The organism is Actinacidiphila sp. DG2A-62, assembly GCF_035825295.1.
In the GTDB taxonomy this organism is placed as follows: Bacteria; Actinomycetota; Actinomycetes; order Streptomycetales; family Streptomycetaceae; genus Actinacidiphila.
On the sequence record NZ_JAYMGI010000002.1, the window covers coordinates 4,879,452 to 4,936,796 of the forward strand.

45 protein-coding genes and 8 pseudogenes (1 of these 53 cut by a window edge) are annotated in these 57,345 nt (G+C 72.0%); 25 read left to right on the forward strand and 28 right to left on the reverse strand.

Annotated elements, in window-relative coordinates:
- Positions 1-437: 437 nt before the first annotated feature.
- On the forward strand, positions 438-1,697 hold the full coding sequence (locus tag VSR01_RS21830) for a GNAT family N-acetyltransferase (protein WP_326450862.1): 1,260 nt from the start codon (positions 438-440) through the stop codon (positions 1,695-1,697).
- 67 nt (positions 1,698-1,764) lie between these two features.
- Here the strand turns inward: VSR01_RS21830 and VSR01_RS21835 are convergent, their stop codons facing one another.
- Entirely contained in the window at positions 1,765-1,932 is a 168-nt protein-coding gene (locus VSR01_RS21835) for a hypothetical protein (protein ID WP_326450863.1), read from the reverse strand.
- A gap of 284 nt (positions 1,933-2,216) precedes the next feature.
- On the opposite strand from VSR01_RS21835, the gene VSR01_RS21840 reads away from it, so the two are divergent.
- The gene (locus tag VSR01_RS21840; RefSeq protein WP_326450864.1) at positions 2,217-3,143 is read left to right on the forward strand and encodes a winged helix-turn-helix domain-containing protein; all 927 of its coding nucleotides are present in this window, start codon (positions 2,217-2,219) and stop codon (positions 3,141-3,143) included.
- A 50-nt stretch (positions 3,144-3,193) separates the two neighbouring features.
- Positions 3,194-3,964, forward strand: coding sequence for an HAD family hydrolase (locus VSR01_RS21845; RefSeq protein ID WP_326450865.1), 771 nt, complete (start codon positions 3,194-3,196; stop codon positions 3,962-3,964).
- A 53-nt stretch (positions 3,965-4,017) separates the two neighbouring features.
- Here the strand turns inward: VSR01_RS21845 and VSR01_RS21850 are convergent, their stop codons facing one another.
- Positions 4,018-4,428 (reverse strand): GNAT family N-acetyltransferase, encoded by a 411-nt coding sequence (locus VSR01_RS21850; RefSeq protein WP_326450866.1) that lies wholly within the window; start codon positions 4,426-4,428, stop codon positions 4,018-4,020.
- Positions 4,429-4,729: 301 nt separating this feature from the next.
- Here VSR01_RS21850 and VSR01_RS21855 point away from each other — a divergent pair.
- Positions 4,730-5,769, forward strand: a pseudogene (locus tag VSR01_RS21855) (aspartate-semialdehyde dehydrogenase).
- A 149-nt stretch (positions 5,770-5,918) separates the two neighbouring features.
- Here VSR01_RS21855 and VSR01_RS21860 read toward each other — a convergent pair.
- Positions 5,919-7,211: a M14 family zinc carboxypeptidase gene (locus VSR01_RS21860; RefSeq protein WP_326450867.1), complete on the reverse strand. Its 1,293-nt coding sequence runs from the start codon at positions 7,209-7,211 to the stop codon at positions 5,919-5,921.
- A 363-nt stretch (positions 7,212-7,574) separates the two neighbouring features.
- On the opposite strand from VSR01_RS21860, the gene VSR01_RS21865 reads away from it, so the two are divergent.
- Together VSR01_RS21865 and VSR01_RS21870 are read left to right on the forward strand one after the other, a co-directional pair.
- Complete coding sequence (locus VSR01_RS21865) at positions 7,575-8,678, forward strand: ThiF family adenylyltransferase (RefSeq protein ID WP_326453753.1); 1,104 nt, start codon at positions 7,575-7,577, stop codon at positions 8,676-8,678.
- 270 nt (positions 8,679-8,948) lie between these two features.
- A complete protein-coding gene (locus VSR01_RS21870; protein WP_326450868.1) occupies positions 8,949-10,262 on the forward strand; it encodes a M14 family zinc carboxypeptidase in 1,314 nt (437 codons plus the stop codon).
- 122 nt (positions 10,263-10,384) lie between these two features.
- Here VSR01_RS21870 and VSR01_RS21875 read toward each other — a convergent pair whose 3' ends face one another.
- The 5 genes and pseudogenes from VSR01_RS21875 to VSR01_RS21895 form a co-directional block, all read right to left on the reverse strand.
- Entirely contained in the window at positions 10,385-11,503 is a 1,119-nt protein-coding gene (locus tag VSR01_RS21875) for a protein phosphatase 2C domain-containing protein (protein WP_326450869.1), read from the reverse strand.
- 199 nt (positions 11,504-11,702) lie between these two features.
- A pseudogene (locus VSR01_RS21880) lies at positions 11,703-12,742 on the reverse strand (S66 family peptidase); the annotation flags it as partial.
- A 172-nt stretch (positions 12,743-12,914) separates the two neighbouring features.
- Entirely contained in the window at positions 12,915-13,859 is a 945-nt protein-coding gene (locus VSR01_RS21885; protein WP_326450870.1) for a sigma-70 family RNA polymerase sigma factor, read from the reverse strand.
- Between the two features lie 235 nt (positions 13,860-14,094).
- Positions 14,095-16,470 carry an excinuclease ABC subunit UvrA gene (locus tag VSR01_RS21890; protein ID WP_326450871.1) on the reverse strand — a complete coding sequence of 792 codons (2,376 nt, stop codon included), beginning with the start codon at positions 16,468-16,470 and terminating at the stop codon, positions 14,095-14,097.
- A 62-nt stretch (positions 16,471-16,532) separates the two neighbouring features.
- Positions 16,533-16,898 (reverse strand): VOC family protein, encoded by a 366-nt coding sequence (locus VSR01_RS21895; protein ID WP_326450872.1) that lies wholly within the window; start codon positions 16,896-16,898, stop codon positions 16,533-16,535.
- Between the two features lie 267 nt (positions 16,899-17,165).
- Between VSR01_RS21895 and VSR01_RS21900 the strand changes: the two genes are divergently transcribed.
- From VSR01_RS21900 to VSR01_RS21910, 3 genes are all read left to right on the forward strand, one after another.
- Positions 17,166-17,573, forward strand: coding sequence for a helix-turn-helix domain-containing protein (locus VSR01_RS21900; RefSeq protein WP_326450873.1), 408 nt, complete (start codon positions 17,166-17,168; stop codon positions 17,571-17,573).
- A complete protein-coding gene (locus VSR01_RS21905) occupies positions 17,570-18,262 on the forward strand; it encodes a hypothetical protein (RefSeq protein WP_326450874.1) in 693 nt (230 codons plus the stop codon). The genes VSR01_RS21900 and VSR01_RS21905 overlap by 4 nt, the downstream gene beginning before the upstream one ends.
- 129 nt (positions 18,263-18,391) lie before the next feature.
- Entirely contained in the window at positions 18,392-18,754 is a 363-nt protein-coding gene (locus VSR01_RS21910; RefSeq protein ID WP_326450875.1) for a DUF2516 family protein, read from the forward strand.
- An 85-nt stretch (positions 18,755-18,839) separates the two neighbouring features.
- Here VSR01_RS21910 and VSR01_RS21915 read toward each other — a convergent pair whose 3' ends face one another.
- Both VSR01_RS21915 and VSR01_RS21920 read right to left on the reverse strand, forming a co-directional pair.
- Entirely contained in the window at positions 18,840-19,841 is a 1,002-nt protein-coding gene (locus tag VSR01_RS21915; protein ID WP_442785514.1) for a PP2C family protein-serine/threonine phosphatase, read from the reverse strand.
- 787 nt (positions 19,842-20,628) lie between these two features.
- On the reverse strand, positions 20,629-21,351 hold the full coding sequence (locus VSR01_RS21920; RefSeq protein ID WP_326450876.1) for a class I SAM-dependent methyltransferase: 723 nt from the start codon (positions 21,349-21,351) through the stop codon (positions 20,629-20,631).
- Positions 21,352-21,619: 268 nt separating this feature from the next.
- Between VSR01_RS21920 and mshA the strand changes: the two genes are divergently transcribed.
- Together mshA and VSR01_RS21930 are read left to right on the forward strand one after the other, a co-directional pair.
- Positions 21,620-22,984, forward strand: a complete 1,365-nt coding sequence (mshA, locus tag VSR01_RS21925; RefSeq protein ID WP_326450877.1) for a D-inositol-3-phosphate glycosyltransferase — start codon at positions 21,620-21,622, stop codon at positions 22,982-22,984.
- Positions 22,977-23,504 carry a YbjN domain-containing protein gene (locus VSR01_RS21930; RefSeq protein ID WP_326453754.1) on the forward strand — a complete coding sequence of 176 codons (528 nt, stop codon included), beginning with the start codon at positions 22,977-22,979 and terminating at the stop codon, positions 23,502-23,504. Before mshA ends, VSR01_RS21930 begins: the two co-directional genes overlap by 8 nt.
- On the opposite strand, the gene VSR01_RS21935 is transcribed toward VSR01_RS21930, so the two are convergent.
- Positions 23,501-24,949, reverse strand: a complete 1,449-nt coding sequence (locus VSR01_RS21935) for an MDR family MFS transporter (RefSeq protein ID WP_326450878.1) — start codon at positions 24,947-24,949, stop codon at positions 23,501-23,503. The genes VSR01_RS21930 and VSR01_RS21935 overlap by 4 nt on opposite strands.
- A 129-nt stretch (positions 24,950-25,078) precedes the next feature.
- Here VSR01_RS21935 and VSR01_RS21940 point away from each other — a divergent pair, with 129 nt between their 5' ends.
- Positions 25,079-25,840 (forward strand): phosphoglyceromutase, encoded by a 762-nt coding sequence (locus VSR01_RS21940; protein ID WP_326450879.1) that lies wholly within the window; start codon positions 25,079-25,081, stop codon positions 25,838-25,840.
- A 749-nt stretch (positions 25,841-26,589) separates the two neighbouring features.
- On the opposite strand, the pseudogene VSR01_RS21945 reads toward VSR01_RS21940, so the two are convergent.
- The 9 genes and pseudogenes from VSR01_RS21945 to VSR01_RS21985 all read right to left on the reverse strand — a co-directional run.
- Positions 26,590-27,818: pseudogene (locus VSR01_RS21945) on the reverse strand (tyrosine-type recombinase/integrase).
- Positions 27,818-28,057 carry a helix-turn-helix transcriptional regulator gene (locus tag VSR01_RS21950; RefSeq protein ID WP_326450880.1) on the reverse strand — a complete coding sequence of 80 codons (240 nt, stop codon included), beginning with the start codon at positions 28,055-28,057 and terminating at the stop codon, positions 27,818-27,820. Before VSR01_RS21950 ends, VSR01_RS21945 begins: the two are co-directional and overlap by 1 nt.
- Complete coding sequence (locus tag VSR01_RS21955; RefSeq protein WP_326450881.1) at positions 28,050-29,324, reverse strand: replication initiator; 1,275 nt, start codon at positions 29,322-29,324, stop codon at positions 28,050-28,052. The genes VSR01_RS21950 and VSR01_RS21955 overlap by 8 nt, the downstream gene beginning before the upstream one ends.
- Positions 29,325-29,484: 160 nt before the next feature.
- On the reverse strand, positions 29,485-29,748 hold the full coding sequence (locus VSR01_RS21960; RefSeq protein WP_326450882.1) for a hypothetical protein: 264 nt from the start codon (positions 29,746-29,748) through the stop codon (positions 29,485-29,487).
- A 24-nt stretch (positions 29,749-29,772) separates the two neighbouring features.
- Complete coding sequence (locus tag VSR01_RS21965; protein WP_326450883.1) at positions 29,773-29,967, reverse strand: hypothetical protein; 195 nt, start codon at positions 29,965-29,967, stop codon at positions 29,773-29,775.
- A gap of 17 nt (positions 29,968-29,984) precedes the next feature.
- On the reverse strand, positions 29,985-30,176 hold the full coding sequence (locus VSR01_RS21970; protein ID WP_326450884.1) for a mobile element transfer protein: 192 nt from the start codon (positions 30,174-30,176) through the stop codon (positions 29,985-29,987).
- A gap of 15 nt (positions 30,177-30,191) precedes the next feature.
- The gene (locus VSR01_RS21975) at positions 30,192-30,779 is read right to left on the reverse strand and encodes a DUF2637 domain-containing protein (RefSeq protein WP_326450885.1); all 588 of its coding nucleotides are present in this window, start codon (positions 30,777-30,779) and stop codon (positions 30,192-30,194) included.
- Between the two features lie 88 nt (positions 30,780-30,867).
- A pseudogene (locus tag VSR01_RS21980) lies at positions 30,868-31,851 on the reverse strand (FtsK/SpoIIIE domain-containing protein); the annotation flags it as partial.
- Between the two features lie 151 nt (positions 31,852-32,002).
- Positions 32,003-32,200 (reverse strand): annotated as a pseudogene (locus VSR01_RS21985) (FtsK/SpoIIIE domain-containing protein); the annotation flags it as partial.
- Positions 32,201-32,626: 426 nt separating this feature from the next.
- On the opposite strand from VSR01_RS21985, the gene VSR01_RS21990 reads away from it, so the two are divergent.
- From VSR01_RS21990 to VSR01_RS22000, 3 genes are all read left to right on the forward strand, one after another.
- The gene (locus VSR01_RS21990; protein ID WP_326450886.1) at positions 32,627-32,806 is read left to right on the forward strand and encodes a hypothetical protein; all 180 of its coding nucleotides are present in this window, start codon (positions 32,627-32,629) and stop codon (positions 32,804-32,806) included.
- Between the two features lie 74 nt (positions 32,807-32,880).
- A complete protein-coding gene (locus VSR01_RS21995; protein WP_326450887.1) occupies positions 32,881-34,767 on the forward strand; it encodes a DUF7380 domain-containing protein in 1,887 nt (628 codons plus the stop codon).
- A 1,150-nt stretch (positions 34,768-35,917) separates the two neighbouring features.
- Entirely contained in the window at positions 35,918-37,519 is a 1,602-nt protein-coding gene (locus tag VSR01_RS22000; protein ID WP_326450888.1) for a restriction endonuclease, read from the forward strand.
- A gap of 244 nt (positions 37,520-37,763) precedes the next feature.
- On the opposite strand, the pseudogene VSR01_RS22005 reads toward VSR01_RS22000, so the two are convergent.
- Positions 37,764-38,300, reverse strand: a pseudogene (locus VSR01_RS22005) (GntR family transcriptional regulator); the annotation flags it as partial.
- Between the two features lie 373 nt (positions 38,301-38,673).
- Positions 38,674-40,380 (reverse strand): AIPR family protein, encoded by a 1,707-nt coding sequence (locus tag VSR01_RS22010; protein WP_326450889.1) that lies wholly within the window; start codon positions 40,378-40,380, stop codon positions 38,674-38,676.
- Between the two features lie 107 nt (positions 40,381-40,487).
- Between VSR01_RS22010 and VSR01_RS22015 the strand changes: the two are divergent.
- Together VSR01_RS22015 and VSR01_RS22020 are read left to right on the forward strand one after the other, a co-directional pair.
- Positions 40,488-41,353 (forward strand): annotated as a pseudogene (locus VSR01_RS22015) (IS5 family transposase).
- Between the two features lie 262 nt (positions 41,354-41,615).
- Positions 41,616-41,774, forward strand: a pseudogene (locus VSR01_RS22020) (PIN domain-containing protein); the annotation flags it as partial.
- A gap of 54 nt (positions 41,775-41,828) precedes the next feature.
- Here the strand turns inward: VSR01_RS22020 and VSR01_RS22025 are convergent.
- On the reverse strand, positions 41,829-42,875 hold the full coding sequence (locus VSR01_RS22025; RefSeq protein WP_326450890.1) for an NAD(P)-dependent alcohol dehydrogenase: 1,047 nt from the start codon (positions 42,873-42,875) through the stop codon (positions 41,829-41,831).
- A gap of 220 nt (positions 42,876-43,095) precedes the next feature.
- On the opposite strand from VSR01_RS22025, the gene VSR01_RS22030 reads away from it, so the two are divergent.
- The gene (locus tag VSR01_RS22030; protein ID WP_326450891.1) at positions 43,096-43,917 is read left to right on the forward strand and encodes a helix-turn-helix transcriptional regulator; all 822 of its coding nucleotides are present in this window, start codon (positions 43,096-43,098) and stop codon (positions 43,915-43,917) included.
- A 44-nt stretch (positions 43,918-43,961) separates the two neighbouring features.
- Here the strand turns inward: VSR01_RS22030 and VSR01_RS22035 are convergent, their stop codons facing one another.
- The 3 genes from VSR01_RS22035 to phoU all read right to left on the reverse strand — a co-directional run bounded on the left by VSR01_RS22035 (position 43,962) and on the right by phoU (position 47,666).
- On the reverse strand, positions 43,962-46,271 hold the full coding sequence (locus VSR01_RS22035) for a restriction endonuclease (RefSeq protein WP_326450892.1): 2,310 nt from the start codon (positions 46,269-46,271) through the stop codon (positions 43,962-43,964).
- A gap of 262 nt (positions 46,272-46,533) precedes the next feature.
- A complete protein-coding gene (locus VSR01_RS22040) occupies positions 46,534-46,701 on the reverse strand; it encodes a hypothetical protein (RefSeq protein WP_326450893.1) in 168 nt (55 codons plus the stop codon).
- 284 nt (positions 46,702-46,985) lie between these two features.
- On the reverse strand, positions 46,986-47,666 hold the full coding sequence (gene phoU, locus VSR01_RS22045) for a phosphate signaling complex protein PhoU (protein WP_326450894.1): 681 nt from the start codon (positions 47,664-47,666) through the stop codon (positions 46,986-46,988).
- A gap of 202 nt (positions 47,667-47,868) precedes the next feature.
- On the opposite strand from phoU, the gene VSR01_RS22050 reads away from it, so the two are divergent.
- Positions 47,869-49,194 (forward strand): sensor histidine kinase, encoded by a 1,326-nt coding sequence (locus VSR01_RS22050; RefSeq protein WP_326450895.1) that lies wholly within the window; start codon positions 47,869-47,871, stop codon positions 49,192-49,194.
- The gene (locus VSR01_RS22055) at positions 49,191-49,871 is read left to right on the forward strand and encodes a response regulator transcription factor (protein ID WP_127358923.1); all 681 of its coding nucleotides are present in this window, start codon (positions 49,191-49,193) and stop codon (positions 49,869-49,871) included. Before VSR01_RS22050 ends, VSR01_RS22055 begins: the two co-directional genes overlap by 4 nt.
- A 76-nt stretch (positions 49,872-49,947) precedes the next feature.
- Here the strand turns inward: VSR01_RS22055 and VSR01_RS22060 are convergent, their stop codons facing one another.
- Positions 49,948-50,526, reverse strand: coding sequence for a DUF461 domain-containing protein (locus VSR01_RS22060; RefSeq protein WP_326450896.1), 579 nt, complete (start codon positions 50,524-50,526; stop codon positions 49,948-49,950).
- Between the two features lie 473 nt (positions 50,527-50,999).
- On the opposite strand from VSR01_RS22060, the gene VSR01_RS22065 reads away from it, so the two are divergent.
- From VSR01_RS22065 to ispF, 3 genes are all read left to right on the forward strand, one after another.
- A complete protein-coding gene (locus tag VSR01_RS22065) occupies positions 51,000-51,482 on the forward strand; it encodes a CarD family transcriptional regulator (protein WP_033174074.1) in 483 nt (160 codons plus the stop codon).
- A 244-nt stretch (positions 51,483-51,726) separates the two neighbouring features.
- Positions 51,727-52,467, forward strand: coding sequence for a 2-C-methyl-D-erythritol 4-phosphate cytidylyltransferase (ispD, locus tag VSR01_RS22070; RefSeq protein ID WP_326450897.1), 741 nt, complete (start codon positions 51,727-51,729; stop codon positions 52,465-52,467).
- Entirely contained in the window at positions 52,457-53,023 is a 567-nt protein-coding gene (ispF, locus tag VSR01_RS22075) for a 2-C-methyl-D-erythritol 2,4-cyclodiphosphate synthase (protein WP_326450898.1), read from the forward strand. Before ispD ends, ispF begins: the two co-directional genes overlap by 11 nt.
- Before the next feature lie 227 nt (positions 53,024-53,250).
- On the opposite strand, the gene katG is transcribed toward ispF, so the two are convergent.
- Positions 53,251-55,476 (reverse strand): catalase/peroxidase HPI, encoded by a 2,226-nt coding sequence (katG, locus tag VSR01_RS22080; protein ID WP_326450899.1) that lies wholly within the window; start codon positions 55,474-55,476, stop codon positions 53,251-53,253.
- Positions 55,477-55,646: 170 nt separating this feature from the next.
- Here katG and VSR01_RS22085 point away from each other — a divergent pair, with 170 nt between their 5' ends.
- Both VSR01_RS22085 and cysS read left to right on the forward strand, forming a co-directional pair.
- Positions 55,647-56,057 (forward strand): Fur family transcriptional regulator, encoded by a 411-nt coding sequence (locus VSR01_RS22085; RefSeq protein WP_326450900.1) that lies wholly within the window; start codon positions 55,647-55,649, stop codon positions 56,055-56,057.
- Positions 56,058-56,193: 136 nt separating this feature from the next.
- Positions 56,194-57,345: the 5' portion of a cysteine--tRNA ligase gene (cysS, locus tag VSR01_RS22090; protein ID WP_326450901.1), read on the forward strand. Its footprint extends 240 nt past the window's final position; the window shows 1,152 of its 1,392 coding nt (coding positions 1-1,152); the start codon lies at positions 56,194-56,196; its stop codon lies off the right edge, out of view.

Here is a 57,345-nt window from a genome sequence, read left to right on the forward strand (position 1 = left end):
GCCGGTGGCGCCTGCCGCGCCGCGGGGGCTGGTCGCGCCGTTCCCCGCGCCCCTGAAGCGTGACGTCGACCGTCGGCTTGAAGCCGTGGCAGCCGGGCGTGCGTCCCGCCGGCGCTGGGCGTGATGTTCAGGGGCGCGGGGAACGGCTCCCCCAGACTCCGTCCGGGAGGTACCCCCACAGCCCACCACCGGGCAGGGGGTCCGTGGGCGACAGCGACAACCCCTTCGGGGCGGGAGCGGCGGCCGCGGGCGTCCGGCGCTGAGGGGGCGTAAATGGGGTGCGGGGCAGGCGGAGCCGTTCTAGCGTCCGGGGGATGGGAGAAGAGGGCGTTGACGCCGCGCGCGGTCGTGGCCGGGACGGCGGGGCCGGGAGCGGCGCGGCCGGGGGCCCGGGGGCGCGGGCCCACGAGGCGACGGGGCGGACGCTCGGCGCCAGCGTGGGCGCGGACCTGGACGTGCGGACGCTCAGCGCGAGCGACGACGTGGGGGACTGGCTCCGCGCCCTGCACACCGGCTTCCACCTGGGCCCGACGCTGACCGCCGAGGAGATCGAGGTCCGCGCCCAGGTCGTGGACCGGACCCGTACGCAGGGCGCGTTCGACCGCGGCCGCTGTGTCGCCACCTTCCGCAGCATGCCGCGCCGCCTCACCGTCCCCGGCGGCGCCGCCCTGAACGCCTCGGCGATCACCAACGTCTCGGTGAGCGCCACGCACCGCCGCCGCGGCCTGGCCGGCACGATGATGGCCGCCGAACTGTCCGCCGCCAGGGACCGCGGTGAGCCCGTCGCGATCCTGGTCGCCGCCGAGTACCCGATCTACGGCCGCTTCGGCTTCGGCCCGGCCACCTGGGTGGCGAACTGGGAGGTCGACGTGCCGCGCGCCGCGGTCGACCGCCGGTACGCCGGCCCCTCCGACGGCGGCCGGGTCGACTTCGCGCCGCTGGCCGAGGTGCGCGAGACCGGCCCCGGGCTGCACGAGCGGGTGCGCGCCCGCACCCCGGGCGCGATCGACCGCGACCGGGTCTGGTGGCAGATCCAGACCGGCGAGCGCGTCGTCGCCTCCCGGCCGTGGACCGAGCCCTTCCACGTGGTGTACCGCGACGCCTCGGGCCGCGTCGACGGCCTGGTCGCGTACACCACGCAGGAGGAGCACTGGCCGAACAAGCTGCCCAAGGTCGAGGTGTCCGTGCGGCAGCTGATCGCCGCGACCCCCGCCGCCGAGCGCGCGCTGTGGCGGTTCCTGCTGTCGCTGGACTGGGTGACGCTGATCAGGACCGGGTACCGGGCCCCGGACGACGTGCTGCCGCTGTTGCTCGGCGACCCGCGCGCGGCCCGCACCGAGGCGCTCGCGGACTTCATGTGGCTGCGGCTGCTGGACGTGCCGGCCGCGCTGTCGGCCCGCACGTACGCCGGCGGCCCGGCCGCGCTGAGGCTGGAGGTGCTGGACCCCCAGGGCCACGCCGCCGGCCGCTTCCTGCTGGAGACCGACGCCTCGGGCGTCGCGTCCTGCGCGCCGACCACCGCCCCCGCCGACCTGACGGTGACCGCCGCGGACCTGGCCTGCCTGTATCTGGGCGACGAGTCCGCGGTCCGGCTCGCCGCGCTCGACCGCCTGACCGAGCACCGCCCCGGCGCGGCCGACACGGCCACCGCCCTCTTCCGTACCCCCCGTCGCCCCTGGTGCCCTGACATCTTCTGACGGCGGCCCGGCCGCCGGGCCGGCCCCGAGCCCCCCCGGGCCGGCGCGGCCACCGCGCCCGACCGGATCACTGCGCCAGCAGCAGCGCCAGCGCGGTGAGTCCGATCGCGGTGCAGGTCGCGTTGCGCGCCTTGTGCCCCACCGTGACGAGCCCGATCGCGATCACCCCGACCGCCCCGAACCGCCACTGCACGATCTCCTCGAACGCGTATGCACACAAGCTGAGTACGAGCATGACCGGCCCTCCTTCACGGCCTCGTACCGGCCGTGCCCCGGTGCGGCGGGGCACGGCCCTGCGGAAGGCGGTGGCTGCGTGCGTCCCCGTACGCCCTCGAACGGGAAGTCGGCACCCCCGACGCCGAGTTGGATCAGTCAACTCCGTCCGACCGGCTCAACTTTGCCCGAGGTTGAAGGAGTTGAATGACTCTTCTCATTCAAGGGTGTGCCCGGTTGCATGAGATCGGTAAACAAGCCTCTTCCAAGCAGTGCGGTTGTGGGGGAAGTTGGTAGAGTCGGCGTGTGGACGAGGACGACTCTCCTGATACGGGCACCGATCTCCCGCCGTACCTGCACATCGCCGACGTGCTGCGGCAGGAGATTCACGAGGGACTCTTCCGGGTGGGCGAGCGCATCCCGGCGCAGGCGGTGCTGGAGGAGCGCTTCCACGTCTCCCGGCCCACAGTGCAGCGCGCGCTGAAGGAGCTGTACCGGGACGGCTACATCGACAACCAGCGCGGCCGTCCGTCCGAGGTGCTCGACTGGCGGCACGCCCCCTCGCGCGGCGGCGCGCCGCGCACCGGCGGCGGCCGGCCCTCGGACGGGCCGGAACCGGCGTTCGCCGCGCTCGGCCCGCACGTCGCGGAGGCGTTCCAGGAGCGTCGCGTCACCATCGACTCGTTCTCGCTCACCGCCGAGACCCTCAACGCGGTGCTCGCCGAGCCGATCACCCGGGTGATGAGCGGGGAGCTGAACCCCGAGTCGATCCGGGTCCGCATCCTGCTGCCCAGCCTGGACGCCTCGCTCGCCATCCCCAAGGTGCGGGACGACCCGGACGCGGACTGGCCGCTGGTCCGGCTGCGGCAGCTGGTCGGCGCCCACGTGGTGGTGATGAACGGCTTCTTCGCCCAGATCGCCGGCGTGCGCGGCGGTGACGTCTCGCTGACGCTTGAGTTCAGGACCGTCCCGCTCACCCCGATGCACAAGCTCTACCTGCTCAACGGCAGGACCGCGCTCTTCGGCTACTACCGGGTGGTGCCGCGGCCGGTCGTCTACGGCGAGCACCAGGGCGACATCTGGGACGTGCTCGGGCTCGGCGCGACGCTCTTCGCGCACCGGGCGAGCCCGCAGCACCCGGACAGCACCGCGTCGCGTTACGTCGGCGAAGCACAGGCGTGGTTCGATTCGCTGTGGGCGACGATCAGCACGCCGCTGGACCTCGCCGAATGAGCACGGCGCAGCCGCGCCCCCACCGACCTCGGACCCCTGGACGCTATTCCATGACTTCCGGCCGGCCCCACGACGGCAGGACCGCTTCCCCGGCCGCTCTCACCACGCTGCTGGCAGGCGCGGAGCACGTGCTGTTCGACTTCGACGGCCCGCTGGCGCACCTGTTCGCCGGGCACCCGGCGCCGCAGGTGGCGGCGGTGCTGCGCGAGCGCGTGGCGTCCTGGGAGACGCCCGGCCGTCCGCCCGGCGACCCGGCCGGCGACCCGGCCGGCATCCGCCTCACCTCGCCCACCGACCCGTTCCAGGTGCTGGCCGACGTGGCGCGGGCCTACCGGGGCCGGCCCGCGTACGACTACCGCGTCGCCGAGCTGGACAAGCTGCTCGGCGAGCACGAGGCGATCGCGGCCGGGAGCGCACAGCCCACGGCCCACGCGCGCGACCTGGTCAGGGCGCTGGTGAACCAGGGCCGGGTGCTCTCGGTGACCACCAACAACACCGCGGCGGCCGTCTCCGGCTACCTGGAGGCCCAGGGCCTGGCCGACTGCTTCGGCGCCAGGGTGCACGGCCGGCGGCACGCCCGGCCCGAGCTGATGAAGCCGCACCCCTCCTGCCTGCGCGAGGCCATGCGGCGCACCGGCGCCACGGCGGACTCGTGCCTGATGGTCGGCGACTCCGTGAGCGACTTCGAGGCCGCGCGCGCGGTGGGCGTGCCCTTCCTCGGCTTCGCGCGCACCGCCCGCAAGCGCGGGCTGCTGGCCGACGCGGGCGCCGCGCACGTCGTGGCCGGCCTGGCGCCGGTGCTGGACGCGGTGAAGGCGTAGCGCCCGCAGGCGAGGGCGTAGCGCCCGCAGGCGAGGGCGTAGCGCCCGCCGGGTCACTGCAGGCCGAGCGCCATCCACTTCTGCGGCTCGGCGAGCGGCTCGAAGCCGAGGCGGGCGTAGACGCCGTGTGCGTCGTTCGTGGCCAGCAGCACCCGCCGCAGGCCGTACGGCGCCAGGTGGTCGCGGGCGGCGGCGACCAGCGCGGTGCCCAGGCCCCGGCCGCGCGCGGCGGGGTCCACGTAGACGTCGCACAGCCAGGCGAACGTCGCCCGGTCGGTGACCACGCGGGCGTAGGCGTGCTGCTCGCCGGTCTCCTCGTGGTAGGCGCCGAAGTTCAGGGAGCCGGCTATCGCGGCCTCCTGCTTGGCGAGCGGGCGGCCGAGCGCCCAGTACGCGTCGGTGGACAGCCAGCGGTGGATCCGGGGGACGTCGAGGCGGGCCGGATCGGCGGAGATCTCGTACATGCGCCGTAGCGTAGGACTGCTAAAAGGTGGACCGCACGACAATTAACTGGACCTTCGCCGTCTTCGGGGCGAGACTCGCGGGGACGGGCCAGCCCGCGCAGCCTGCGTCGTCCGGGAGCCGCCCGCGCCGCCCGCGCGTCCGGAGCCGCCCGCGGCGGGCCGCCGGCCGCGCGGCGGGGCGCCCGTGCCCGCGCGTCTCGGCAGCCGGAACGGGAGCGGCCGCATCCAGGGCGCCGGGGGATACTCGAAGCGGGCGGCGCGGCCCGCACCCGGCAGAACCAGCAGAACGGAGAGCCACCCCATGAGGATCGGAATCGTCGGAGCGACCGGGCAGGTCGGCGGGGTCATGCGCAAGGTGCTGGCCGAGCGGAAGTTCCCGGTGGACGAGCTGCGGCTGTTCGCCTCGGCCCGGTCGGCCGGGCGCACGCTGCCGTGGGGGACGGCGAGATCACCGTCGAGGACGCCGCCACCGCCGACTACACCGGCCTGGACATCGCGCTGTTCTCGGCCGGCGGCGCGACCTCCCGCGAGCTGGCCCCCAAGGTCGCCGCCCAGGGCGTCGTGGTGATCGACAACTCCTCCGCGTGGCGCCGGGACCCCGAGGTGCCGCTGGTGGTCTCCGAGGTCAACCCGCACGCGCTGGCCGACCGTCCCAAGGGCATCATCGCCAATCCGAACTGCACCACGATGGCCGCGATGCCGGTGCTGCGCGCGCTGCACGCCGAGGCCGGGCTGACCTCGCTGGTCGCCACCACCTACCAGGCCGTCTCCGGCTCCGGGCTCAGCGGCGTCGCCGAGCTGCACGGCCAGGCCGCGCGGGTCACCGAGCACGCCGACCGCCTCACCTTCGACGGCGCGGCCGTGGACTTCCCCGAGCCGTCCGTCTACAAGCGCCCCATCGCCTTCAACGTGCTGCCGCTGGCCGGCAACCTCGTGGACGACGGCAGCTTCGAGACCGACGAGGAGCAGAAGCTGCGGCACGAGTCCCGCAAGATCCTGGAGATCCCGGAGCTGAAGGTGTCCGGCACCTGCGTACGGGTGCCGGTCTTCACCGGCCACTCGCTCCAGCTCAACGCGCGCTTCGCGCGGCCGCTCGGCGTCGAGCGCGCCTACGAGCTGCTGGCGCAGGCGCCGGGCGTGGAGATCTCGGAGATCCCGACGCCGCTGCAGGCCGCCGGCAAGGACGTCTCCTACGTGGGCCGCATCCGCGTCGACGAGACGGTCGAGAACGGCCTCGCGCTCTTCGTCTCCGGCGACAACCTCCGCAAGGGCGCCGCGCTCAACGCGGTGCAGCTCGCCGAGCTGGTCGCCGAGGAGCTGTCCGCCGCCGTCGCGTCGTGACCGCCGCCGTCGCGTCGTGACCGCCGCCGTCGCGTCGTGACCGCGCGCCGGACGCCGCGGCACGGCACGGATCGACCCGAACGGCAGCGGCACGGCTCCCGCACGGCGGAGGCGGGGCCGCGGGTCCGGTCGGCGAGCAGACCGCCGCTCTAGTCGGTGAGCAGGCGGAAGGCGGCCAGCACGCTCTCCGCCTGCAGATCCACCTGCTCCGGCACCGGAATCCAGGCCAGATCGTGGCCGGCGGTCAACTCGGCCGCCCAGGCGGCCAGTTGCGCCTCGCAGGCGATGCGGGCCGCCGGGGCGCCGGGCAGCGCGGGCGGCAGCCCGTCCAGGAGCCGCAGCAGCGTGCCCGCGGCCCGCAGCGAGATGCGGCGGGCCGCGATGTCCAGCGCGGCCAGGTGCGCGCGGGTCAGCGGCACCGGCGAGGGGTGCAGCGCCTCCCAATCCGCCGCCACCTGCGGGCAGATCGCGGCCAGGCCCTCCGCCAGGCGCAGCAGCGGCGGGAGTTCGGAGTCCGAGGGCCTGCCCGGCAGCGTGTCGCGCACCTGCGCGAGCAACAGCCGCGCCCGGTCGGACTGGTGGCGCAGCAGCGCGCCCAACTGCGCGAGCGCGCGCGCCGGATCGGGGTGCGGCTCGGTGTCCGCGACCTTGCGGCTGGCCCACATCGGGACCTCGAACAGCGCGGTCATCCCGCCGTAGCGGTGCGGGCGCACCCAGGTGGAGCGGTTGACGTCCTCCGGCAGGCTGGCGAACTGCGTGGGCTCGCCCGGCTCCGGCATCACATAGACCCCGGGCCCGGAGACCGTCCAGTACATCGCGTCGTAGGTGCCGGTCTGCACCGGCACGTCGCGCTCGGCGGACAGCTTGCCCAGCGGCTCGGCGAGCCCCGGCACGTCCCGGGTCAGCTGGATCCACGAACCGCCCAGGTCGTTGCCGTGCAACGAGCACTGCAGGAACGGCTCCAGCTCGTCGATGACGTCCACCAGCGCCTGGGACTCCGGCAGTTGGTCGTCGGCCGCCCTGATCGACGGCGCCCACTCGGGCTGTTCCTCGGCCGGCGGCCGGTAGGAGTGCCGGAAGTGCTCGGCCGGGGTGCGCCGCACCGCGGGGCCCTGCTCGCTGCGCGCGGTGCCGTCGGGGTCCAGGCAGAGCAGGAAGTGCCAGCGGGCGTCGGCGCGCGCGTGCAGCCACGGGTCGGCGGCCACCCGCTCGGCCAGCCGCAGCGCGGTCGCCGCGCCGATCCGCTCGTCGGAGTGCGGGCCGGCCACCACCAGGACGCTGCGCCGGCCGCGGCCGACCGTCAGCAGGTGCAGCGGGCGGCCCTCCCGGGACCGGCCGATCTGCCGCAGCGCGCACAGCCCCGGGCGGAACCGGGCGAACGCGGAGGCCGCCGCGGCGACCTCCGCGACGCTCGGATAGGCGTCGGCCATCGCCGACGTCACGTGCCGTTGGAGTTGCTGGCGCCGGTGGTCTCCTTCTTGTCCAGTGGGCGGATGACGATCGTGGTTGCCACGAGATCTCCTCTCTGTCCAAGTCGGTTTCCGCGCAGGGTAGTCGGCGTGTCACGACCCGTCGTCCCGCGCCTTGTCAGGCTGCGGCGGCCCGGCGACAGTGTCAAGGGGTGCACGGCTGCCACCGGGAGGCTCCGGGGCGGCCGCCCGGCGGGCGCGTTCCGCGGGAGGCGTGCGGGACTCGCGAGGCTGCGGAGCTGGCGGGAGGTCCGGGTGGGGGATGCCGGTACGGAAGGGGTCGGCGGCGCGGTGAGCCGGGAGCCCCACGACGTGGGGGAGCTGGCGCGGCCGCGGATCAAGCCCGAGCACCGCGCGTACCGCACGGTCGACGGCAATGTGCGGATCGGCAGCGTCGTGCACGGCATCGGCGCGGAGATCGAGGACCCGGACGGCTGGGTCTGGACGCTCACCCAGGCGATGGACGGCACCAGGGCCGCCGCGCAGATCACCGCGGCCGTGGTCGGCCGGCACCCGTGCCTCGCCCCGGAGACCGTGCGGGCGGCGATGGCGGACCTGCGCTCCGCCGGCTACGTGGACGACGCCGCCGCGCCGCTGCCGCCCGGCCTCGGCGAACGCGACCGGGTCCGGCACGCCCGCGGGGTGGCGCTGCTGCGCTGGATGGACCTCAGCCCGCGGGCCAGCCCGTGGAGCGCGCAGTTACGGCTGCGGCGGGCCCGCGCGCTGGTGCTCGGCGTCGGCGGCACGGGCGGCGCGGCGGCCCAGATCCTGGTCGCCTCCGGGGTCGGCCACGTCCACGCGGTCGACCCCGACGTGGTCGAACTGTCCAACCTCAACCGGCAGTTGCTCTACCGCGAGGCCGACGTCGGGCGGCCCAAGGCGGAGGCGGCGCAGGCGGCGTTACAGGCGCTGAACTCCGACGTCACGGTCACCGCGCAGCGCGGCGAGGTCCGCGGCCCCGGCGCCCTCGCGGACCTGCTGGCCGCGCCGCCGGGGCCGTACGACGTGCTGGTGCTCGGCGCGGACCGGCCGCCGGAGATCCGCCGGTGGGCGAACCGCGTCTGCCTGTCGCTCGGCACGCCGTGGGTCGAGGGCGGCTACCGCGGACCGCTGGTCAGCGCGGGCGTGCACGTGCCGGGGGCCGGGCCGTGCTGGGAGTGCCAGCGGGCCGGCGAGGTCGAGCGCCGCGACCTGCGGCTCGCGCCCGGCCAGAGCGAGGACGCGGCGTCCCCGCGGATGCCGTGGAATCCGGCCAGCGCGGTGACCGCGGCGCTGTCCGGGGCGCTCGTCGCGCACGCCGCGCTGGCGCTGCTCAGCGGCGTCCCGCCGATGGAGCCGGGGTTCCGCTACGGCCTGAACCTGATGTCCTTGGACGACCCCGTCCTCGAACGCCACCCCCGCCGCCCCACCTGTCCGGCCTGCGGCACCGCCGGGCGCTGAGCCGATGTCGGCCGACGGCGCACGGGCACACTTGACACCCGGGGGCCGCCCGCAGAGTCTGGGCCCCAGCACGAAACGCCACCCCGCGTGCACTGAGCGCCACGGCGCGGGCGCGCGCCGCCGCACCACCCGTACCGCCGGGGTCCGCGCACCACCGCGGTCCCGTGTGCCACCGCACCCCACGCACCGTTGCGATCGCCGCACCGCCGTACCACCGCGCGCCCGCGGGGCGTCGCGCCGCAGCCGCCGAGGAGCCGAGGAGGAGCCGTGATGCGCGGCCCAGACGCGTACCCGACCGTGTCAGGCGTCGCGGCGGCGGCCCGGGTGCTCACCCAACGCCACCCGGACCTGTGCCGGATGCGGCTCGCCGGGGAGTCGCGGTCCGGGCGCCCGCTGTGGCTGCTGTCGGTCGGGCACGGCCGGCGGCACATCCTGGTGGTGGCCGGCCCGCACCCCGACGAGCAGGCGGGCGGCGCGACCGCGCTGTGGCTGGCCGAGCAGGCGGTGCACGACCGGCAGCGGCTCAAGGACGAGGACCTGACCTGGGACCTGCTGCTGTGCCTGGACCCGGACGGCACGGTGCTCAACGAGACCGGTCCGGCCGGCGAGCGCCCGCCCGCGGTGCACTACCGGCACACCTTCCGGCCGGCCGCCGACGAACAGCCCGAGTGGGCGGGCTCGTTCCGCGCCCCCGGTGACGAACTCCCGGAGACCTACGCCCTGCTGGCCGTCGTGGACGAGCTGCGGCCGGTGCTGCAGTGCTCGCTGCACGGGACGGACGTCGGCGGCAGTTGGGTGCAGCTGACCGCCGATCTGCCGGGGCTGGCCGAGCCGTTCGGGAAGGCCGCGGCCGAACTCGACATCCCGGTGCAGACCGGCACCTACGACGCGCTGTTCTGGAACGGCTCAGGGCCTGGGGTGTTCGTGCTGCCCACCGGCGGCGCGCAGGAGCGGTTCGCCAGCGAGCCGGAGAACGCGGACGGCTCGACCTGGTCGCGCCCGCACCGCTACGGCGGGCTGACCGCGGTGATCGAGGTGCCGATGTGGGCGAGCCGGCGGGTGGCCGACCCGGCGCCGCACCCCGATCCCGAGCACGCGCTCACCGTGCTCGCGGCGCGGCTGCGCAAGGACGGCGCGGCGACGGCCGGCGCGGTGGAGCGGGCGCTGCCGTTCCTGGAGCGGGCCGGGACGCCCGCGGGGCACCCGCTGCTGCGCGGGGTCGAGCAGGCGGTCAGCGCGTTCCCGGCGCTCGCGGAGGACTATGAGGCGCTCGGCGCGCAGGCGGCGGCCGGGCGCGCGCCCTGCGAGCTGACCATGGCGCACCTGGCCGCGCTGGACATCGCGGCGCGGCGGATCCCGCTGCGCGCGGGCGGGATGCTGCTGCGGCTGCTGGACGAGAGCCGCTGCGAGGACGCGGAGGGGGTGGACGGGGAGGGGGCGCGGCTGCGCTCCCGGCTGGAGCGGCGGCTCGACGCGGGCGCGCGCGATCTGATCGGCGCCGCCGACGCGAGGTGGGTCCCCGTCCCCGACCAGGTCGAACTCCAGGCCCGCATCTGCCTGGCCGCCGCATACGCTCGCCGCTGACCGCGCCCGCCGCCCCCGGCCCACTCGACGCCGGACGTCACGCCGACGCCCCGGGGGGCGGCTGGACGCTCGGCGCTGAGTTCGGCGCTGGGACGCAGGTGGAGGGGCGGGGCCCGGGGCCGTCAGAGGTCAGCGCCCAGCGTCAGATCGGCGACGACCGCGGCGATGTTGTCGGGGCCGCCGGAGGCGTTCGCGAGGGCCACGAGGTCGCGGACGGCGTCCTCGGGGGTCTGCGCGGCGGTGAGGGCGCGGCGCAGGGACTCCGCGTCGACCACCGACGACAGCCCGTCCGAGCAGAGCAGGAAGCGGTCGCCGGCGAGCGCGTCGTGCAGCCGCAGCTCCGGCGCGGACGCGTCCGGCGCCGCGCCGAGCGCGCGGACCAGCAGGGACCGCTGCGGGTGCGACGCCGCCTCCTCGGGCGTCAGCCTCCCCTCGTCCACCATCGACTGCACCATCGTGTGGTCGTGCGTGATCTGGAACAGCTCGCCGCCGCGCAGCAGATACGCCCGCGAGTCCCCGATGTGCACCAGCGCCAACTGCGACCCCGTCCACAGCATCGCGGTGAGCGTCGTCCCGTGGTCCCCGCCCCCGCCGGAGGCGCCGGCGTCACCGCCCGGTCCCCGCAGCGCCCGCCCCGCCTCGGCCACCGCGTCCTCCAGCAGGTTGAGCACTCCGCCCGCCGCGGCCCCCGCCGCGTCCACCCGGGTCAGCGCCGCCACCGCCTCCCGCGCGGCGCGCTCGCCGCGCGGCCCGAAGCCGTCGGCGACGGCGAGCAGCCTGCCGTCCGCGTGGACGGCGTCCTGATTGCGCTCGCGGACGCGTCCCGCGTCGGTGAGCGCGGCGTAGCGGATGGCGAGCGGCGCGGCGCCCGCCCGGTTCGTCGTGTCGGCCACGGCGGTGTCCTTTCGGCCTTGTCCTGCCAGGTGGTCGACGAGGAAAGCGGCCAGATCGCGCCGCGCGTCGGTCTCCGCCTCGACCCGCGCCCAGTACGCCCCGACCTCGCGCGCGGCCCGCGGCCCGTCCAGGGCGCAGACCTCGCGGATGCGGGCGAGCGGCATGCCGAGCCGCCGCAACCAGGCGACCAGCAGCGCGCGTTCGAGCTGAGCGGGTTCGTAGAACCGGTAACCGGTGTGCGGGTCGACGTACGCCGGGGTCAGCAGCCCCAGCTCGTCGTACAGCCGCAGCGCCTTGGGCGAGAGCCGGGACGCCCTGGCGAACGCGCCGATGCTCATGCGGTCCACTCGCGGTCCCTCCTGCCTGCCGCCGCGCCGCCGTACCAGCCGTAAAGTCGTACTGCCGTAAAGCCGTGCGCGGGCACGCCGTCCTCGTCGTGTTCGTGCCGCCGATGCTGCGGCTTGCCCCAAGGACAAGGTCAAGCACGGCCTCCGCGCGGGGCCGGGCACGAGCCACGCGGAAACGGGCGGTCGCCCCGCCGGCGCAGTACGCCACGGTGATCCGCCGCTGCGGCCCGTCCACCCGGACCCGGCCGCCGAGCGGCACGACGAGCTGCGGGTCGGTGTGGCCGAAGTCCACGTCGAAGACGGCCGTCGCCGCCGGGGCGTACTCGCCCAGCGCGCGCAGCACCGCCTCGCGCTGCTCGCGGCGGTAGCGCTCCCGGCCGCGCGGGTCCAGCGGCTGCTCGAACGACCACGCCTTGGCCCGTGCCACCACCACCGCCGGGAACTGCGCGAGCAGCCCGCGCTCGCCCATGGTGCGCAGGATGCGGTAGACCTCCTCGGCCCGCGGCATCTCCTCCGAGGTCTCCACGAACAGCACGCAGCCCGCGTACTCCTCCGGCGGCAGGATGTCCCGGTCGGCGGCCAGCAGCCAGGACAGGATCTCCAGGTTGCCGCCCCAGGCGACGCCCTCGACCACCCGGTCGCCCTGGTGCCAGTGCCAGGCCCCGGCCGCGGCCATCTCCGGCTCGGACTCGAAGGTCGCCGGGTCCTCCCAGCGCCGGTTGACGTCGCCGGACTCGGCCGGCACGGTCAGCTCGTACTCACCGGAGCCGAACAGCGCGGCGCGCAGCGACTGCGCGGTCAGCGGGTGCATCGCCCCCGGGCGGCCCAGCTCGACCATCGCGGAGCCGCCGTGGTACCCGACCAGGCCCAGGTTCCAGAGCCTGACCAGCAGGTTCGTGTTGTCGCTGTAGCCGAAGAACGGCTTGGGGTTGGCCCGCAGCAGCTCGTCGTCCAGGTGCGGGGTCACGGTGATCTGGTCGTCGCCGCCGATGCTGGCGATCACCGCCTTGATGTCCGGGTCGGCGAAGGCCGCGTTGACGTCGGCGGCGCGGTCGCGGCGCCGGCCCTCATCCGGCGGGTCGTCGGGTACTCCACGACCTCCAGCCCGAAGTCCTCGCGCAGCCGGCGCAGCCCCAGCTCGTACGGCAGCGGCAGCAGTCCGGGCAGCCCCGAGGAGGGCGAGACGACCGCCACGCGGTCTCCGGGACGGGGCTTGGGCGGGTACGCGTGTGCGATCACCCGACGAGCCTATCCACACGTCCCGCGCCCGGAGCAAGGCCCGCGCACCCGCGACGGGCCCGCATCCCGCTGCCGCGCCGACCGCATCCCGCGCCCGCGCCGCCCGACCCGCATCCCGCTGCCGCGCCGCCCCCCCGACCCCGCCCGTTCCCGCCCGCGCCCCCGGCCGCCCTCAGTACGCCAGGCCCAGCCCGTCCAGCCGCTGCTGGTCGGAGAGGGAGTCGATCGCGACGACCCTGCCGTCGACCACGGTGAACGCCATGACGGTGACCACCCGCCCGTGCGGGGCGACCACCGCGCCCGCGACGCCGTTGATGAGCACCGGGTGCACGTACTGCGACAGCCGGGCCCACCGCACGGCCTGCCCGGCCACCTCGTGCGCGCCGCGCAGCACCACGGACAGCTGCGGCCGCTTGGCCCCGCCGTCCGAGCGCAGCACGATGTCCGGCGCGAGCAGCGCCACCAGCGCGTCCAGATCGCCCTCGTGGGCCGCGGCGAAGAACGCGTCGACCGCCGCGCGCTGCCGTGCCGGATCGGCGTCGGGCTCCGGTGCGCCGTCCCGCACCCGCCGCCGCGCCCGGCTCGCCAGCTGCCGGGTGGCCGCCGGCGTCTTCTCCACCAGCGGCGCGATCTCCTCGAACGGCACCGCGAACATGTCGTGCAGCACGAACGCCAGCCGCTCGGCCGGGGCCATCGCGTCCATCACCACCATCAGCGCGAGGCCGACCGCGTCCGCGATCAGCACCTGCTGCTCGGGGTCATGGGCGCCGGGGTCGCCGATCAGCGGGTCGGGCATGCGGTGGGCCGTCCACGGCACGGCCGCGGCGCCGTCGGCGTACGCGTCGCCCGGCGCGCCCGCGTACGCGTACGCGTCGAGCGGCTCCTCGCGGCGGCGCTCGCGGGTCCGCAGCATGGTCAGGCAGACCCGGCCGACCACGGTGGTCAGCCAGGCGGCGGGGTCGCGTACCGCCTCGGCGTCCGCGCGGCTGACCCGCACCCAGGCGTCCTGGACCGCGTCGTCGGTCTCGGCGAGCGAACCGAGCATGCGGTAGGCGACCGCGCGCAGCCGCGGCCGGTGCTCCTCGAAACGCTCCAACAGCCACGCCTGCCGGTCCACCGCCGCCGCCTCTCCGCCCGGTCGGCCCCGCGCCCCCCGGCACGGGCGTCACCGCCTGGCGGAAACATAACGAACCAGGCGGCGCGCCCGTGACATCCCCCCGCGGCGCCGGCCGCCGCACCTGCGGTCGGTCGGGAGCAGGCCCCGCCCCCCGCGGCGCCGGCCGCCGCACTCGCGGACGGCCGGGAGCCGGCCCGGACCGGCCGGGGCGTTGCCGTCGGACCGGTCGGCGGCCTCACCCGCGCACGTACGCCGCCAGGTGCTCGCCCGTGAGCGTCGTGGGGGAGGCGACCAGCTCGGCGGGGGTGCCCTCGAAGACGACGCGACCGCCCTCGTGGCCGGCGCCCGGGCCGAGGTCGATGATCCAGTCGGCGTGCGCCATCACCGCCTGGTGGTGCTCGATCACGACGACGGACCTGCCCGCGTCCACCAGCCGGTCCAGCAGGCCGAGCAGCTGCTCGACGTCGGCGAGGTGCAGGCCGGCGGTCGGCTCGTCCAGGACGTACAGGCCCGCCTTGTCGCCCATGCGGGTGGCCAGCTTCAGCCGCTGCCGCTCGCCGCCGGACAGCGTGGTGAGCGGCTGGCCGAGGGTGAGGTAGCCGAGGCCGACGTCGGCGAGCCGGTCCAGGACGGCGACCGCGGCCGGCGTGCGCGCCTCGCCCTCGGCGAAGAACGCGCGGGCCTCGTCCACCGGCATCGCCAGCACCTCGCTGATGTCCCGGCCGCCCAGGCGGTACTCCAGCACCGACGCCTGGAACCGCCGGCCCTCGCACTCCTCGCACGGCGTGGCGACGCCGGCCATCATCGCCAGGTCCGTGTAGACGACGCCGGCGCCGTTGCAGGTCGGGCAGGCGCCCTCCGAATTGGCGCTGAACAGCGCCGGCTTGACGCCGCCCGCCTTCGCGAACGCCTTGCGGACCGGTTCCAGCAGCCCGGTGTACGTCGCGGGGTTGCTGCGCCGCGAGCCGCGGATCGGGCTCTGGTCGACGGCCACCACGCCGCCCGGGACGCCGTCCAGGCCCTCGGGCGACCCGTGCACCAGCGACCCGTGCACCAGCGAGCTCTTCCCGGAGCCCGCCACGCCGGTGACCACGCAGAGCACGCCGAGCGGCACGTCCACGTCCACGTCGCGCAGGTTGTGCGTGCGGGCGCCGCGGATCGCCAGGCGCCCGGTGGGCGTGCGCACCGACTTCTTCAGCGCGGCGCGGTCGCCGAGGTGGCGGCCGGTGACGGTGCCGCTCGCCCGCAGGCCCTCGACCGTGCCCTCGAAGCAGACCGTGCCGCCGGCCGCGCCCGCGCCCGGGCCGAGGTCCACCACGTGGTCGGCGATGGCGAGGGTCTCCGGCTTGTGCTCCACGACCAGCACACTGTTGCCCTTGTCGCGCAGCCGCAGCAGCAGCTCGTTCATCCGCTGGATGTCGTGCGGGTGCAGGCCGACCGTGGGCTCGTCGAAGACGTACGTCACGTCGGTCAGCGAGGAGCCGAGGTGGCGGACCATCTTCACCCGCTGCGCCTCGCCGCCGGACAGGCTGCCGGCCGGGCGGTCCAGCGAGAGGTAGCCGAGGCCGATCTCGGTGAACGAGTCCAGGCTGTCGCGCAGCGCGGCCAGCAGCGGCGCCACCGAGGGCTCGTCCAGTCCGCGGACCCAGTCCGCCAGGTCGCTGATCTGCATCGCGCACGCGTCGGCGATGCTGACGCCGGCGATGCGCGAGGACCTGGCGCCCTCGCTGAGCCGGGTGCCGCCGCAGTCCGGGCAGTCCGCGAAGGTCACCGCGCGCTCCACGAACTCCCGCACGTGCGGCTGCATCGCCTCCTTGTCCTTGCTCAGCATCGACTTCTGGATGCGCGGGACCAGGCCCTCGTAGGTCATGTTGATGCCCGCGATCTTCATCCTGGTCGGCTCGCGGTGCAGGAAGTCGTGCAGCTCCTTCTCCGTGAACCGCGCGATCGGCTTGTCCGGGTCGTAGAAGCCGGACTCGGCGTAGAGACGGGAGTTCCAGCCGCCGCCCTTGTAGCCGGGGACGGTGATCGCGCCCTCGCTGAGCGACTTGGAGGCGTCGTAGAGCTGGCTGAGGTCGATGTCGGAGACCGTGCCGCGGCCCTCGCAGCGCGGGCACATCCCGCCGGTGCGGGTGAAGGTCGCCTTCTGCGTCCTGCGCCCGCCGCGTTCCACGGTGATCGCGCCGCTGGCCCGCACCGAGGGGACGTTGAAGGCGTACGCGGCGGGCGGGCCGATGTGCGGGTCGCCGAGCCGGCTGAAGAGGATGCGCAGCAGGGCGTTGGCGTCGGTGGCGGTGCCGACGGTGGAGCGCGGGTCGGCGCCCATCCGCTGCTGGTCCACGGTGATCGCGGTGGTCAGCCCGTCCAGGACGTCCACGTCGGGGCGGCCGAGCGTCGGCATGAAGCCCTGCACGAAGGCGCTGTACGTCTCGTTGATCAGCCGCTGCGACTCGGCGGCGATCGTGCCGAACACCAGGGAGCTCTTGCCGGAGCCGGAGACACCGGTGAACACGGTCAGGCGCCGCTTCGGGATCTCGACGCTGACGTCCTTGAGGTTGTTCTCGCGGGCGCCGTGCACCCGGATCATGTCGTGGCCGTCGGCGGCGCTCATCGGTGTCCTCGTCTCTCGGTCTCTCGTTCCGTGGTACGTCGGTTTCCGCGGGTGTCGCCGGCTCAGCGGTCCTGGAGCAGGCCCAGTACGTTGCCGTCGGCGTCGGCGAAGGTGGCCACGAGGCGGCCGCCGCCGACATCGTGGGCCTGCTCCCGCACGGTCGCGCCCGCGGCGACGACCTCGGCGAGCTTGGCCTCGATGTCGGCGACGCGCCAGTAGGCGACCGGCGAGGCCATATCCTGCGGCCCGCCGCGCGGCACCAGCCCGATCTGCTGCCCGGCGGCCTCGAACCCCACGTAGTACGGCGTGTCGGTGCTCGGCCGCACCCCGAGCAGCGCCGCGTACACCTCCTTGGCCTTCTCCAGGTCCGCGACCGGGTGCAGCACGGTCGTGATCCCTTGCGTGGCAGAGCGCTCGGTGTCGGTCATGTCCACTCCCGATGTCGTCCGGTGTGCCGTGAATGTCAGGCTCAAGCACATGTCCGAAACGCTATGCGCCCCCGATCCGGCCCGCTTCTCGATTCCTGATCGATGCGTCCTGATCGATGCGGCGGCGCCCCTGCCCGCTCGATGCGGCGGCGCCCCTGCCCGCCGTGTCCCGCCGCGGCCGGCTCCGCTGGACGTCCCGGTGTGAGGTTGCTCGCAGGTGCAAGCAGTGTGCTTGCAAAAGTTAGCGCGGTGGGGCACGGTGGGGTCATGGGTGCGCTGAACGTGGGGGGCCTCGGGGAGTATCTGCGGGAGCAGCGGCGCGGCGCGCGGCTCAGCCTGCGGCAGCTCGCGGACGCGGCCGGCGTGTCGAATCCGTATCTGAGCCAGATCGAGCGCGGGCTGCGCAAGCCGTCCGCGGAGATCCTGCAGCAGCTCGCCAAGGCGCTGCGGATATCCGCCGAGACGCTCTACGTGCAGGCGGGGATCCTCGACGCGCGCGAGCGCGACGAGCTGGAGGTGCCCGCGGCGATCCTGACCGACCCGTGGATCGACGAGCGCCAGAAGCGCGTGCTCATCCAGATCTACGAGTCCTTCCGCAAGGAGAACGCCGCGGCGGGGGACGACGACGAGAAGACGCCGGGGCCCGGCCCCGTACGGGAGGAATCCGAGCAATGACGATCACCGATGACATCGTGAAGGGCCTGCGCAACCCGACCCCGCTGTACGCGGTCGCCGGCACCGCGGACCTGGCCGCGGAGAAGCTGCGCGAGGTGCCCGCACTGCTGGACCGGCTGCGCTCCACCGACCCCAAGGACGTGCAGGGCCGGTTCGCCACGCAGGCCAAGGACGCGCAGACCAGGCTGGCCACGCAGGCCAAGGACGCCCAGGCGCGGCTGACCACGCAGGCCAGGGACGCGCAGAGCCGGCTGTCGGAGACCCTGTCGGACTTCGACCTGACCGTGAAGGTCCGCGAGCTGAAGGACCGCCCGCGCCCCGACCTGCGCAAGCTCGGCGAGTCCGTGCAGAGCTCGGTGCAGAACTTCGCGCTCCAGGGCGTCGGCCGCGCCGCCGAGTACGCGGTCAGGGCCCGCGAGACCTACGACGAGCTGGCCGAGCGCGGCAAGGGCGCGGTCGCCCAGTGGCGCGGCGAGGCCGCCGACGAGGTGGTGGAGATCGCCGCCAAGGTCGAGCCGGAGAAGCCGGCCGCGACGCCGGCGACGTCCGCCGCCGAGCCCGCGGGTACGGACAAGGCCGCCGGTACGGACAAGGCCGCCAAGCCGGCCGCGAAGCCCGCCGCCGCCAAGCCCGCCGCGAAGAAGTCCGCGCCGCGCCGCGGCTCCGCGCCGAAGAAGCCGGCCGAGTAGTCCCTCGGAAGGGCACGACCCCGCGCGACGGACCGGGCACGCATCGCGAGCCCGGTCCGTTGACCGGGCGGGACCGGTACCGTTGGCAGCGAACGGACGGCAAAGACGGTAAGGAAGGCGGTGGACGGCGTGCTGATCACGGGATTCTTCACGGTGTTCGGGCTGATTTCGCTGGCCCTGTTCCTCTTCGCGCTCTTCGCGTTCGTCGACGCGGCGTTCCACCGCGAGGACGCGTACCGCGCGGCGGACAAGAACACCAAGGCGTTCTGGCTGATCATCCTCGGCATCGCCGCGGTGGTGATGAAGCTGTTCTCCGTGCTGTCGTTCCTGCCGATCATCGGCCTGGTCGCCGTGATCGTGTACATGGTCGACGTCCGGCCCGCGGTCCGCGGGGTCAGCGGCAAGGGCCGCGGCAACCGCCGCGGCGGCTTCCGCAACCGCAGCGGCAGCAGCAGCGACGGACCGTACGGCCCGTACAACGGCCGCCGCTGAGCCGACCCGCCCGCCGGCCCGGCCCCGCGACCGACCCGCGCGCCGCGGCCGACCCGCCGGCCCGGCCCCGGCCCCGCGTCGGGCGTCAGCCCCGCCACTCCAGCAGCACCGCCGCGAGATCGTCCGTCAGCTCGCCACCGTTCAGCTCGCGCACCTCCGTCACCGCCGCGTCCAGCAGCTCCTCGCCGCCGAGCCCGGCGGCCAGCAGGCGGGAGGCGAGACGTACCATCCCGTCCTGCCCCAGCCGCTGCGTCCCCTCGCCGACCCGGCCCTCGATCAGGCCGTCGGTGTAGAGCAGCAGGCTCCACGCGCCGTCCAGCGGCACGTCGATCCGGTCCCAGGAGGCGTCCGGCAGCAGGCCGAGCGCCGGGCCGCCGTCCTCGTAGGGCAGCAGCTCGGGCGCGCGGCCCGGCACGGCCAGCAGCGGCGCCGGGTGCCCGGCCAGGTGCAGCGCGGCGCTGCGGCCGTCCGGCGCGAGGTCCACCCCGCACAGCGTCGCGAAGATCTCGTCGCTGGCCCGCTCGTGCAGCAGCACGTCCTGCAGGATCCGCAGCAGCGTCTCGCCGCCGATCCCGGCGAACGTCAACGCCCGCCAGGCGATGCGCAGTTCCACGCCGAGCGCGGCCGCGTCCGGGCCGTGCCCGCACACGTCGCCGATCATCGCGTGCACGGTCCCGTCCGGGGTGCGCACGGTGTCGTAGAAGTCGCCGCCGAGCAGCGCGCGGCTGCGCCCGGGACGGTAGCGGGCGGCGAACCGCAGCCCGGTGGCGCCCTGGAGCAGCGGCGTCGGCAGCAGGCCGCGCTCCAGCCGCGAGTTCTCCTGCGCCAGCAGCTTGGTCTCGGTGAGCTGCCGCTGCGCGAGGTCGGCCCGCTTGCGCTCGATCGCGTACCGCACCGCGCGGGTCACGGTGACCGCGTCGACCTCGTCGCGGGCCAGCAGGTCCTGCGCCCCGGCGCGCACGGCCTCGGCGGCGCGGCCGTCGTCCGGCCCGTCGGTGAGCACCAGCACGGCGGTGCCCGGCGCGGCCTGCTCGATGTGCGGCAGGCTCGCCAGCGGGTCGGGCAGGTCGAGCAGCACGCAGTGCACGTCGTCGGTGAGCAGGCCAGGCCGCGGTCAGGTTCGCGGCGCGCAGCACCCGGACCCGCGGGCCCGAGCCCTCCTGGAACCACGGCGCGGTGAACGCGCCGGTCGGGTCGTCGCCGATGACCAGCAGCGTCAGCGGCGCGGTCGGCTCGGCGGCGTCGGTGCGCTGTCGGGGCAGCGTCAGCCGGGCGCCGGGCGCGCGGCCGCTCGGCTCGTGGTCGCCGGGCCGGTACGTACTGGGCTCGTGGCCGCCGGGCCGGTACGTGCTGGGCTCGTGGCCGCCGGGCCCGTGCGCGGACTCCGCGGACTCCGGCGGCTGCGCGGAAGCCTGCGGCTGCGCGGACTCCAGCGGCTCCCCGGACTCCAGTGGCTCCAGCGGCTCCAGCGGCGTCGCGGACAGCGCGTGGGGACCCCCGGCCCCCGGATCACGCTCGGGGGCTGAGGGCCGTTCGGTGCCGCGCCTGGCTGCGGACATCAGACGACTCCTTCCGTCCCCCTTGGCCATCCGGTGACCTTAGTGGCACTCGGCGGCGTGACGGGAGGGCAGAAAGTGAACCTGGAGTGTCATATGCCGTGGCCAGCGTGGGGTTTTGCTCGCGATGTGCCGAAGCGCACATGACAGAGATCACGTTTTGGGCATGCAACCGTGCCCCCGAATCAGCCCTCTTGCGGACCCCGCGCACTGCTTTCCGCCGGAGCGCCGGGAGTTGGCGGCTTCGTCCGCTTCACGCCCGTTTCGGGCCGGCCGCGGGCCGCCGGGTAGGGACCGCCGCCGCCCCGCGGACAGGCCCTACGTCCGCGGCGCCAGTGCCGCCCACGCCACCGTCACCTCGCCCTGCCGCCACCGCGCCGGCCCGTCCACCACCGGCCAGCCGCCCGCCCGCAGCGCCCCCACCGCCCTGATCCACCGCTGCCGGGCGCCGAGCGCGGACAGCGGCGCCGCCGCGGCCCACGCGTGGTCGAAAGCGGTGAGGAAGGCGTGCACCGGCTCGCCCGGCACATTGCGGTGGATCAGCGCCTTCGGCAGGCGTTCGGCCAGGTCGGAGGGGCGTTCCAGGGAGCCCAGGCGGGTCGCGAAGGTCACCGTGCGCGGCCCCTCGGGCCCCAGCGCCACCCACACGTGCCGCCGCCCGATCTCGTCGCAGGTGCCCTCGACCAGCAGTCCGCCGGGCGCCAGCCGGCCGCGCAGCAGCTCCCACACCGCCGGGACCTCGGCCTCGGCGTACTGCCGCAGGACGTTCGCGGCCCGGATCAGCGTCGGGCGGCCCGGCACCGGGACCTCGAAGCCGCCGCGCAGGAACACCAGGCCCTCGCGCTCGTACGGGCGGGCCGCGGCGACCCGCGCCGGGTCGATCTCCACCCCGGCGACCCGCGCGTCCGGGCGGACCGCGCGCAGCCGGGCCAGCAGCTCGACCGCGGTCCACGGCGCGGCGCCGTAGCCCAGGTCGACGGCGAGCGGGTCGGCGCTGCGGCGCAGCTGCGCGGCGTGGACGGCGGCGATCCAGCGGTCCATCCGGCGCAGCCGATTGGGGTGAGTGGTCCCCCTGGTCGGCGCCCCGACCGGCCGTCCTGCGCGCACCCGCCCACTGTACGGCGTGCGCGCCGCGGCCTCCCGTACGCCCTGATTGCCCGCCCCCGCCGGGGGAACCCGAACCGCGTCACCGCGCGGCGGCGGGACAGGGGAGGGGAGGAGCCCGGAAGGGACGGCGGAGGAAATGGAATGCACCATTCCGGCGTTGAGATGAATTGACAGTGCACGTATGCCGGAAAGGACACGCGACGTGACCCAGTACATCTCCCGCCTCGGCGCCCGGCGCGCCGCGGCCACCCACAAGCGGTGGACCATGGGCGTGGGGCGCCGCGTGCGCAGGGTCGCGATGCTGAGCGTGCACACCTCCCCGCTGCACCAGCCCGGCACCGGCGACGCGGGCGGCATGAACGTCTACATCGTCGAGCTGGCCCGGCGCCTGGCCGAGCGCGACATCGAGGTCGAGATCTTCACCCGCGCGACCACCGGCAGCCTGCCCTGCACCGTCGAGATCGCGCCCGGCGTGCTGGTCCGGCACGTCGACGCGGGGCCGTACGAAGGCCTGGCCAAGGAGGAGCTGCCCGGCCAGCTGTGCGCCTTCACCCACGGCGTCATGCAGGCGTGGGCGCACCACCGCCCCGGCCACTACGACCTGGTGCACTCCCACTACTGGCTCTCCGGCCACGTCGGCTGGCTGGCCGCCGAGCGCTGGGGCGTCCCGCTGGTGCACGCCATGCACACCATGGCCAAGGTCAAGAACGCCTCGCTGGCCCAGGGCGACTGCCCCGAGCCGGCTGCCCGCGTCATCGGCGAGACGCAGGTCGTGGCCGCCGCCGACCGGCTGATCGCCAACACCGACGAGGAGGCCGGCGACCTGGTGCGGCACTACGACGCGCCGGCCGACAAGGTCGCGGTCGTCCACCCCGGGGTGAACCTGGACCGGTTCCGCCCCGAGCCCGGCCGCGCCGCCGCCCGCGCGCGCCTGGGGCTGCCGCAGGACGCGGTGATCCCGCTGTTCGCCGGCCGCATCCAGCCGCTCAAGGCGCCGGACGTGCTGGTCGAGGCGGTGGCGGTGCTGCTGGAGCAGGAGCCGGCGCTGCGCGAGCGGCTCGTGGTGCCGGTGGTCGGCGGGCCCAGCGGCACGGGCCTCGCGCGGCCCGAGGCGCTGCACAAGCTGGCCGCGAGGCTCGGCGTGTGCGACGTGATCCGCTTCCACCCGCCGGTGGACCAGGACCGGCTGGCCGACTGGTACCGCGCGGCGACCGTGCTGGTCATGCCCTCGTACAGCGAGTCCTTCGGGCTGGTGGCGATAGAGGCGCAGGCGTGCGGCACGCCGGTGATCGCGGCGTCGGTCGGCGGCCTGCCGGTCGCGGTGCGCGACGGCGTGACCGGCTTCCTGGTCGACGGCCACGACCCGCGCGACTACGCCGCGGTGCTGCGCCGCTTCGTCGACCACGCCGAGCTGGGCGACCGTCTCGGCGCGGCGGCGGCCCGGCACGCGCGGGCCTTCGGCTGGGACACGGCCGCGGCGGACACCGCGGAGGTGTACGGAGCGGCGCTGTCGGAGCACCGCGAGCAGCGGCGTCACCTACGATCGGGGCATGGCAGCCATGGGTGAGTCCGGTACGTCCGAGGCGGGGGCCGCGGCGGCGGTCGAGCAGGCGCTGCGCGAGGCCGAACTCGACTGGGAGTCACCGCAGTCCGGCACGTACGTCGTCCAACTCCCCGGCACCCGCAAGCTGTCGACCACCTGCCAGTTGATCGTCGGCCGGCACACCCTGTCCCTCAACGCCTTCGTGGTGCGCCGCCCGGACGAGAACCACGAGGCGTTCTACCGCTGGCTGCTGGAGCGCAACCTCAAGCTGTACGGGGTGGGTTACGCGGTCGACCGGCTCGGCGACGTCTACCTCACCGGCCGGCTGCCGCTCGCCGCGGTGACGCCCGAGGAGGTCGACCGACTGCTCGGCGCGGTCGTCGAGAACGCGGACGGCTCCTTCAACGTCCTGCTGGAGCTGGGCTTCGCGTCGGCGATCCGCAAGGAGTACGCATGGCGGGTGTCGCGGGGGGAGTCCACGCGGAATCTTGAGGCGTTCGGGCATCTGACGGGCGGGGACGGGGCCGGGCCCGGCGCTTCCTAGGGGTTTTCGGCGGCGTCGGCGAGCGCGGCGTCGGCGTCGGCGTCGGCGTCGGCGTCGGCGAGTGTGTCCGGCGGGACCGCGACCGTTTCGGCGTCCGGCGCGGTCGTCGGCGTCGCGGCGTACCGCTGATTCGCGGGCGGCCTCGTCCTCGGCAGCGACGCCGGCGCGGGCCGGGTGCGCAGCAGGACGTAGTAGCCGAGCGCGGCGACCGTGCCGAGCAGCGCGCAGCCCGACCAGACCGCGCCGCGCCCGAGGTGGTCCAGCGTGAGGCCGCCGACGAGCGGGCCGGCGAAGGCGGAGCCGGACCAGGCGACCGAGTACATCCCCTGGTAGCGGCCGCGCGCGGTGGCCGGCGCGAGGTCGGCGACCACCGACATCGACGCCGGCGCGTGCACGATCTCGCCGAGCGTCCAGACCACCACGGTGAGCGCGTAGAGGCCGACCGAGCCGGCCAGGTACGTCAGCCCGAAGCCCCACGCCATCAGCAGACCGCCCGCGCCGAGCAGCTCCGCGGCCGGGCGGGAGCGCAGCGCGCGGGTGACCGGGAGCTGCAGGACGACGATCACGACGCCGTTGATCGCGGCGACCAGCCCGTACTGGCGGGCCGAGAGCCCGTGCGCGCCCATGTCGACGGCGAGCGTGGAGGAGCCCTGCTGCAGGACCGTGCCGAAGAGGAAGGTCAGGCCGACCACGACCATGAAGCGGCGGTCGCGCAGGACGTGCGCGAGGGTGATGCCGGCCGGGGGCGGGGGCGTACCGCGCGGGTGCGGCGTACCGCGCGGGTGGGACGTACCACGCGGGTGCGGCGTACCGCGCGTCCGAGACGTACCGCGTGTCCGAGACGTGTCGCGCGTCCCCGTGAGCAGCGTCTCCTTGGCCTTGGCGAAGACCACCACCGCGCACAGCAGCGTGGTGAACGCGTCGCCGAGGAACAGCCACACGTAGCCGGCCGTCGCGATGAAGCCGGCCGCGGCGGCGGAGACGCCGAAGCCGATGTTGATCGCCCAGTAGTTCAGGGAGAACGCCCGGACCCGGTCCTCGGCCGGCACCAGGTCGGCGATCATCGCCTGGAGCGCGGGGCGCGAGGCGTTGCCGGTCAGGCCGGCGAGCGCGGCGACCACCGCGATCGCCACCGGGTGGGTGACCAGGCCGAGCACGGCCGTGGTGAGCGCGGCGCCGAGCTGCGCGGCCAGCAGCGTCACCCGCCGGCCGAACCGGTCCGCGACGACGCCGCCGAGCACCGCGCCGACCGCGCCGCCCTGCCCGAAGAGCGCGGCGACCAGGCCGGCGTACGAGGCGGAGTAACCGCGCCGCACGGTCAGGTACAGCGCGAGGAAGGTGATGACGAAGCCGCCGAGCCGGTTGATCAGGGTGCTGGTCCACAGCCACCAGAACTGCCGGGGGAGCCCCCCGACGGTCTCCCGCAACGCTCCTCGCGCGCCCACCGCGGCCTCCCCGTTCCCCGCGCCCGTACCGGTGGCCACCGGCCGTCGTCGGTAATAGCTGTCAACGCCTCGCGCAGGTTACATAGGCCGGTCGAGGGGCGCCACCGCATTTCCATTAGGCTCGGCCCCATGGCTGCTGCTGCGTACAAGCTGATCCTGCTCCGCCACGGCGAGAGCGAGTGGAACGCGAAGAACCTGTTCACCGGCTGGGTGGACGTGAACCTCAACGACAAGGGCGAGAAGGAGGCGGTCCGGGGCGGCGAGCTGCTCAAGGACGCCGGCCTGCTGCCCGACGTCGTGCACACCTCGCTCCAGAAGCGGGCGATCCGCACGGCGCAGCTCGCGCTGGAGGCGGCCGACCGGCACTGGATCCCGGTGCACCGCACCTGGCGGCTGAACGAGCGCCACTACGGCGCCCTCCAGGGCAAGGACAAGGCGCAGACGCTCGCGGAGTTCGGCGAGGAGCAGTTCATGCTCTGGCGCCGCTCGTACGACACCCCGCCGCCGCCGCTCGCCGACGACGCGGAGTTCTCGCAGGCCGACGACCCGCGCTACGCGAGCGTCCCGCCGGAGCTGCGGCCGCGCACCGAGTGCCTGAAGGACGTGGTGCACCGGATGCTGCCGTACTGGTACGACGGCATCGTGCCCGACCTGCTGACCGGCCGCACCGTCCTGGTTGCCGCGCACGGCAACTCCCTGCGCGCCCTGGTCAAGCACCTCGACGGCATCTCCGACGCGGACATCGCCGGCCTGAACATCCCCACCGGCATCCCCCTCGCCTACGACCTGGACGCCGACTTCCACCCCACCACCCCCGGCGGCACCTACCTCGACCCCGAGGCGGCGGCAGCGGCGATCGAAGCAGTGAAGAACCAGGGCAAGAAGAAGTAGTTCTTCGACGCCAACACGCCCCCGACCTGCGGGTTCTCCCGTGGGGAGGGGGCATGTTTGCGTCCGGGGCCGTCTCCGGGCCGTCAGGCGCGGAGTTGGCGCTCCCAACGAAGGCGCACGCGCAACTTGAAGGCCACGGCGAGGCTGGCCGGAACCGCGATCACGGGTGGTGCGCTGCTCCAAAGAGCGAGCGCGCCTCCGCTGGTGCCGGCGACGAATAGCGAGCCCTCTCGCGGGGCCGCCTCGATGGTCAGGACAGGACGTGAGACTATGTACTTCTCCAAGTGATCCTCCGGGTTCTCATGCGGGTTCGGGGGCATACCAATGGAGATGAAAGCCGCCTCCCAGGCAGGGGAGGCGGTTTTCGCTCTTTCGCTCCTTGGCGGGGTCAGTATGGCGCTCTTAGGCTCCTGCCGCAAAGGCAATGGTGAGACGCCCACGATGCAACGATAGGTCGTCGGGGCGCGCATTTTCTTGTATCGCATACTCATGTGCCGTCTGCGCGGTCGGCGAGCCCCTGCGTGACGGACCGACGGACCGAGCTCTGTCGGCAAGGCTGGCTCGCATGGGCAGGCAGGAGGGGGTGCGCCCGTCATTATTAAGCGGATTCATAGTTGTCAACTATGACTCCGCTTAATAATCGGCATAGTTGCCAACTATGACTTGGGGTGGTGTCTAATTAAGACACCCACGAGATAGTTGTATCTATGTGCAGATCCAACTGTCGCCAACTAAAATTATGTCTCGTACTATTTCGTAGCGCTTAAAATTTCGGCGATAGCCTTACGAGTACGTTCCCGGCTACTCGGCATCAGGTGCGCGTACACCCTCAGCGTCAGCCCGGCGTCCGAGTGGCCCAGGTACTCGGCCAGCGCCTTCACGCTCTCGCCCGCGTCCAGCAGCACCGATGCGTAGAAGTGCCTCAGCGCGTGCATGCCGTGCTCCCGCGCGGAGGCGTGCTCCTCGCCCTTGGCCGGCACCGGGATGGCCCCGGCCGCGGCGAGCGCGGGCTTCCAGGCGTCGGGGTTAACGAGCTGCGCCAGACGTGCCCGCCGAGAGGCCCCGTGAAGACGAGCTTCCTGGTCACCACCGGTCCACCCGCCACCTTCCACGGCAGCGTGACATCCACCGGCGGGAACCGCTTCATGTGCGCCCGTAAGGCGTCCGCCACGGGACCGGGCAGCGGCACGTCCCGGAGCTTCCCGCCCTTCGGCGGCGCGAACACCGCCTTGCTCCGGCTGAGCTTCAGCTGCTGCACCACGTGCACCGTGTCCGCCTCGAAATCGATCGCGTCCACGGCGATGCCCAGGATCTCGCCCTGCCGCAAGCCGCAGCCCGCACCCAGGTCCACGGTCGCCTGGTACCGATCCGGCAGAGCCGCCCGCACGGCGAAGACCCGCTCAGCCGTCCAGGGCACGACCCGCTTGATCTCGACCGTGGGCGCCTTCACCGAGCGCGCCGCACACGGGTTCTTGGGCAGGTGCCCGTCGTCCACAGCAGCGCTGAGCACACTGCGCACGTTGGAGTAGATCACCCGAGCGTACGAACCGGTGACGCCGGCCGCCGCGAGCTGGCCCACCCAGTCCCGGATGTGCACGGGCTGGAACGAGCCGAGCGGCCGTGACCCGAGGTACGGGAAGGCATGCCGCCGGAGCTGGCTCTCCATGGAGAATCCGGTGTTCGGGTCGGCCCCGTGGTTGCTGAGCCAGCGCTCCGCGTACTGCCGGAAGGTGATCCGGCTCGCCTTGGGGTCGATGTAGTGGCCCCGCTCCATGTCCGCCTGCGTCTGCACGAGCCAGGCTTCGGCGAGGCGGCGCTGCCGGTCGGGGAAGCTCTTGCTCTTCTCCGTCCCGTCCGGCCCGACGTACCGGGCGCGGTAACGCAGGCCCGAGCCGTAACGCTCGGTCTTCACCTTGCGGCTCTTGCCGTCCGGTCCGACCTCGGTCCTGTACCAGCGATCCTGGATGTGCCCGGCCATCAGGCGGCCACCTCTTCGCGCCGGCCGTCCACCCAGGCCCGTACGTCAGCCGGGTCGAAGCGCAGGTGACGGCCGATCCGGAACCCCCGAGGCCCGGTCCGCTTCCGGCGCCACTGGTACACCGTCTCGACGCTGGGCAGCTCGAACATCGCCACCAGGTCTTCCGGCGTGAGGTATCGGGTGGGAAGGACGGGCGGGGCGGTGGCCGCTTCCACGGCCTGGCGGCGTCGCTCAGCCATGGGTGGGTTCTCCTTCCGTTCCGGGGGCGGGTTCGAGGGAGGCGGCGAGCCAGGTTTCGGCGGGGGTCAGGCCGGTGCCGGTGAAGGTCCAGTGGGAGAGGACGTAGGTCGTTTCCTCGGGGTGGTTCGGCGTCCCGGCTTGGGCGCGGCGGTAGTCCGCGCGGGCGGTGCGCAGGGCGCCGAGGGTGGTGGAGTAGTGGCGGGTTTTGGTGGAGAAGCGGCCGCGGAAGCCGAGCATGTGGGCCCAGGCGCGCAGGCGTAGGTGTTCGAGGTCTTTGCGGGCGCCGAGGGTCCATGCGGTGCGGATCATGCGGCGGGCGTGGTCGGTGAGGTGGAGGTGGGCGAGTTCGGCGAGGAAGCGGATGGGGCGGTCGAGGGTGCCGGTGGCGGTCTCGGCGCCCTTGGTGGCGTATTTGGCGATGTAGGCGGCGACCGCCCGGTCGGTGAGGTCGGAGCCGGTGAAGTCGTTGCTCCGGATGGTGCGGACGTCGAGTTGGCGGCCGAAGGCGAAGGTGTGGGTGCGGCCGTCGAGGGTGGGCCCGGCGACGCGGGCGGTCGCCGCGGCGGCGCGGATGGCGTCGGTGAGGAGGTCGGCGGTAGCCCAGGCGGGCGGTGGAGTCGTGCCGCCTTCCGGGCCGTCGAGGCGGATGACGGCGTGGAAGTGGACGGCGCCGCGCTTCTGGTATTCGGCGACCTTGGCGAAGGAGACGCGGGCGTACCGGCGGAAGGCGCTTTGGCTGAGTCCGGCCTGCTTGGCGATCTCGCGGCGCAGGTAGATGGAGAAGCGTCGCCACAGGGCTCCGGCGTGGGCGTTCCACAGGACGGCGGCTTCGTAGTCGTACGTGTCGGGGTCCAGCGGGGTGCCGAGCTCGGGTGCGTCGGCTTCGTGCGCGGTCCCGCAGCGGCAGCGGCCGGAGTCGGGACGGTTGTGGACCGGGCCGAAGCCTGGGGCGGTGAACGTCGCGAAGACGCGGGGGTGTTGGGCGACCTCTTCGGGGGTGCCTTTGCCGCCGCGCAGTCCGGCGGTGATCAGGTGGAAGGTGTCGCGGCGGTAGGTCTCGGCGCAGGCCGGGCAGCGGGTCGTGCGGCGGTTGTTGCAGCGGACGAGGAGGTGGCCGGCGGGGAGCTGGTCGGAGGTGAGGCGGTGCAGGACGGGGCCTATCTCGCCGGTGGTGGTGTCGAGGGTGTGTTCGGTGCGGTGGCCGTCGAGGCGGATGGGGTGGGTGCAGCCGCCGAGGCCGGAGAGCTGGCGGAGGAGTTCCGGCATGGTGCCCGTGGCGGCCAGGGCGCCGAGTTCGGGCAGCGGGGGCGGGGTCGGGCGGGTGATGATGGGACTCCCTTCGCGGGCCGGTGTGCGTGGAGGTGGGCTGCCGGGGCGGCGGATGCTTGGCGGTATCGGTGCCGCCCCGGCAGTGCGTTGGCGGTGGTCAGCGCTGGCGCGGGGGTGCGAGGAGCGCGCGCAGGACCACGGCGACGACGGCGACCGAGACGGCCGCGGCGGTGACGGCGACCAGGAGGGCGGTCAGGACGACGCCGACCGTGATCACGACGGCCGCGCCACCGGCGATCACGCCGACCGTGGGAGCCGTGCGGCGGACGGGGGCGGGGGCCTGGCAATGGCAGGCAGGTGCGTGCTGCGTGGGGTGGACCGGGACGGCTGGGGGTGGGGCGTGCTTGGGGCTCAGGAACACGACGGACTCCTCTCGACTACTCGTCTAGGTGTGTTTGCCGTTGACGATCTGGACGCCGTCGCGCGTGGTGGTGTCGACGGCGGGGGCGAGGAAGGTGTGAGCGAGGTAGAAGCCGAACAGGGCGATGACGACGGCGACCCACAGGCGGATGCCGAGGAACTTGATCGCGGCCCAGGCGATGATGCCGAGGACGACGACCAGGGGCAGGCTGACGGTCACGGGCGGGCGGGTTCCTTTCAGCGGGCGGGGCAGCGGTGGGTACGGGCGGCCAGCTCGGCGGCGGCCCGGGAGTCGTACTCGGCCGAGAAGCCGCAGCGCGGGGCGGTGCAGGCGGCGGTGTGCCTCTCGCGGCCCAGCCGGTCGTAGGCGGTGCCGACCTGGACCGGGCCGATGCGGATGAGGTTGCGGAAGCGGCGGTGGGCGGGCATGGGTGTCTCCTCCTTTCAGAGCTGGGCGGCGATGGCTTCGGCGAGCGGCGCGGGGACGCCGAGGCGGGCGCGCAGGGTCGGGGTGTCGATGGCCGTGCCGGTACGGGTGAGGTGGTCGGCGGCAACCTTGCGGGCGTGGGCGACCAGGGCGGCCGGGACGGCGGGGGCAGGTGGCGCGGGTGCCAGGTCGGGGGCAGGTACGGATGGAGGTGGGGTTGCCGGGGCTGGCGCGGCGGTCGGTGTCGGGCTGTGCGCGAGGAGCGTTCCGCCGAGGAAGGCCACGGCCGGCCAGCCCGCGACGAGGATGCGCAGCCACGCGGGTACGGCGTGGACGTCGAGGAGCCCGGCGGTGGCGATGTTGGCCCCGAGGGAGGCGGTCAGCGAGATCACGAACCAGCACCAGGCCGCGCCCTTGCCGGTACCGGAACGGAGCCGTCTCCAGGCCGCGACGAGCAGCAGGTCGACGAAGACGGGGTAGGCCCATGCCTTCCAGCCGTGCTGTCCGGCGGCGCCCGCGATGTCGTGCAGGTGAGCGAAGGACAGCGCGGCGGCGATGACCGCTTGGACGAGCACCGCGTCGACGCGGGCCAGATGGGCGCGCATGCTGCGGCTCCTTCCGGGTTCGGGCAGGGGAGGGGTAGGGACATGGCGTGAGGCGGTCACGCCGACCGGGGACGCGTGCGGACGCGGGTCAGTCGGTCACCGGGCGGGGCCGCACGACCGGGCCCGGTGTCTCGGCGGGCGGCCGTACGGGCACGTCGGGCCGGAAGGGCTTGAGCGCGGGCAGGTCGGGGACCAGGTGGGCCCACTCGCGGCAGGTCTCGGCGGCTTCGCCGAGGGAGAGGTACGGGGTGCGGATGCGGGACCAGTCGCCGGAGGTGTCACCGGCCACGGCGAGGCCGGGCCGTTCGGGGGCGATGGCGCAGGCAGCGGAGACCGCCTCGGGGGCGATGTCGCCGAGTGCCATCTTGGCGGAGGCTTCGTCGTTGACGCGGTGGCAGACGCGGCCGGTCAACTGGGCTCACAGCATGGTCGCGCCCTTGCCCAGTTCGGCGCCGAAGCGCTGGCCGCAGACTTCCAGGTAGATGCCGGCGGCCCGGCCGAGCTGGGCGAGCCGGATGAGTTGGGTGACCATCTCGTCCCGGCGTTCCTCGTCCTTCTTCGTGGCGACGAGGAAGAGTTCGGCCACCTCGTCGACGAACAGCACGACGGGCACCGGGCGTTCGTGCTCGGGCAGGCCCCAGATGTCGGAGGTGCTCTCCTCGTCCGGTGTGTTCGGCGCGATGCCCTGCCGGGCTTTGATCAGGTCGTACCGGTCCTCCATTTCCTTGATCAGCACGGGCAGCAGTTCGGCGGCCTGCTCCGGGTCGGTGGCGAGCGCCGACAGGCGCGGGGCGAAGGGCGCCAGTTCCACGCCTCGCTTGCAGTCGATGCCGACCAGGGCAACGGGCTGAGGGGCGAGGCCGGCGACGAGGTGACGCAGGTGCATGGACTTGCCGGACAGCGTGGCGCCGAGGGTGAGTTGGTGCGGAACGGTGCGGTAGTCGCGTACGAACGGAGTGGCGTCCTCGCGCAGCGCGACCGGCACCCGGAGCAGGTCCGGGCGGAGTTTGCGCGGCATGCGCACCCGCCGCAGCACGTCGAAGCCGACGAGCCGCAGTTCGACCACGCCCGGGCATCACCCATGCCGACGGCCGCATCACCTGGACGATCCGACCAGCGATCTTCCTGCCCCTCGCACACCGGCAGGACGCCGAACTCCCAGCATGCGCACGAAGCTTCAAGCCCCACCGCGCAGACTGAGTTACAACTTTCTCTACTGGTTCGAGGTGACGCAGGTGCATGGACTTGCCGGACAGCGTGGCGCCGAGGGTGAGTTGGTGCGGAACGGTGCGGTAGTCGCGTACGAACGGAGTGGCGTCCTCGCGCAGCGCGACCGGCACCCGGAGCAGGTCCGGGCGGAGTTTGCGCGGCATGCGCACCCGCCGCAGCACGTCGAAGCCGACGAGCCGCAGTTCGACCACGCCCGGGCATCACCCATGCCGACGGCCGCATCACCTGGACGATCCGACCAGCGATCTTCCTGCCCCTCGCACACCGGCAGGACGCCGAACTCCCAGCATGCGCACGAAGCTTCAAGCCCCACCGCGCAGACTGAGTTACAACTTTCTCTACTGGTTCAAGGCGGCTCGCTCCGCTCCCCGCGCGCGGCACGGGCGCCGGCCGGGCCTGCGCTCCTGTCTCCGCCCCGCTCCAGCCCGGCCGGCGCCCGTGCCGCGCGCATAGCAATCGGCCACCTGACGTCATAGAAGGGGTACGTCGTGGCTGGGGCGGTCGGCTACGCGGCTTTACGGAGCCACTTTGGCGCGAGCCTCGAAGGGCATGGCCCCATCGTCGTGCTTTACCGGGCTGGTCCACAGACTGTCCGACGCGCCGGAAGCTTACGGGGCATGATCACTCGCGCCAAAGCAGCGCCACCCCAAAGCCGCTACGCCAACCTGATCATGACGCCAGACGAGGTGATTCAGTGCCCCAACCGGCGCCGGCCACGCGGGCTGGTCTGGAACGACCTGATGGCGGAGAAGATCGCGCAAATACCCGTTTTGAGTGCGAGGTTCGGCTCTGGTTGACTGAACGCACCGATACCGTCTGCGTGATGTAAGCGGGGCAAGAAGTGGAACGTGTTGAATCTGAAGATCACGACGTGCACCCCGTTGAGAACACGTCACCTGACCAGTCTTCTGCGCCGGGCCTCACCCCATACCAGCATGACTCGGCTGTCGTACCGGCCTTGGCTCAGCTTGCTGACGTGGCTTGCGAAGGAGCCGAGGGCTTTTTCGAGGTGGGTGTCAACGTACAGGAGCTCGCTGCAAAGCCGATGCCGCCCCTCGATCCCGCTGCGGTGCGCGAACTGGTGACGACTTTCGCGTATCACCTTTCGGTGATGCCGCTCGGATCAGCTCAGCCAGGCGCATCCCTCGTTCCGCTCGATGGACCGGCTATTCCTAGAGCACTGAACGATTCCGACGATGAAGTTCGTGCCCTGTGGCGGGAGCTAGCGGGTAGCGTAACGCATCCTGCGGCACGGGCGCGCTGCGCTGATATTCTCTTCACCCTCCGCCTTGCTAATCCTCGCGATGCGGCTGAGCAGGCCGCTCATGGTTATCTTGACTTGGTCGGCGGAGACTTCCGGATGACCGAGCAGAGCCATGCGTTGCTTCGTGCCTGGACACTGGCCCGCTCTGTCAAGCTCATGCCACTAATGCAACAAGTGGCCTCCGTCATGTTTGATACAGCACAGGACGCACTGACTCGCCAGGACGCCCCCCATGTCTTTGTGAACCTGCTGGACGCGCTTACGGCACCGCAGCGGAAAAAGAATGCCCAGCCAGTGGATCGGAGGGTGGACGATCTGCTCGATCGGGCATTGTTGACGTACACCGATACGCATATCGTCACCCAGGTTGCGAGATTGGTGCGCAGACGAGCTGTGGGCGACGACTCGCGCATTCGGAAGGCTAGTGAGGCAGAGGTGACGGCCTACCTGAACGACGCTGATCGAGCAACCGATGGGATTGTTTTCCGGGCCCACCTGAACAATGCAGCTTCAAGGGCGCGTCAGTTAAACGTGACCGAGCTGGAGAAGATTGCAGTCTCCCGTCTACAGTCGGCGCCACCTGTGGAATGGAAGACGATAGAGGCTGAGATCAAGATCCCGAACACCCTGTTCCGCAGCTACCTGCGCCCGTTCGAGCGTGCGGACACATGGCTTGCTGCTCTGGGGTACTGGTTTCATACCGATTCGCCCAGCGGCACGCTCGCGGTTAACGAACGCACGGCACGTGAAGTTTTCAATCAGTCTGTGTTTAGCCGACTGGCTACGACTGTCATGTTCGGCGACAACGACCTACCGAAGCGGGTTCTTGGCGACGATGATGACGCCCTCCAGCGGGAGCTCATCCGTGTTGAGACCATGAACATTCACTTGCACGGGATCGTTCTGGCGGATGCTCTGGATCTCATCAAGACCCGGTTCGGTATTCCGTCGTTTGAAGACTTGAACGCGCCGCTGATTGAGTCAGGGGTCCATCCGGACTTTGCACACGCCCTGGCAAAGGCTTTTATCCTCTACTGGGTTGGCGAGTTTGAAGCCAGCGCTCACCTGGCAGTCCCTAAGGTCGAAGCGGCAGCTCGCGCGCTTCTGCTAGAGCTCAATGAACCTCTGTACCGAACGGCAGTCGGCGATGGGAGCGGTCAGTTTCCTGGGTTGGGAGTTCTCCTCGCCCCGTTGACAGAGAACGACTTCGATCCGGACTGGAGCCGGTTTCTCGAAACATTCCTGCTTGGAGAGGGAATGAACGTCCGTAACCTCATCGCCCACGGCTTCATGAAAGAAGTAGGTCGTGAGAGGGCGGCCCTCGGTCTGCGAGCACTTGCGCTATTGGCTCTGATCACTTCTGCCGATTCTGTAGATCGCGATGAGGCATCCGTACGTGCGGCCCTAGCCAATCCGCACGGCACCCCTTCGCGTTCGTGGAGGCAACGGGCCGTAAATGCTGTAAGAGCTGCATGGATCGAGCTCCGTAGGTAACTGAGTGGTCTGCGCCACGAAGGTCCCGCTCCAGTGCGACAGGAAGGCTAGAGCGACGTGTACTAGTCTCAACTTCCGCGCTTTACGTTAAAAAATGCTGGCATCTAGGTTCCGCTTTGCCAGCGTCATAAGCATGTCCGCTCGACTGTAAGCAATCCCCGCTATGAGAATGATGCGACTGTGTTCGTCTAGTGCCCGTAGGAGTTCCTCAGGATAGCCTGAAGCCTTAGGAATATCCCACGCGCCTTTCAGGAGGGAGTCGAGGTCACTCTCTTTTACGCGCAACAAAGTGTGAACGTCCCATTTTGGAAGCTGGTTAAGCGCTGCTCGCGAGGGGCGGTTGTTCACTGCAAGCCGACTGCCAGCTAGTTCGAGGGCGCGAAGCATGGCCACCTCTGAAAGAGTGGTGAAGAGAAGATCCTGATTCGTATTTAAATTCTCGCTTCGTAACATGCATCAAGTCCCACGTGATTGAGTAGTGAAGATCCTTGTCCGCAGGTGAGCCTGCGTCGCTTCTGCCGACAGTTAGTCATCCATCGACAGCGATGCGCCCTGCTCCTTGTGACCCGGCGCTCTGGCTACACCTCAACGCCCAGGATGCTAGCGCGTCGATCTTCTTCGTCCGTCTCGGTTTCGCCAAATTCAGCACAGTCCACGGCTGTCCAGAGCGGACCGGAAGCCTCGACCGGTAGTTGTCCTCCCAGGGCCACACCACGACAGGCCCGCACCATAACCGCACCAGATCGAGCGGGGAACAAGGGGGAATCATGGTGCAAGCAGCCAAGCGCGCCGAGCCGCAGAACCAGCCGTTCGAGCAGGTCAGCTCCTAAAGTGGGCCTTCAATACTCGCAGCTTCCCAAGCTGATGGCTCAGGCAGTGTGCTCACGGGCCGGGCGTCCTGGGTGCCTCCGGTCGACGACACCTCGACAGCATGGCTGAGGGCAGTAGGGGTGCAGCGAGGCACACGCGCGCCTGATCGGTCGGCAAACCCGCCATCGTGGCTGACTGTCGTGGGTTGAGGTGCAGACGACTTGAGCCAACGGGGCACCGTGCGGTCCGGCTGAGGTGACGTCCCTGCTGGGCGTGATTCTGCGATGTGGAAGGGGAATGCAGCCCTGTGGCGGAGTAGGGCCAGGGGAGGGGCAAACAGGTGGCGCAACGGGGCAGCGGCCGAGGCAACGACTATCAGCGGCAACAGCAAGCTTTACGACGTACCCAGGAGCAACGGGCACGACAAGCGGAGCGGGAACGCAAGGCTGCTGAGACGGCCAGCAAGCGGCAGGAACGCGAGCGGAAGGCCGCGTATCAGGAGCAGCAGGCCGAGCAGGCGCGGGTTCGCACGATCGGGGTCGAGCACGAGGTCGAGCAGCTTGGGCAGTTGCTCCGTGACGCGCTGGTTGGGGATCCGCCGACGACCTTTGAGCGCCGGCGGAGGACTCACACACCGAGGAAGTTAGACGAGCGTCCTTGGTCTCGTCCTGAGCCTTCCCCGCGTTGGGAGGAGTTCGCACCACCGGAACCCGGTGGTCTGGCTGCTGTCCTGGGTCTTGGCAGGAAGCGCTATGAGGTTGAGGTTGCCGAGGCGCGTGTGCGGTTCGGCGAAGCACAGGATCGCCACAGGCGGGCGGAAGAGAAGCGGCTGGCAACGCTGGAGCGAAAGCGTGCCGAGCACCGCCAGGCCGAAGCGAAGGCCCTTGATGAGGTGGCGACCTTCAACGGGAAATTGGATGAAGAGCGCGAGGCATACAGGGCAGGGGAGCCCGCGGCGGTCGAGGCTCATCTAGGGGCTGTTCTGGATGCGTCGGTGTACCCAGTGGGCTTCCCGCACGAGCATCGAATCGCCTTTCGCCCTGCCACCGGTGACGTACTCGTTGAGATCCATTTGCCTCCTGAGGCGATCGTTCCTACCGCCCGGGGCTACCGGTACGTGAAAAACCGAGACGAGACGACCGTGCTGCCTCGTCCCGAGAAGGAGCGCAGGGAGATCTACGCCTCAGTCCTGGCGCAAGTCGCTCTGAGGACTGTCCACGAGGTCCTGACGAGCGATCCGGACCGGGTCGTCAATGGCGTGATCCTGAACGGCCATGTGAGAACCATCGACCGGGCTACCGGTCAGGAGGTCTCACCCTGTTTGGTGACGCTCAGCGCCAGTAGGGAGCAGTTCGGGAAGCTCCGTCTCAGTCAGGTTGATCCAGCGCAGTGCCTCAGGGGACTCAACGCTCTGGTGTCTCCCAACCCCTACGATCTCGAACCGATCCGCCCCATCGTCGAGTTCGACCTGTCGAAGTACCGGCTCATGGACAGCATGGATGTAGTCGCCGGCCTGGACAGCAGGCCCGTGCTGGTGAAGCTGACGCCCACCGAGTTCGAGCACCTGATTCGCCAACTGTTTGAGGCGATCGGCATGGAGGCCTGGAACACCCAGGCCTCCAAAGACGAGGGTGTTGATGCGGTGGCCGTCAGCAAGGACCCCGTCTTCAACGGTGAGTGCATCATTCAGGCGAAGCGCTACAGCAAGCTCGTGGGTGTTGAGTCCGTTCAGGCGCTCGCCGGAGTGGTCGAGCACAAGCGTGCTGCCAAGGGGGTCCTGATCACCACATCGTGGTTCGGCAGGGCCAGCCACGACTTTGCCCGCCAACATGGTCGGCTCCAGCTGATCGAAGGGCCGGAACTCAAGTACCTAATTAAGGAACACCTTGGCAAGGATGTGATCCCGGGCCCGGTTCCCCCGAAGAGGCGCCCCTCGCGTTGAGGCCGGCGGGCGGCCCACTCAGACCGAGGAGCTGGGCCGTCCCTGGGCCGTCCGAGGCCGCTCGACAGTGGCCAATGACGACCAACGACGACCACCAGGCACACGAGCCCACCGCTCCTGAGCAGGGAAAACCCAGGTCGCAAAGACCCCCGGCAAGACCCAGGGCAAGAAGAAGTAGTTCTTCCCCTTTACCTGAGGCGCCCCCGGCCCGCGGACCTCCCCGGACGGCCGGGGGCGTCCGGCTTCACGTGGCCGGGAGCCGGTACGCGAGGACGTACGCGTCGGCGGCCATGACGGTGTCGCAGACCTCCACCGCGCGCCCTTCTGCGTCGTATGCGGTGCGGACGAGGTGGATGACGGGGACGCTGGCGGCCAGGCGGAGCGTCTTGACCTCGCCGGGTGTGGGCATGCGGGCGCGGATCTCTTCCTCGAAGTGGTCGAGGGTGTGGCCGAGTTCTTCGAGCCGGGCGTAGATGCCGCCGGGCCCGGGGTTGGGCTCGGCGATGGGAGTTCCCCGTGCCAGGTCCAGCGGCAGATACGAGGTCGCGAACTCCACCGGCCGTCCGTCCAGCAGATACCGGCGCCGCCGCGCCAGCACTTTGCGCGGACCACCCAGCCGGGCCGCGACGTCGTGCGTCGGCCGCTCCTCGTTGATCTCCAGGCTGTCCACGGTGGGGTGGCTGCCCGCCGCGTCGGCCTCGACGATGAACGCGGACTTGCCCTGTTCGCGGTGGCGGCGTGCGAAGCGGTCGGAGGCCAGGCGGCGGACGGGGCCGTACGGCGACCGGGACCCACCCCTACCCCAACCCGCACCCAGCAGCGAGTAACAACCCCCTCCACAAGCCCAAGGCACCCACCATCGCTGCCGCTCCGCGGCCCACAGCCCGGGACGTCACTTCTGCTTCGCCGGGCGCCGCTGGCCGTGCACGAGCAGCAACGGCATGCCCCAGGCTCAACGAGGCCGACTGCGGCTTGGGCCCGGCTCCGCGGCTTTAGGCAGCACCATGGGGGCCTGAGGGACCGGTGCCCACTTCGGGCTATGACGGATAGGGCCACAGACCGCCCGAGTTGCGCAAACTTTACGTGCCTCGACCTCTCGCCCCATGGCAGCTCCCGCTGAAACTCACTCCACCGATCTATCGCTGCGTGTGGCGCTATTTGAGTAGCTCAGAAAGGTACTGCTCCGTGAAGTCCCGAGTGCGCCCAAAATCACGGTTGATCTCTTGACCGCCAGCAAGCTTAACCAGCGCTTCGGTGCAAGTCTGGACGGCTGCGAGATAGCGATCGTCATCCCACAAGAACGCATTGAAAGGCTTGCAGTCCTTTTCCGCCTTCTTGTCGATGCTCTCAACTCTTTCTGGCATGCTCGACTTAGAATAAATCGTTCGCACCCCTGCCAGAAGGTGGTATCGGGCAGGCTTCAACTCCCGTGCGATCGCTCCGCTCCTGAAGAAATGGTCGAGCTTGCAGAAGGCGTAGGCGGCGGAATAGTAGTAGGCCTCATTGTGCGAATCGGAGAAGACGTCGTTGCCTACACGGTTACGGAGGTCTCCGTAATAACGTGCAGCCGTGTGAGGGATTCTAAGGTAAAGCGAAGCGAAAGCCTGCATCAGGTTGCGGAAAGAAATCACCCGCCATGTACCGCGAACTTGAGCCGACCCGGACCATTGTCGCGAACGCCGTTCGTAGTAGATCCGCTTGCCGGGCTCCGCTTCAAACGAATTGAAGTACGCTTCGATCCTTTTTTGCAGATCTGACAGAGCGAAAAGGTTCTCCTTGGTCACCTGGCCTTGCTTGTTCGTTGCTTTGGTGATGCTCTTGGCTACTTCATCATCCAAGGTCACGATCAAGCGGAAGGGGACGTATACACCGTCCAAGTTTTCTCGCTCAGAGTGAAGAATATGACTAGTCTGGCAACCGTTTACGACTTGGAAGTCGACTAGGGTCAGACGATTGCCCGTGGATTTGAGATCATGTGCGACTACCGTGACACCGTTGTTTAGGACGCAAAATCGGCTACGATCACCTGATGCCAATGTCTGCCTAATATCCGCGTTAACGTCAGTCTCGCCTTGAAAGTCGCGGACGTTATCGAAGAAGAGTGTCTTGCGGATTTCCCCTTCGTCGTCGGTCACAAGCTTGATAAATTCGCTGCCCGGAAGAACACCGAGGTAAGCTTCACGCACCCCTTCCACTTCGGGCAGCGTAGTGCGGTTTTCGAACTGAACTGTCACTTCAAGAGCGGAATCGATAGCGCGCCAGTTCCTCTGAACTTCGCTAGCCCCCCATACGCGAAAGTCGACGCGCGAGAACAAATTTGACCCAAGGAGTCGCTTTTCGGTGTCCCTAGTCTTTTTTACGATGGGGCCCCGATTGTTCCATGCGCCGAGGGTTACATAATAGAGGCGGCATACAGGGTTCTCGCGAAAACGACTCGATTCATCGAAGACTCTGTGAAGCATCTTCTGTTGATTCGTCAGGTTAGGGTGAGGAGGTTCATCCTCCGTGAGCAGGGTGATTGAGGCGTCTGAGAAGACGCTCAGATCCCCCAGGTCGAAACTCGCCGACGTCTTCACCTGCGTCAACGTGATCGAGACCTCGACAGCCCCGCCACCAGAAAGCGCGTCTTCCAGTTCCGCCATATCGGATACGAGTTCACCGTTGATGGAGAGTGCAAAACCATCGATTCCGAGGGTGCCGTCGTCGCCGCAGCAGAAATCCTCAACGCTGAACTGCTGGTCGTGGTGGCGCGAGAAAACAATGAAATTGACGAAGCGTTCGAAGGCGACGTATTCTTTCAGGTGCCCAACCCCCGCACCATTTGTCCAGCTTTCCATCAACCCACGAGTAACTCTGTCCATTGCCCCTCCGTGTCACGACACCCGCCCTTCGCCGGGCTCGGCGATGAATACCTACCGTACCTAGGTTTCAGTAGTTGCGTGTCCATAACAGCGGCTAACACAATGAGGTGGTTCGGTCCTGGTGGCCCTGTCCAGGGTGGTTGTTGCGCGTTCGGTTTGGTGTGAGTGCTGAGCCGTGGAAGGTGTCGGATGACTTGTGGCAGCGGATCGAGCCGCTGTTGCCGAGGCGGGAGCGGCGGTTTCGGTATCCGGGCCGCAGGCCGGTGCCGGACCGGGATGTGCTGTGCGGGATCTTGTACGTGCTGCATACCGGGGTGCAGTGGGAGTACCTGCCCAAGGAGCTGGGCTTCGGCTCAGGGATGACGTGCTGGCGGCGGCTACGGGACTGGAACGAGGCTGGAGTCTGGCAGCGTCTTCACGAGGTCCTGCTCGCCGAGCTCAACGCGGCCTCGCGCCTGGACTGGTCACGATGCGTGGTGGACTCTTCGCACGTCAGGGCGTTAAAAGGGGGCTCGCGACGGGCCCGTCGCCGGTCGACCGAGGCCGGGCGGGCTCGAAACACCACCTGATCACCGACGGGCACGGCACCCCGCTGGCAGTGCTGCTCACTGGCGGCAACCGCAATGACGTCACCCAGCTCCTGCCACTGCTCGACGCGGTTCCGCCGGTGCGCGGCCGACGTGGCCGCCCGCGCCGCAAGCCCGACTCGCTGTTCGCCGACCGCGGCTACGACCACGACGTCTACCGCGACCAGGTCCGCGCCCGCCGCATCGTGCCGGCCATCGCCCGCCGGGGAACCAGGCACGGCACCGGCCTGGGAACCTACCGCTGGGTCGTGGAACGCACCTTCGCCTGGCTCCACGGGTTCAAACGACTCCGCACCCGCTGGGAACGAAGGGCCGACATCCACGAGGCCTTCCTCAAACTCGCCTGCTGCCTCATCACTCACCGACAACTCAGCTCATTGTGTTAGCCGCTGTAAGTGCAGCTTCCGACCTGAGAGGCACGGTCGACGACGGACAAGTTCGCCAGACCATGCCAGACCAGGCGTACTGGCGACGAGCACGGGGGAGTCAAGGGGCGATCGCGCCCGCCGGCTCGCCGAAGCCGTCGGCATTGGCAGCGCCCAGCGCGACCTGCTGATTTGCCGCCGCAACAACGGACGCTGGGAGCCGCCTGGTGGGGTGCTCGAAGCCGGGGGGACGATCCCGACGTCCTGCGGCGCGAGGCGGTGGAGGAGGCAGCACCGGAGCGCGGGCCCGGTGGACTTGGTCGTGGCCGCGACCGCGGAACTCCAGGGGCTGACCCTCCTGCACCGTGACCGGGATTTCGACTGCATCGCCGGCGTCACCGGGCAGCCCCTCCAGTGGTACGGCCCCGACCCGGGGATGTAGCCCCCACGGCTCGGTACGGAAGCCCCGCGGCCCGCGGGTCAGCGGGTCAGCGGGTCAGCGGGTCATGTCCAGGACGAAGCGGTACGTCACGTCGTTCGCCGCGAGGCGGGTCAGCGCGGTGTTGACCTCCGACGCGGGGAGGACCTCGACCGTTGCCGTGATGTCGTGGGCCGCGCAGAAATCGAGCATCTCGCGGGTCGCCGCGAGGCCTCCGCCGCCCGCGCCGGCCAAGCGCTTGCGGCCGATGACCAGGGCCATCGGGTCGAAGGGCATCTCCTGGACCATGCCCAGCGAGCAGAGCGTGCGGTCGAAGCGGAGGGCGTGCAGGTAGGGGGTCAGGTCGTGCGCGCGCGGGACGGTGTCGAGGATGACGTCGAACCGGCCGCGCTGCTCGGCCATCGCCTCCGCGTCGGTGGAGACGACCACGTCGTCCGCGCCGAGCGCGCGCATGTCCTCGGCCTTGGCCGGCGAGGTGGTGAAGCCCACCACCTCCGCGCCCAGCGCCTTGGCCAGCTTCACCGCCATGTGCCCGAGTCCGCCCAGGCCGACGATCCCGACCGTCCGCCCGGGGCCGGCCTCCCACCGCCGCAGCGGCACCCACGTGGTGATCCCCGCGCACATCAGCGGCGCGGTCCCGGCCGGGTCGAGCCCCTCGGGCCGCCGGTGGACGAAGGACGCGTCGGCCACGTACTCGTCGCTGAAGCCGCCCTGCGTCAGCGTCCCGTCGACCCGGTCCCGCCCGGCGTACGTCAGCGTCGGGAACTCCTCGCAGAACACCTCGTCACCGCTGCGGCACGCCTCGCACACCCCGCACGAGTCGACGATGTTGCCCACGCACACCGGATCGCCGACCCGCAGATCCGTCACCCCGGCGCCGACCGCCGTCACCTCGCCCACCATCTCGTGCCCGGGCACCAGCGGGAAGATCTCCGGCCGCTCCTGCCCCGGCTCGGGCCGTACGTGGTCCAGGTCGGTGAAGCACACGCCCGCGTGCGTCACCCGCAGCGCGACGTCGGTGGGCCGCAGGTCGCGGCGCTCGAAACGCCACGGCCGCAGCGCCTCCCCGGGCGCGTGGGCGGCCCAGCCGTTCACCGTGCGCATGGTGGTCCCCTTCCGTTCGGTACGCCGTCCGGGCCGAGCCGCGCGCACCCGGTCGGCTTCGGTACGCCGTCCGGACCGCGTGGCAGGTGTCCGGACCGCTTCGGTACGCCGTCCAGGCTGCGCGGCCCGCGCCAGGCCCGCCATCGGTGGCCGGAGCCTGGGAACCGCAGGGCCACCCTCGAAGCGCCCCGCCCGCCGCCGCGCGATCTACCGTGGAGGCATGGACAACGCCGCCTTCGCGCAGTTCCTGCGTGCTCGCCGGGCCCTGGTCCGCCCCGAGGACGTGGGGCTCGACGAGGCCGCGGGCGACCACCGCCGGCGGGTGGCCGGGCTGCGCCGGGAGGAGCTGGCCCTGCTCGCCGGCGTCAGCGCCGACTACTACGTACGGCTGGAGCAGGGCCGCGGCCACCGGCCGTCGGAGAGCGTGCTGGAGTCGCTGGCCCGGGCGCTGCGCCTGGACGAGCACCTGACCGAGCACCTGTACGCGCTGGCCAGGCCCGCGCCGACCGCGCCGCGCACCCGCGAGCACGTGCCGGAGGCGGTGCGGGAACTGCTGGACGCCTGGACCATGACGCCGGCCTCGGTGACCAGCCGCCGGATGAACGTCGTCGCGGCCAACCCGCTGGCCTGCGAGCTGGCCCCCTGCTACACGCCGGGCACCAATCTGCTGCGGGCGATGTTCCTGGACCCCGAGACCCGGCACTCGCACGTGGACTGGCCGATGTCCGCGTCGGAGGTGGTGGCGAACTTCCGGGCGATGATCGGCACCGAGCGCGACGACCCGGCGCTCCGCGACCTCATCGGCGAACTGTCGCTGCAAAGCCAGGACTTCCGCGATCTGTGGGCGCGCCACGACGTCCACACGACCACCTCGGGCGCGAAGAGCTTCCGGCACCCGGAGGTCGGCGTCATCAACCTCCGCTTCCACGCGATGCCGTTGGAGGACGGCCAGGTGCTGACCGTTCTGCACGCCAGGCCCGGCTCCGCGGACGAGCGGTCCCTGGCGCTGCTCTCGTCGATGGTCGCGACGCGCGCGGGCTGACGCCGGTCACCCGGAGCGCCGGCCCCGGACCCGCCGGACGGGGCTCACGACGCGACGATGCCGTGGTCGCGCAGGAGCGCGGGGAGTCCGCCCGGATATCCCTTGCCGCCGAGGACGAACGCCCAGTCGCCGTTCGGCCGGCGCCGGAACGAGCCCAGGACCAGGGCGGTCTCGTGCGGGCGGCCGTCGGAGACGTCGAGCCGGTCCACCTCGTCGCGGACGTGGTCCAGCAGGCGTACCCGGGCGTCGGTGAAGGCGGCGAGGTCCGCGTCCGGCGCGGCCTCCCGGTCGACCGCGGCGACCAGGACCAGCCGGTCGGCCTCCGCGGGCAGCGCGTCGAACGCGACCTCCAGCGCCGCCCGGTCCGGCGCCACCGCGGGGACGGCCCGCACCGAGCCGTCCGGCGTCGCGGCGTTGTTGAAGAAGACGAAGTGGGCGTCGCTCAGCGCCCGTTCGCCGCGGCACACCAGCGCGCACACGTCGACCGGGACGGCGCCGGTCCAGGTCAGACTGAGGATGTTGTGGCCGGGCGGGGTCGGCGTGCCAGTGGGGGTCGCCGCGACGCCGGATGTCCGCGCGCCGACCGCGCCGACCGCGCCGGCACGCCGGGAAGCCGCGCCGACCGCACCGGCCGCGGCAGCCGTACGCGAGGCGGCAGCCGTACGCGAGGCGGCAGCCGTCCGCGCGGGCCGCGCGGCCACCGCGCCCGCACCACCGCCCGCGCCACCGCCACCGCCGACACGACCGCCCGCACCCCCGCCGCCGCGTCCGCCCCGCGCGCCGCCGTCGCCCAACCGCCCGCGCAGGCCGTGCTGGTGGAGCAGGTCCACGAGTTCCGCGCCGGACATCAGCTCCAGCGGCTTGCCCTCGACGAAGGCGCGCGTCTGCGGGCCGAACCCCGAAGTCGCCACCAGGTCGCCCTTGTTGGCGCCCCTGGCATGGACCGTTCCGAACAGGTCCCTTATGACGGCCGGTTGGACCGTGGCGCGGTAACGCTTCACCTGCACCACGATCTTGCCGCCCTGGATCGGCCGCGGGTCCAGCACGTCCAGGTCCACGCCGCCGTCGTTCGAGCGCGGCGTCGGCGACACCTGCATGCCCATCGCGCGGAAGAGGTCGCCGACGAGGTTCTCGAACTCGACCGGGTCCATGGTGTAGAGGTCGGGCTCCTCACCGCCGTCCCCGTCGTCCGGCGCCTGCGCGCCGTGCTCGCCGGCCGGCCGCGGCGCGACGGCGTCGGGTACGTCGTCCGGCCGGCGTACCGGCCGCACCGCCGCGAGTTGGTCGGGCCGGGCCGACAACTGCCCCCGCAGCGCGTCGGTCAGGCAGCTCACCGGGTCGGCCTGGGCCACGTGCAGCTCGGCGAAGAGCTCCCGCGGCGCGACCGCGGTGGCCAGGACGATGGGCCCGCGCTGACCCGTCACCGGGTCGTGGTCGTCCACGAAGCCGTTCAGCACGACCGAGTCGAGGACCTCCCCCGCGCCCGCCGCCGCGGCAGCCGCGAAGAGCTGGTGCAGCACCAGCAGCAGGCACTGCGCGGCCACCTCGCGGTACAGCGACCGCCGTTGCGCCGCCGGCCGCGCGGTCTCCCTGTCCTGGTCCGCCGAGACCACGTACCGCACCGACTTGGCCTCCGGCACCACCGCGTAGCCGGGCAGCTCCCAGTCCACCACCAACTGCCGCTCCACCGCGTCGTAGGCGGCCGACAGCTGCCGCGGGAAGTGCGCGGGCCAGGCCGGCGAGGCGTACAGCGCGGCGGAGAAGAACTCCACGACCGCCTCGGGGTCGCCGCGCCGCACCCCCGCCACCGCCTGGTCGACGCTCGCGTTGTGCCGCCGCACCTCGGCGCGGTGGGCCGCGACCCGCTGTTCGTACGCCCGCTGGTACGCCGCGAACTGCTGCTGCCGCTGGGCCTCGGCGGCCTGCGCCGCGTGCCAGTCGCGCTCGAACCTGGCGCGCGCCTCCGCCTGGGCCTGGGCGCGGCGGGCCGCGGTCCAGCCGGTGTTCGTCTCGTACTGCCGCGGGTCGGGCATGGGCAGCGGGTGGGCGAGCGGGCCGGGCGCGAACGGCTCGGGCTCCTCCGCGCGCCGCAGCGCCTCGGCGCGGAACGCGGGCGCCCGGCACCCGGCGGCCAGCAGCCCCTGCAACGCCGCGACCTGCGCGTCCAGCTCCTGGGTGCGCCGCGCCGCCTCGGCCTGGCGGTACTCGCGGTGGCTCTGCGCCATGCGCCGCTGGTAGGCGGCGGCCTGCCGGGCCTGCTCCCTGCGCCGCCGCTCGTCGGCCTCCGCCTGCCGCTGGCGCTGACGCTGCACCTCGGCCCAGACCCCGACCGGACCGGTGGAACGACGACTCATGTGCTGCGGTCCCCTCCCCAGGACGTCGCCACGTCACCGGGGGAGAGCGGACAGCGCCGCCACCGGCGGTGACGGTACGACTCTATCCAGCCGGGCGCGGCGCGGCAGCGTCCCGTACGGCCCGGGCCGCCGGCCCGCGCGCCCGCGCGGAGCCCGCGCACGCGGAAGGCGGGCCGCCGGCCCGCGCACACCGTCCCGCGCACGCGCGAGGGCCCCACCCGGCGGTGAACCGGGCGGGGCCCTCACGCGTGCGCGGGACGGATCAGTCGGTGCAGCCGCCGCACTGGCAGGCGCCGCCGTTCTGGCAGCCGCACCCGCAGCCGGAACCGCAGCCGCACGCGGCCACCAGGGGGAGCGGGATACGCAGGGGAGCGGCGTCGGGCGCGGTGCGCTCGCCCGCGACGGGCGTGGGAGTGGGAGATTCCGGCATCAGTGCAGCCTCCTCGGGCTTGCTCAGGCTTGCCTGCGCCCAGTCAAGCGTGCCCCGGCGCGGCGCATCAAGGGCGCACGAGGGTGGCAGGAGAGCGGTCCGCCCGCGCCGCTCCGGCGCGCACGCCCCCCCGCCGCACGCCCCCCGGCCCGACCCCGGCCCCCTGGCCGGACCCCGGCCCCCTGGCCGGGCCCGGGCCGCGCCGAGCCCGAGGACTCTCCGCCTCGGACCCCGCCTGCCCGGAACGCCTACGTCGCGCCCGGGACCCGCCCCGCCCGGGACCCCTACGCCCCCTCGACCGCCGTCGGCGCCGGCGACATCTCGTCGGCGTGCTCGCCGGTCACCAGGTACACCACCCGCTTGGCGACCGACACCGCGTGGTCGGCGAACCGCTCGTAGTACCGGCCGACCAGCGTCACGTCGACCGCCGTCTCGATGCCGTGCTTCCAGCGGTCGTCCAGCAGGTGCTGGAAGAGCGTGCGGTGCAGCTCGTCCATGCGGTCGTCGTCGGCTTCCAGCTGCAGCGCGTCGTCGACGTCCTTGGTGACGATGACCTCGGCCGCCTTGGCCATCAGCCGCTGCGCGAGCTGCCCCATCTCCAGGATGGTGCTGTGCAGGTCGCGCGGCACCGCGGACTCCGGGAAGCGCAGCCGGGCCAGCTTGGCCACGTGCCGGGCCAGGTCGCCCGAGCGCTCCAGGTCCGCGCTCATCCGCAGGCTGGTGACGACGATCCGCAGGTCGGTGGCGACCGGCTGCTGCCGGGCCAGCAGGGTGATCGCCCGGTTCTCCAGCTCGCGCTGGAGGTCGTCGACCTTCTCGTCGGCGGCGATCACGCTCTCCGCGACATTCAGGTCGGCGTCGAGCAGAGCCGTGGTGGCGCGGCCGATCGCGGAGCCGACCAGCCGGGCCATCTCGACCAGTCCGTCGCCGATCGAGTCCAGCTCCTCGTGGTATGCGTCCCGCATCAGCAGTCCTTCCGTAACCCGTCATCTGCGCGGCGCCTGCCGGCACCGGTCGTCCACGCTGCCACGCTGATGGGCGTACGCGTACCGGTCGCGCACCAGCGGTGAACCGGTGCCTACGTGAAGGTGAACTCTTGGCAACGTACATCCGAGAGCTGTCCCACAGGCTTGTGGACTGCTTGAACAGGCCACTTAACCTGGAGCCGTGGACGTGAACGCGGCAGTCGCCGCAGCCAGCGCGATCGCCGGTCTGCTGACCGGCGTCATCGCCGTGCTCGCGTTCCGCTGGAGCGAACGGGAGCAGGCCCGCCCGACCCGCACGGCGGTGCGGGCCGAACAGGGCGCGGCCGTGCTGCCGCCGGGCGTGGACACCGTGCTGTCGGTGCTGCGCTCGTCGGCGGTCGTCCTGGACGAGGGCGACACCGTGGTCAAGGCCAGCTCGGCCGCGTACGCGCTCGGACTGGTCAGGGGCGGCCGGCTGGCCGTGGACCAGATGCTCCAGATGGCCCGCGAGACCCGGCGGGACGGCGAGATACGGCAGGTCGAGCTGGACCTGCCGCGCCGCGGCGCCTCGCGCGGCGAGGGCCTGGCGGTCTCCGCCCGGGTCGCGCCGCTGGGCTCCCGGCTGGTGCTGCTGCTGGTCGAGGACCTCACCGAGGCCCGCCGCATCGAGGCGGTCCGCCGCGACTTCGTGGCGAACGTCAGCCACGAGCTGAAGACCCCGGTCGGCGCGCTGTCGCTGCTGTCGGAGGCCGTGATGGACGCGGCCGACGACCCGGAGGCGGTCAACCGCTTCGCCGGCCGGATGCAGATCGAGGCCACCCGGCTGACCAGCCTGGTGCAGGAGATCATCGACCTGTCCCGGGTCCAGGACGACGACCTGCTCGACGACGCCGAGCCGGTCGCCGTGGACGACCTGGTGGCCGAGGCGGTCGACCGCTGCCGCCACCAGGCCAACACCAAGCAGATCACCATGGCCACCGGCACCACCCCCGACCTCTTCATCTGGGGCAACCGGGGCCAGCTCGCCGCCGCCCTCGGCAACCTGGTCGAGAACGCCGTGAACTACTCCCCGGCCAGGACCAGGGTCGGCATAGCCGGGCGCCGCATCGCCGCGCCCGGCGGCTCCGGGGGAGGGGACCTCATCGAGATCTCCGTCACGGACCAGGGCATCGGCATCTCCGAGAAGGACCGCGACCGGGTCTTCGAGCGCTTCTACCGGGTGGACCCGGCGCGCTCGCGGGCGACCGGCGGGACCGGGCTCGGCCTGTCCATCGTCAAGCACGTGGCCGCCTCGCACGGCGGGGAGGTCACGGTGTGGAGCGCCGAGGGTCAGGGCTCCACCTTCACCCTGCGGCTGCCCGAGGCCGGGATCGCCAAGGACCGCGCGCTGCCGCCGGGCCTGGACCCCGACGCCGAGGCCGCCTACGAGGGCGACGCCGAGCCGGCCGACGAGCCGGACGTCCCTTCCGAAGACCAGCTTTTCCAGACCCTCCCCGAACACATCCCCGCCCCGGAGGTCCTTCCGTGACCCGCGTTCTTGTCGTGGAGGACGAAGAGTCCTTCAGCGACGCGCTGTCCTACATGCTGCGCAAGGAGGGCTTCGAGGTCGCCGTGTCCGCGACCGGGCCCGACGCGCTGGACGAGTTCGAGCGCAACGGCGCCGACCTGGTCCTGCTCGACCTGATGCTGCCGGGGCTGCCCGGCACCGAGGTCTGCCGCCAGCTGCGGCTGAAGTCCAATGTCCCGGTGATCATGGTGACCGCCAAGGACAGCGAGATCGACAAGGTCGTCGGCCTGGAGATAGGCGCGGACGACTACGTGACCAAGCCGTTCTCCTCGCGCGAGCTGGTGGCCCGCATCCGCGCGGTGCTGCGCCGCCGCGGCGAGCCCGAGGAGATCTCCCCGGCCGCCCTGGAGGCGGGCCCGGTGCGGATGGACGTGGACCGGCACGTGGTGACGGTCGGCGGCGGCAAGGTGGACCTGCCGCTGAAGGAGTTCGACCTGCTGGAGATGCTGCTGCGCAACGCCGGCCGGGTGCTCACCCGGATGCAGCTGATCGACCGGGTCTGGGGCGCGGACTACGTGGGCGACACCAAGACCCTCGACGTCCACGTCAAGCGCCTGCGCGCCAAGATCGAGCCGGACCCGGGCGCGCCGCGCTACCTGGTGACGGTGCGGGGGCTGGGCTACAAGTTCGAGCCGTAGGCCGGGGCCGGGGGCCGCGCGCGAGGCCGCCGGGCGTCCGTACGGGCGCCCGGCGGCCTTTCCGTGTCAGCGCCTGTCAGGTGGTGGGGAGGGCGGAGGTGGGGGTGCTGGACGGCGTGGGGATGCCCGGAGTGGTCGTCGCGCCGCCGGAGGCCGTGGGGCTGGGGCCGTACGGCTGGTAGAAGCCGGCCGACGGCAGGACGTTGGCGAGCACGGTGACCGGCCCCGCGTCGCTGAAGGTGAAGACCGCGTTCTGCACGTCGCCGTCGCGCAGCGCCTCGCTGCCGGTGTCGATGGTCGCCGCCGGGTTGCCCTTGCCGCCCAGCAGCACACTGCCGTGCGCGGGGACGGTGACGCCCTGGCCGCCGCCGCTGCCGGTCAGCGTCGCGCTGATGCCGCCGGACAGCTGCACCGACTGCAGCGTCTCGGCGGACGAGCCGTTGTTGAACAGCCGGGCGGTGACCGTCGCCGGGCCGCTGTCCTGGGTGAGCACGAAGGCGTTCTGCACCTTGACCGGGCCGGCGCTCGCCGACGCGCTGTCGGGCTCGACCTCCAGGGTCGCCGCGTCGTTGCCCGCGGCGCAGGCGGCGGCGAGGGGTGCGAGCGTGAGCGCGAGGACGGCGGCGACGGCGCCGCGACGGAAGCTGCGGACCACGGCGGCGCATCTCCTTGGGCAGGGCGGAAAGATCTTCTGGCGGCCTTAGATTACCGACGCCCCCCGCGGCCCGCGCACCGGGCCCGCCCTTTAGCGTGACCACCGCCGTGATCACTTCGCGTGATCACTTCCCGCCGCCCGTCCGCGGGCGGCGGCGCGCGATTTCCATGATGTCGCAAAATTGGATCTTCGACGGCCGAGAACCCGAACGGAGTAGCGACGACTCACTCACTCGGGAGGGACAAAGGTGGACGTATCGCCCCTTGTTCGGGGCCTTCGAGGTCTGTAACGCCCGCGTTTCAGCGTCCTCGAATATGTGCTCCGACCTGCGGATACCTCGTCGCGGGTGCACCCTCCAGCACGACGCAGGGGCCCTTGTCAAGCCCCGAGATATGCCCTGACCTGCGAAAACGCCATTCAGAAGAGGCCGTTCCCGTGTTACCCTGGATAGCCACGGAAGGGGTACCTGTCACATGACGTTCAAGGTTGGCGACACCGTGGTCTATCCCCATCACGGGGCCGCGCTGATCGAGGCCATCGAAATTCGCCAGATCAAAGGCGTGGACAAGACCTACTTGGTGCTCAAGGTCGCCCAGGGCGACTTGACGGTACGCGTGCCCGCGGACAATGCGGAGTTCGTCGGCGTACGCGACGTGGTCGGTCAGGAGGGTCTGGACCGGGTCTTCGAGGTGCTGCGCGCGCCGTACACCGAGGAGCCCACCAACTGGTCCCGCCGATACAAGGCAAATCTGGAGAAGCTCGCCTCCGGTGATGTCATCAAGGTCGCGGAAGTCGTGCGTGACCTGTGGCGTCGTGAGCGCGAGCGCGGCCTGTCGGCCGGCGAGAAGCGCATGCTCGCCAAGGCGCGGCAGATCCTGGTCAGCGAGCTCGCCCTCGCGGAGAACACCAACGAGGACAAGGCCGAAGCGCTGCTCGACGAAGTCCTCGCGTCGTAAGACCGTCCCCTCCGGACGTTCTCGTGTCGCGCCCCGGTGAGGGTGTGCCGAACCCACATCCCCCCGCAGCTCCCGACATACGTTGACGCAAACCCCCGCCACCACGGGGGACTGCTACGGCACCCGGTCGCGTACCACACGCGGACGACCGGGTGCCGCGGCATGCCGGCACTCGGATACGGTGGTGCCGCCTGCTGCTCCCTGTCGTCACGGAAGGGATCAGGGAGAGCGCCCACCCCGCACCTTGAGTGCGATACCCATCTCATACAAGGACACAAACCTGCGTACCGCAGCAGTCATTCCCGCCGCCGGACGTGGAGTTCGGCTGGGCCCCGGCGCCCCCAAGGCGCTGCGCACCCTCGGCGGGGTCCCGATCCTGGTGCACGCCGTGCGCGCGATGGCGCGCGCCCGCGCCGTGCAGGTCCTCGTCGTGGTCGCCCCGCCGGAGGGCGCCGCCGAGGTCAGAGCGCTGCTCGACGCGCACGGACTGCCCGAGTCGACCGACATAAGGGTGGTGCCGGGCGGCGAGTCCCGGCAGGAGTCCGTACGCCTGGGCCTGGCCGCGCTGCCGGACGACGTCGACGTGGTGCTGGTGCACGACGCGGCGCGCCCGCTGGTGCCGGTCGAGACCGTCGAGGGCGTCATCGACGCGGTACGCGCCGGCGCGCCCGCCGTGGTCCCGGGGATCCCGCTCGCCGACACCGTCAAGAGCGTCGACCCGGACACCGGCGAGGTCACCGGCACCCCGCGGCGGGCGCTGCTGCGCGCCGTGCAGACCCCGCAGGGCTTCGACCTGGCCACGCTGGCCAAGGCGCACGCCACGGTCACCGAGGACGTCACGGACGACGCGGGCATGGTCGAGCGGCTCGGCGTGCCGGTGCTGGTCGTGCCGGGGCACGAGGAGGCGTTCAAGGTGACCAGGCCGCTGGACCTGGTGCTCGCGGAGGCCGTGCTCGCGCGCAGGAGGGCCACCGATGGCTACTGACCCGCCCGGACCCGGGGCCCGGCCCGAGCCCGTGTCCGCGGACGCGGCCGGCGCGACGCCCGCGCTCCCGCCGGGGGTCGTGCTCCCGCAGGTCGGCGTCGGCACCGACATCCACGCCTTCGAGGAGGGCCGCGAGCTGTGGTGCGCGGGCCTGCTGTGGGAGGACCAGGGTCCCGGCCTGGCCGGGCACTCCGACGCCGACGTGGTGGCGCACGCGGCCTGCAACGCGCTGTTCTCCGCGGCCGGCCTCGGCGACCTCGGCGCCCACTTCGGCACCGACCGGCCCGAGTGGGCCGGCGCGTCGGGGGTGGCGCTGCTCACCGAGGCGGCCCGCATCGTCCGCGCCGAGGGCTACGTGATCGGCAACGTCGCCGTCCAGGTGATCGGCCGCCGCCCGAAGATCGGCCGGCGCCGCGAGGAGGCGCAGAAGGTGCTGTCCGCCGCGGTCGGCGCACCCGTCGCGCTCAGCGCCGCCACCACGGACGGCCTGGGTTTCACCGGCCGCGGCGAGGGCCTGGCGGCCGTCGCGACCGCGCTGGTGGCCCGCGCCGCCTGAGCCCGCCCGGGGTCCGCCTGCCCGCCCAAGGTCCGCTTGAGCCCGCCTGAGCCCGCCCCGGTCCGCCCGTACGACGCCCCCGCCCGCCCGCGCGCCCTTACGGCGGCCGTGCCCGGCCCCCCGCGCCGCCCGAACGGCATCGGGGCCGGCCCCGGAGGGCCGGCCCCGACGGGCTCAGCGGCGCGCGGTCACGCCGGCGCGGTGCGCGAGCGCCCCGCGCGGCGCGCTCACGCCACGTCGAACCGGTCCAGGTTCGACACCTTCACCCACGCCGCCACGAAGTCCTTGACGAACTTCTCCTTCGCGTCGTCGCTCGCGTAGACCTCCGCGAGGGCGCGCAGCTCGGAGTTGGACCCGAAGACCAGGTCCGCGCGGGTGCCGGTCCACTTGACCGCGCCGGTGGCCGCGTCGCGGCCCTCGAACGAGGTCTGGTCCGCCGACGTCGACGACCACGTCGTGCCCAGGTCGAGCAGGTTGACGAAGAAGTCGTTGGTCAGCACGCCCGGCGTCTCGGTGAAGACGCCCAGCTTGGAGCCGTCGTAGTTGGCGCCGAGCACGCGCAGGCCGCCGACCAGGACGGTCATCTCCGGGGCGCTGAGGGTGAGCAGGTTCGCCCGGTCCAGCAGCAGGTACTCGGCCGGCAGCCGGTTGCCCTTGCCCAGGTAGTTGCGGAACCCGTCGGCCGGGGGCTCCAGCGCCTCGAAGGACTCGGTGTCGGTCTGCTCCTCGGTCGCGTCGACGCGGCCCGGGGCGAACGGCACCTCGACCTCGACCCCGCCGTCCTTGGCGGCCTTCTCGACCGCCGCGGCGCCGCCCAGCACGATCAGGTCGGCCAGCGAGACCTTCTTGGCGCCGGAGGCGGCGTTGAAGTCGCGCTGGACGCCCTCCAGGACGCGCAGCACCTGCGCCAGCTCGTCCGGGTTGTTGACCTCCCAGCCGCTCTGCGGCTGCAGGCGGATGCGGGCGCCGTTGGCGCCGCCGCGCTTGTCGCTGCCGCGGAAGGTCGAGGCCGACGCCCACGCGGTGGTGACCAGCTGCGAGACGGTGAGCCCGGAGTCCAGGAGCTTGGCCTTCAGGGCCGCGACGTCCTCGGCGCCGATGGTCTCGTAGTCCGCCTCGGGCAGCGGGTCCTGCCAGATCAGCGTCTCGGCCGGCACCTCGGGGCCCAGGTGCAGGGACTTCGGGCCCAGGTCGCGGTGGGTCAGCTTGTACCAGGCGCGGGCGAAGGCGTCCGCGAACTGGTCGGGGTTCTCGTGGAAGCGGCGCGAGATCGGCTCGTAGACCGGGTCGAAGCGCAGCGCCAGGTCGGTGGTGAGCATCGCCGGCGCGATCTTCTTCGTCGCGTCGTGGGCGTGCGGGACGGTGCCCTCGCCCGCGCCGTCCTTCGGCTTCCACTGCTTGGCGCCGGCCGGGCTCTCGGTCAGCTCCCACTCGTAGCCGAAGAGGTTGTCGAAGAAGCCGTTGCTCCACCGGGTGGGCGTGCTGGTCCAGGTCACCTCCAGGCCGGAGGTGATGGTGTCCGCGCCCTTGCCGGTGCCGTAGCTGTTGCGCCAGCCCAGGCCCTGCTCCTCCAGGCCGGCGGCCTCGGGGTCGGGGCCGACGTTGTCGGCCGGGCCCGCGCCGTGGGTCTTGCCGAAGGTGTGGCCGCCGGCGATCAGCGCGACGGTCTCCTCGTCGTTCATCGCCATCCGGCGGAAGGTCTCGCGGATGTCGCGGGCGGCGGCGATCGGGTCCGGGTTGCCGTTGGGGCCCTCGGGGTTGACGTAGATCAGGCCCATCTGGACCGCGCCGAGCGGGCTCTCCAGCTCGCGGTCGCCGGTGTAGCGCTCGTCGCCGAGCCAGGTGCGCTCGGGGCCCCAGTAGACGTCCTCCTCCGGCTCCCAGACGTCCTCGCGGCCGCCGGAGAACCCGAAGGTCTCGAAGCCCATCGTCTCCAGCGCGACGTTGCCGGACAGCACCAGCAGGTCGGCCCAGGACAGGCTCTGGCCGTACTTCTTCTTGACCGGCCACAGCAGCAGGCGGGCCTTGTCCAGGTTGGCGTTGTCCGGCCAGCTGTTCAGCGGCGCGAACCGCTGCTGGCCGGCGCCGGCGCCGCCGCGGCCGTCGCTGATCCGGTAGGTGCCGGCGCTGTGCCAGGCCATCCGGATGATGAACGGGCCGTAGTTGCCGAAGTCGGCCGGCCACCAGTCCTGCGAGGTGGTCAGCACCTCGGCGATGTCCCGCTTGACCGCCGCCAGGTCCAGGCTCTGGAAGGCCGCGGCGTAGTCGAAGTCCTCACCGAGCGGGTTGGCCACCGCGGGGTTCTTGGCGAGGATCTTCAGGTTCAGCCGCTCCGGCCACCATTCGCGGTTCCCGCCGCCCTGGGTGGGGTGCGGGGCGCGGTCGTGCGCGACCGGGCAGCCGCCGCCCTCCGCCTTCGCGTCCGTGACGATTGCGTCGTGGTTCTCAGTCATGGGATTCCCGTCTCCTGCCGAGTCGTGCCGGCCCCTTGGCTCTCACCGAGTGTCGATCCTACGATGGACACTGTCCAAGTCAAGAAGAGCGCCAACTCCGTATTCGATCATAAATCGGACGAGGACTGGTAAAGTTCGGGTGTCCCGCCGAGCTGGATAGGTGATCCGATATGAGCGACCTGCTGGACCGGCTGCGCGGACGCGGCTGGCGGCTGACCGCCCAGCGGCGTGTCGTGGCCGAGGTGCTCGACGGTCACCACGTGCATCTGACGGCCGACGAGGTGCACGCCAGGGCCTCGCAGCGGCTGCCCGAGATCTCCCGGGCGACGGTCTACAACACCCTGGGCGAACTCGTCTCGCTCGGCGAGGTGATAGAGGTCGCCACCGACGGCCGCGCCCGGCGCTACGACCCCAACGCCCGCCGCCCGCACCAGCACCTGGTCTGCTCCGGCTGCGGCACCATCCGCGACGTGCACCCCGAGGGCGACCCGCTGGCGGACCTGCCGGCCGCGGAGCGCTTCGGCTTCACCGTCTCCACCGCCGAGGTCACCTACCGCGGGCTCTGCCCGGACTGCGCATAGCCGCAGTGCGGGGCGGGGGAGCGCGTGCAGCCGTCACGCGGGGCCGGGGCGTGCGCGTAGCCGTCGCTCACCTGCCCGTCGCCCCGCATGCGCGGAGCCGTCACGGGCAGCCGCCCCGGCCCGATACCCTTGAGGCGTGACCATTCGCCTGTACGACACCGACGCACGCCAGATCCGTGACTTCGTCCCGCTCACCGCGGGCTGTGTCTCGATCTACCTGTGCGGTGCCACCGTGCAGGCCGCCCCGCACATCGGGCACATCAGGTCGGGCCTGAACTTCGACATCCTCCAGCGCTGGTTCCGCTACCGCGGCTACGAGGTCACCTTCGTCCGCAACGTCACCGACATCGACGACAAGATCATCGCCAAGGCCGCCGAGCAGCACCGCCCGTGGTGGGCGATCGGCTACGAGAACGAGCGCGCCTTCACCGACGGCTACGACGCGCTGGGCTGCCAGCCGCCCACGTACGAGCCGCGGGCCACCGGCCATGTGCCGGAGATGATCGAGATGATGCAGGGGCTGATCGCGCGCGGCCACGCGTACGAGGCCGAGGGCAACGTCTACTTCGACGTGCGCTCCTTCCCCGGCTACCTGGAGCTGTCCAACCAGGAGCTGGACAACCTGCGGGCCACCGAGGGCGAGGTCGACACCGGCAAGCGCGACCCCCGGGACTTCGCGATGTGGAAGGCCGCCAAGCCCGGCGAGCCGTCCTGGGACACCCCCTGGGGCCGCGGCCGGCCCGGCTGGCACCTGGAGTGCTCGGCGATGGCCCACAAGTATTTGGGCGGCGCCTTCGACATCCACGGCGGCGGCATCGACCTGATCTTCCCGCACCACGAGAACGAGATCGCCCAGTCCAAGGCGTACGGCGACGCGTTCGCCCGGTACTGGGTGCACAACGCGTGGGTCACCATGAGCGGCGAGAAGATGAGCAAATCGCTCGGCAACTCGGTGCTGGTCTCGGAGATGGTCAAGCGCTGGCGGCCGATCGTGCTCCGCTACTACCTGGGCACCCCGCACTACCGCTCGATGATCGAGTACAGCGAGGACGCGCTGCGCGAGGCCGAGGCGGCGTTCGCGCGGATCGAGGGCTTCGTGCAGCGGGTCATCGAGAAGGCCGGGCCGGTCGAGCCGGCCGCCGAGGTGCCGCCGGCCTTCGCCGAGGCGATGGACGACGACCTGGGCGTGCCGCAGGCGCTGGCCGTCGTGCACACCACCGTCCGCCAGGGCAACAGCGCGCTGACCGCGGACGACAAGGAGACCGCCGTCGCGCGGCTGGCCGAGGTC

What these genes read in the sequence shown, in the direction of transcription:
- VSR01_RS22035 (WP_326450892.1), bottom strand. Translation starts at nt 46,271, where the DNA reads ATGAGTCGTCGTTCCACCGGTCCGGTCGGGGTCTGGGCCGAGGTGCAG.
- VSR01_RS22065 (WP_033174074.1), top strand. Translation starts at nt 51,000, where the DNA reads ATGACGTTCAAGGTTGGCGACACCGTGGTCTATCCCCATCACGGGGCC.
- VSR01_RS21890 (WP_326450871.1), bottom strand. Translation starts at nt 16,470, where the DNA reads ATGAGCGCCGCCGACGGCCACGACATGATCCGGGTGCACGGCGCCCGC.
- VSR01_RS21930 (WP_326453754.1), top strand. Translation starts at nt 22,977, where the DNA reads ATGGGTGAGTCCGGTACGTCCGAGGCGGGGGCCGCGGCGGCGGTCGAG.
- VSR01_RS22025 (WP_326450890.1), bottom strand. Translation starts at nt 42,875, where the DNA reads ATGCGCACGGTGAACGGCTGGGCCGCCCACGCGCCCGGGGAGGCGCTG.
- VSR01_RS22010 (WP_326450889.1), bottom strand. Translation starts at nt 40,380, where the DNA reads ATGGACAGAGTTACTCGTGGGTTGATGGAAAGCTGGACAAATGGTGCG.
- VSR01_RS22085 (WP_326450900.1), top strand. Translation starts at nt 55,647, where the DNA reads ATGAGCGACCTGCTGGACCGGCTGCGCGGACGCGGCTGGCGGCTGACC.
- VSR01_RS21835 (WP_326450863.1), bottom strand. Translation starts at nt 1,932, where the DNA reads ATGCTCGTACTCAGCTTGTGTGCATACGCGTTCGAGGAGATCGTGCAG.
- VSR01_RS21900 (WP_326450873.1), top strand. Translation starts at nt 17,166, where the DNA reads ATGGGTGCGCTGAACGTGGGGGGCCTCGGGGAGTATCTGCGGGAGCAG.
- VSR01_RS21905 (WP_326450874.1), top strand. Translation starts at nt 17,570, where the DNA reads ATGACGATCACCGATGACATCGTGAAGGGCCTGCGCAACCCGACCCCG.
- VSR01_RS21990 (WP_326450886.1), top strand. Translation starts at nt 32,627, where the DNA reads ATGATCACTCGCGCCAAAGCAGCGCCACCCCAAAGCCGCTACGCCAAC.
- VSR01_RS22030 (WP_326450891.1), top strand. Translation starts at nt 43,096, where the DNA reads ATGGACAACGCCGCCTTCGCGCAGTTCCTGCGTGCTCGCCGGGCCCTG.
- katG (WP_326450899.1), bottom strand. Translation starts at nt 55,476, where the DNA reads ATGACTGAGAACCACGACGCAATCGTCACGGACGCGAAGGCGGAGGGC.
- VSR01_RS21870 (WP_326450868.1), top strand. Translation starts at nt 8,949, where the DNA reads ATGCGCGGCCCAGACGCGTACCCGACCGTGTCAGGCGTCGCGGCGGCG.
- VSR01_RS21895 (WP_326450872.1), bottom strand. Translation starts at nt 16,898, where the DNA reads ATGACCGACACCGAGCGCTCTGCCACGCAAGGGATCACGACCGTGCTG.
- VSR01_RS21955 (WP_326450881.1), bottom strand. Translation starts at nt 29,324, where the DNA reads ATGCCGGAACTCCTCCGCCAGCTCTCCGGCCTCGGCGGCTGCACCCAC.
- VSR01_RS21940 (WP_326450879.1), top strand. Translation starts at nt 25,079, where the DNA reads ATGGCTGCTGCTGCGTACAAGCTGATCCTGCTCCGCCACGGCGAGAGC.
- VSR01_RS22040 (WP_326450893.1), bottom strand. Translation starts at nt 46,701, where the DNA reads ATGCCGGAATCTCCCACTCCCACGCCCGTCGCGGGCGAGCGCACCGCG.
- VSR01_RS21950 (WP_326450880.1), bottom strand. Translation starts at nt 28,057, where the DNA reads ATGGCTGAGCGACGCCGCCAGGCCGTGGAAGCGGCCACCGCCCCGCCC.
- ispF (WP_326450898.1), top strand. Translation starts at nt 52,457, where the DNA reads ATGGCTACTGACCCGCCCGGACCCGGGGCCCGGCCCGAGCCCGTGTCC.
- VSR01_RS21975 (WP_326450885.1), bottom strand. Translation starts at nt 30,779, where the DNA reads ATGCGCGCCCATCTGGCCCGCGTCGACGCGGTGCTCGTCCAAGCGGTC.
- VSR01_RS21970 (WP_326450884.1), bottom strand. Translation starts at nt 30,176, where the DNA reads ATGCCCGCCCACCGCCGCTTCCGCAACCTCATCCGCATCGGCCCGGTC.
- VSR01_RS21845 (WP_326450865.1), top strand. Translation starts at nt 3,194, where the DNA reads ATGACTTCCGGCCGGCCCCACGACGGCAGGACCGCTTCCCCGGCCGCT.
- VSR01_RS21920 (WP_326450876.1), bottom strand. Translation starts at nt 21,351, where the DNA reads ATGGACCGCTGGATCGCCGCCGTCCACGCCGCGCAGCTGCGCCGCAGC.
- phoU (WP_326450894.1), bottom strand. Translation starts at nt 47,666, where the DNA reads ATGCGGGACGCATACCACGAGGAGCTGGACTCGATCGGCGACGGACTG.
- VSR01_RS21850 (WP_326450866.1), bottom strand. Translation starts at nt 4,428, where the DNA reads ATGTACGAGATCTCCGCCGATCCGGCCCGCCTCGACGTCCCCCGGATC.